This is a genomic window from Caulobacter sp. 602-2 (genome assembly GCF_011043625.1).
Lineage (GTDB): Bacteria > Pseudomonadota > Alphaproteobacteria > Caulobacterales > Caulobacteraceae > Caulobacter.
In genome coordinates this window covers 55515-113185 of record NZ_JAAKGT010000007.1, presented here as the reverse complement: position 1 = coordinate 113185, position 57671 = coordinate 55515, and the positions used below count along the sequence as shown (strand labels likewise).

The window sequence follows — 57671 nt, the reverse complement described above, 5'->3', positions numbered from 1 at the left end:
TCCCGTGGGAAACCCTGGCCAAGACGGGCCTGGCCTGCGCCCTGATGGCGGCGCTGGTGCTGGCCCTGCCCGACATCGGCGGTCTCTTCGAACTGATCCTCAAGGCCGGCCTCGGCGCGGCGACCTTCGGCGGCGCGGCCCTGCTGCTCGACGCCGGCGGCGCCCGCGCAAGGCTGGCCGTCATCACCCGCAGGTTCCGCACCGCATGAGCGCCCCGATCACCGAAACCGTGACCGACAACGCCGCCTGGGCCGGCGCGACGCCGCGCCTGTCGGTGCTGATCCCCACCTATCGCGACGACCCGGCCGCCCTGCTGCGCGCGTTGGACGGGAAGGACGCTTCCGCCGAGATCGTGGTGCTGGACGACGGCGGCGGCGACGAGGCCCTGGCCGCGCGGATCGGCAAGATCACCGCGGGCCTGAAGCGCCCCGCCCGCTTCGTACGCCTGTCGCGCAACGCCGGCCGCGCCCAGGGCCGCAACCGCCTGGCCGCGCACGCCCGGGGACGCCACCTTCTGTTCCTCGACAGCGACATGCTGCCCGACCCGAAGGACTTCCTGGCCCGCTGGCTGGCGGTGGCCGCCGACGACGCCCCAGTGGCCTTCGGCGGCTTCACGCTAGACCAGACCCCTATCCGTCCCGAGCACGCCCTGCATCGGGCCATGGCGCTGAAGAGCGACTGCACGCCCGCCCCGCAGCGGTCCCAGGCGCCGGAGAAGCACGTCTTCACCTCCAATCTGCTGGTGCGTCGCGACGTCTTCGAGACCATCGCCTTCGACGAGGGCTTCGCCGGCTGGGGCTGGGAGGACGTCGAATGGGCCATGCGGGTGGCGCGCGCCCATCCGATCCTGCACGTCGACAACACGGCCACGCACCTCGGTTTGGATCCCGCGCCGGTGATGGCCGCCAAGTACGAGCAGTCGGCCGCCAACTTCGCCCGCGTGGTGGCCGCCCACCGCGACGTGGTCAGCGCCTATCCCAGCTACAAGGTCGCCAAGGCCCTGAAGGCGGTTCCGCTGCGCGGGACCTGGCGGCCCTGGCTGAAGGCCGTCGCCCTGGCCGAGAGCCTGCCCACCCCGCTTCGCGCCTTTTCCATGCGGCTCTATCGGGCCGCCCTCTATTCGGACGCCGTGTGATGACCGCAGTCGAGCAAACCTACGAGAAAGTCGACGCTTACGAGCCGGACCGCTCGCTGAAGGGCAAGGTGCGCCGCCGGCTGATCCGCCTGCAGCACCGCCGCCCGGCGCGGGTGAAGCTGGAACGGCCGATCGTGTCGTTCAGCTTCGACGACGCGCCCGCCACCGCCTGCGAGGCCGGGGCCCGGGTTCTGGAAAGCCGGGGCTTTCGAGGCACCTACTATTTCGCCGCCGGCCTGACCGGACGCGACGGCCCGATGGGCCGCTACGCCACCGGCGAGGACGCCGCCCGGCTGCACGCCGCCGGCCACGAGATCGGCTGCCACACCTTCAGCCACCTCGACTGCGGCCAGGCGACGACGCAGGTCGCGCTAGCCGACGTGGCGCAGAACACCGACGCCCTGGCGGCGTGGGGCGTGGGAAACGCGGTGAGCTTCGCCTACCCGTATGGCGACGTGGCCGCGCCGGCCAAGACAGCCCTGGCCGGCCGCTTCAAGACCCTGAGGGCCCTGCACCACGGCCTGATCGCCAACGGCGCCGACCTCAACCAGGCGCCGGCGGTCGGCATCGAGGGCGAGGACGGCGAGCAGGTGGCCCTGCACTGGCTGGACCAGGCGCACCGTCGAAAAGCCTGGCTGATCCTCTACACCCACGACGTGGCCGAGCAGCCGTCGGCCTGGGGCTGCACGGTGGAAGCGCTGGAGCGGCTGGTCGACGGCGCGGTCAACGCCGGCTTCGACGTGGTGACCGTGGCCGAGGGCGCCCGACGGATCGGGCTGTAGCGCCTACTGACGCGTCCGCGAGGTCATCCCTGCCGCCGCCGCGTCGTCGGCCATCTGCGGGTCGATCTCGGGCGCGGGCTTGGGCGTGGCGGGGGGAGCCTCGACGACCGGCGGCTTTTCGGGCTCGGGCGCGACCGCCGGCGGCGGGGCCTGGGCGGCGGGCGTGCGGGTGGTGGCGGCGCTGGCCGCATCATCGGCCGCGGTGCGGACCTCGGCGCCTTCCTCGTAGCCGGAGCTTTCGAAACCGACCCCGGCGCTGACCACCAGGATCACGCCCAGGGCGGCGACCGCCCCGACGACGAAACCCAGGACGATCCATCCCAACGGATTGCCGCGACGTTCGGCCTTGGCCATCTGGAGCTCCCTAAAGGGAAGGCTCCGATCCTAGGAGCCGACCCAGCGTCGGACCGCGCCGACATCGACGTGAACGAAATTGCTGACGGGATAGTACCCGACGCCGCCCTGCTTCAGGTCGAGGGCCGCAGTCCTCAGCCGATCCAGGGAGACATCCTCCAGATAGAGATCGATCGCCTTGCCGTCCATGTGCAGGCTGCGCTTGGCGACCTCACCGCTGCGCGCGTGCAACATCGCGTTGGTCTTGGGCGAGCGATAGCCGGAGATGATCTGGAAGTGCGACTTGCTTTCCGTGCGGGCCGCGAGACCAGCCATGATGTCGAAAAGCTTGGGATTCATCGGGGCGACGTCGCCCGTGCGATAGTCGCGCAGCACCTTGTCGAGGGCCTGGACGGCGTCGGGGACGTACTCGCCCTTCTCGAAATAGACGGCCTCGAGCTTTTCCTGGGTGTGCACGTTGTGCAGCTTCACCCAGCGCGGCTCGGCGGAAATGATGCGTTTCGGCTCGGGCGCGGGAACCGGCGCTTCGGGAAGGCCGTTATCGGGCATGCCTTCGGCGGCATTGCCCAGGTCGCCCTGCTTCATCAGCAGGTCGGCGATGGGGTCGGCCCCAGGGCCGAACTTGGACTGTGCGAAGGCCGCCATCGGCCCGACCGCACTGGCGCCCAGCACACCCAGGCCAAGGCCCAGGAGCTTGCGTCGTTCGATCATCGATACGCTTTCCCGACTGACTGCGTCAGGCCGCCCAAGGGGCCGCCCGCGCTCACTTAGAACGCGATAAACTTTCCGGATCGGAAAAGCTTACGCACAAAAAGAGGCCTGACGAAGGCCGTCGGGTCAAGCCGGGCGGATGGACGCGCGGCCGCTGAAAGCATGAGCATTCACCGCTCCTGCCACGCTTCAACTGCTGCAAAGACAGCGGCTTGAGAGCTTGGGCGAGGCGCTCAGACGGCTTTCGATGCGGCGATACGCTGCACCAGCGTCCGATCCCAGCCGTACGGATCGTCGCGGAAATTCACCTGCCCGTCGGGGGTGACGTAGGCGGTCCAGTACAGCAGGTAGACGGCCATCGGCTTGGGCAGCTGGGCTCGCACGGTCTTGCCCGAGGCGATGGTGGCGTCGACGTTCTCGGGCGTCCATTCGGTGCTGCCGTCGAGCAGTTGCTTGGCCAGCGGGATGGGCTTTTCCAGGCGCACGCAGCCGTGGCTGGCCAGACGGCTGTAGCTGGCGAACTTGGCCCGCGACGGGGTGTCGTGCAGGTAGACGCCGTAGGGGTTGTTGAAGTCGAACTTCACCAGGCCCAGCGCCGCCTTGTCGCCGGCCTTCTGCTGCAGGCGCGTGCCGCCGCCCTCGGTCGGGATGACGATGAAGTCGTTGCGGGCCAGATAGCCCGGATTGGCGCGCTCCTTGGGCCACAGCTCCTTGGTCGCGATGGAGCTGGGCACGTTCCAGGGCGGGTTGAGCACGATCGAGTGGATCTGCGACTGCAGCATCGGCGTCTCGTCGCCCGGACGGCCGGTGACGGCGCGCATGGTCAGGGTCGGCGCGTCGTGGTGGAAGACGCTCATCACGGCGGCGGCGATGTTGACCTGGATGCGGTCGGCCGGCAGCTCCTCGGGCAGCCAGCGCCAGCGCTCCATGTTGGCGACGATCTGATCGATGCGCAGCTGCACCGGCACGTTCAGCGCCGCCAGCGTGCCCTTGCCCAACACGCCGTCGGGATTGAGGCCGAAGCGCTTCTGGGCGCGCATCAGGGCCTGCTGCAGGGCCTCGTCGAACACCGGGGCCTTGTCGACGGCGATGGTCGGATCCTCGACCGCCAGGCGCGCTTCGAGCTGGGCGATGCGCGGGTCGCCCTTGTCGCCCAGCTTCAGCGGCGGGCCTTCGGGGATCACGGCCCAGCCGCCCTTGGCGGCCAGATCGCGATAGACGACGAGGCCCTTCTGCAGGGTCTGGTAGCCGGTATAGGGCGGCGACAGGTCTTCCAGCCAGCCGGCCAGGCGATCGTTCTGCACCGCGGCGGCGAAGCCGGGCGCGGGATCGTAGGCGGCCGGGCGCAGGCCCCAGTTGCCGTCGAAGTCGGCGGGCGCCAAGCGGCCGCTGTGCACGGCCTTGGCGTAGCGCATGGTCAGGGCGACCAGCTGGGTGACGCCGGCCTGGCGATCGGACGCGCTGCGCGAGTCCAGCAGGGCCAGGGCGCGGTCGGGCGCGAAGGCGCCGGGCTCGAAACCGTGCGAGGGGGCGTCGTTCAGAGCCTTGGCCAAGAGGTCGATCTGGTCGGCGCGCAGGGCCGGCGGCGCGGGCACCGCCACGGGCGCCTGCTGCGGCGCGCGGGCCGGCCGGACCTGAGCTTGAGCGAGAACGGCCGGGGCCGCCGACATCCACAGGGCCGCCCCGAGCAGGACGGTCGAAACTTTCAGGCTCTGGCTCACCGTCGACGGGTCTCGCACGCACGTTGCACGCGGCCCCTCCGCGCGCTTCCCAAATGGCAATTCCGCGTCGGGGTCGTCAACGCGAGGATCGTGAAACTGCAACGGCCAAGGTCCCGTTTTGGTTCTTTCTCACGTTGCGGAACCTTCCGGCCACACTCGCGGTTTGCAGTTCGACGACGGCGCCTTTGCGCCACAATCGTCCTTGTCAGGACAGCCAAGATGAGAATCGCCCAGGTTCCGCCCCTGTATGAAGCCGTGCCCCCACGGCTCTACGGGGGCACCGAAAGGGTGGTCGCGCACCTGACGGACGCGCTTGTCGACCTTGGCCACGAGGTCACCCTGTTCGCCTCCGCCGAAGCCAGGACCAAGGCCGACCTGCTGGTCGTCCGCGACCAGGCCATCCGCCTGGACCCCGCCCCGCTGAAATCCGACCTCGCCGCGCACCTGGCCATGCTGGCCGAGGTTCGCCGCCGCGCCGACGCCTTCGACGTCATCCACTTCCACACCGACATGCTGCACTTCCCGCTGTTCGAGGACGTGGCGGAAAAGACCCTGACCACGCTGCACGGGCGGCTGGACCTGAAGGACCTGCCGGGCGTCTACCGGCGCTGGCCGCAGTTTCCGCTGGTCTCGATCTCCGACAGCCAGCGCACGCCCCTGCCCTTCGCCAACTGGGCCGGCACGGTGCTGCACGGCATGTGCGCCGAGATCTACGAATATCACCCGAGATCGGAGGGTTACCTCGCCTTCCTCGGCCGGATCTCGCCGGAGAAGGGCCCCGAGCGGGCGATCGCCATCGCCAAGCGCATGGGCCGCCGGCTGAAGATCGCCGCCAAGGTCGACGTCGCCGACCGCGAATACTTCCACGCCGTCGTCGAGCCCCTGCTGGACCATCCGCTGATCGAGTTCGTCGGCGAGATCGGCGACGCCGAGAAGTCGGCCTTCTTAGGGGGCGCCGACGCCCTGCTCTTCCCCATCGCCTGGCCCGAGCCGTTCGGCCTGGTGATGATCGAGGCCATGGCCTGCGGCACGCCGGTGATCGCCTACCAGTGGGGCTCGGTGCCCGAGGTGATCGAGGAAGGCGTCACCGGCTTCATCGTCGACGACGAGGATGAGGCGGTGGCCGCGCTTCGCCGCCTGCCCGACCTGTCGCGCCAGACCGTGCGCGAACGGTTCGAACTGCGGTTCTCGGCCCACGCCATGGCCCGTCGCTATCTCGACCTCTACGCGCATCTGGACGAGGCGGCCCGCGCGCCGCGCCTGATGTTGGCCCAGACCGCGTGACCTCAAAGACGGCCGAAGCCCGCCGGGTTGACGCCGCATTGTGTTTCCAAGTTCAGCGACCGCGCCTCCCCTGGCGCGGCCGCTGATCGCGTTTAGACAAGGGGCATCGAGATGGACGACATGGCGCCGACCCCGGTGACGGCGGGCGAGCATGGCGAGACCGGCGAACCGCGCGTGCCCTATCGGCTGTTCGCCCTGAAGGATCGCGACACCTTCCTGGTGGCCGACGCCTTCGGCGACGTGCTGGGCGCGGCCGACGGCCTGTTCCACGACGACACCCGCCTGCTGTCGCGCCTGCGGCTGCTGATCGGCGGCCGGCCGCCGGCCCTGCTGAGCGCCAGCGTCTCGCAGGACAACGTGTTCTTCACCTCGCACTCGACCAACCAGACCCTGCCGTCGCTGGGCGGGGCCTCGGCGCCGCACGGCGCGATCCATGTCGAGCGCAAGCGTTTTCTGTGGGCCGAGCGCCTCTACGAGCGCCTGCGGTTCGTCAACTACAGCCGCGACATGGTCATCCTGCCGGTGGCCCTGGAGTACGACGCCGACTTCCACGACATGTTCGAGGTGCGCGGCTCCAAGCGCAAGGCCAGGGGCCGGGTGCTGCCGGCCGAACTGAACGGCCGCTCGGTGCACTTCGCCTACCAGGGGCTGGACGAGCTGCGCCGCGACAGCGTGATCGCCTTTTCCGAACCGCCCGGGCGCCTGACGCCTCAGCGGGCCGAGTTCATGTTCATGCTGACGCCGGAGACCCACTTCGACCTCTATCTCGAGGTGGGCCCCGTGCCCGACCACCCGCCGACCCGCGAGCGCTGGCGGGCCGCCGCCGCCCGGGCGCGACTGGACATGCGCGGCCGTCGCCGGCGCGGGGCGCGGCTGAAGTCGTCGGGCCGCCTCTTCAACGACTGGCTGGAGAAGTCGCGGGCGGATCTGGCCTTGCTGACCACCGAATTCGAGACCGGCCCCTATCCCTATGCCGGCATCCCCTGGTTCTCGACCCCGTTCGGGCGCGACGCGATCATCACCGCCTGGCAGGTGCTGTGGATCGAGCCCCGGCTGGCCAAGGGCGTGCTGGGATACCTGGCCGAACATCAGGCCGAGGAGGTCAGCGCTTTTCGCGACAGCGCGCCCGGCAAGATCATGCACGAGACCCGCAAGGGCGAGATGACGCGCCTGGGGGAACTGCCGTTCGGCCGTTACTACGGCGGGGTCGACACCACCCCGCTGTTCGTGGCCCTGGCCTGCGCCTACGCCGAACGCACCGGCGACCTGGCCTTCATCGACACCCTGTGGGACGCCCTGCGGGCCGCCGTGGCCTGGATCGAGCAGTTCGGCGACAGCGACGGCGATGGTTTGATCGACTACGCCCGCGGCGCCGACACCGGCCTTTCCAACCAGAACTGGAAGGACAGCGAGGACAGCGTCTTCCACGCCGACGGCAAGTTCCCCGACGGGCCGATCGCCGTGGTCGAGGTGCAGGGCTACGCCTTCGCCGCCTTCAGGGGCATGGCCGACCTGGCCCGCCGTCGGGGCGAGACCGCCGACGCCGAGCGCTGGGCGGCCAAGGCCGAGCACCTGCGGACCATGGTCGAGGAGCGGTTCTGGATGGAGGACAAGGGCTTCTACGCCATGGCCGTCGACGGCCACGGCAAGCCCTGCCGCGTGCGCGGCTCCAATCCGGGGCACCTGCTGTTCTGCGGCCTGCCCTCGCCCGAGCGCGCGGCCAAGGTGGCCGACACCCTGCTGTCGGCGGCGTTCAACAACGGCTTTGGCGTGCGGACCCTGGCCGAGGGCGAGCCGCGCTTCAATCCGATGAGCTATCACAACGGCTCGGTCTGGCCGCACGACACGGCGATCTGCGCCATGGGCCTGGCGCGCTACGGCCATCGCGACGGCGTGGTGCGGATGACCTCGGGCCTGTTCGAGACGGCTGCCCATTACGAGATGCGGCTACCGGAACTGTTCTGCGGCTTTCCCCGGCAGCCGGGCGAGCCGCCGGTGGCCTATCCGGTGGCCTGCCTGCCCCAGGCCTGGGCCGCCGGCTCGGCCTTCATGATGCTGCAGGCTTGCCTGGGCATCACCGTCGACGGCTGGGCCGGCGAGATCCGCATCCAGGAGCCCCGCCTGCCGATCGGCATCGACAGCCTGTCGATCGAGAACCTGGGCGTCGGCGAGCGCCTGACCGACCTGGCGTTCGAGCATGTCGGCCGCCATGTCACCGTCCAGGGCGGACGGCGCTCGACCGTGCCGATCCTGACCCGCTGCTGATTTTCCCAAAAGCGTAACAAGAACAATGACCATGCCCCAGAACCTCGACCTGTTCCCGATCGGCAACTGCTCGGTCAGCGCCCTCATCGACCGCGACGGCCGCTTCGTGTGGGGGTGCATGCCCCGCATCGACTCCGACCCGGTGTTCAGCACCCTGCTGGGGGGCCTCGAGCCGCCGTTCGAGGGCGGCAAGGGCCTGTGGGACGTGGTGGTCGACGGCGCGGTGAAGATCGAGCAGGCTTACCTGCGCAACACCCCGATCCTGCGCACCGTGGTCACCGACGCCGACGGGGCGAGCCTGGAGATCATCGACTTTTCCCCCCGCTTCCAGCAGTTCGGCCGGATCTATCGCCCCACCGCCTTCATCCGCCTGGTGCGGCCGATCAACGGGGTGTGCCGCGCCACCATCCGCCTGCGCCCCACGGCCAACTGGGGCGGCCGCCTGGCCGAGCACACCAACGGCTCCAACCACATCCGCTACCTGTGCTCGGACATGACGCTGCGGCTGACGACCGACTGCCCGGTCTCGCACATCCTGGAAGAGCGCACCTTCCGCGTGGAGCGGACGCTGGCGATGTTCCTGGGCGCCGACGAGGGCTTCGACGCCGACGTCGGCGCGACCTGCGCGCGGATGCTGCAGCAGACCGAGGACTATTGGCTGAACTGGGTGCGGGGCCTGGCCGTGCCGCTGGACTGGCAGTCGGCGGTGATCCGCGCGGCCATCACCCTCAAGCTCTGCATGCACGAAGAGACCGGCGCGATCGTCGCGGCCATGACCACCTCGATCCCCGAACACGCCAACAGCGGCCGCAACTGGGACTATCGCTACTGCTGGCTGCGCGACGCCTACTACGTGGTGCAGGCCCTGAACCGGCTGGGCGCGGCCGACATCCTGGAGAACTACCTCTCCTACCTGCGCAACATCGTCGACCGGGCGGCCGGCGGCCACATCCAGCCGCTGTTCGGGGTGGGCTACGAGCCGGCGCTTGTGGAACGCTTCGCCCCCGACCTGCCCGGCTATCGCGGCATGGGGCCGGTGCGGATCGGCAACCAGGCCTTCGAGCACCAGCAGCACGACGTCTACGGCCAGATCATCCTGTCCTCGACCCAGGCCTTCTTCGACGAGCGCCTGCTGCGGCCGGCGACGGTCGACGACTTCAAGGCGCTGGAGCCCGTGGGCGAACGCGCCTTCCAGCTGCACGACCAGCCCGACGCCAGCCTGTGGGAGTTCCGTGGCCGGGCCAACGTGCACACCTATTCGTCGGTGATGTGCTGGGCCGCCTGCGACCGCCTGGGCAACGTCGCCGAGAAGCTGGGCCTTACCGACCGCGCCCAGTTCTGGAACGACCGCGCCGCCAAGGTGCGCGAGGCCATCGACACCCACGCCTGGAACGAGACGCTGGGCCGGTTCGCGGCCACCTTCGGCGGCGAGGAGCTGGACGCCAGCCTGCTGCAGCTGGTGGACCTGCGCTTCATCGCCGCCGACGACCCGCGCAACAAGGCCACGGTGGCGGCCATCGAGGCGGGGCTGCGCAAGGGCAGCTACCTGCTGCGCTATGCCCTGCCCGACGATTTCGGCACCCCGCAGACGGCCTTCAACATCTGCACCTTCTGGCTGGTGGAGGCGCTCTATCTGGAAGGCCGTGTCGAGGAAGCCCGGGCGCTGTTCCAGGAAATGCTGGACCGCCGCACCTCGGCCGGACTGCTGTCTGAGGACATCGGATTCGAGGACGGCGAGCTGTGGGGCAACTACCCGCAGACCTATTCGTTGGTAGGTCTGATCAACTGCGCGGCGCTGCTCAGCAGGCCCTGGACTTCGGTACGCTGAAGCTAGGTCAACCCCTTCGGCCTCACGTTTTGGTCAGTCAAACGTGACCCCCCGACCGGCACGTCGGGGGGATCGAACCCGGCGCCGGGGCGTTCTTGGCGGCTGAGTTCCATAGTGAAAGGGGCCTAACTGCATGACCACGTACGGGTCTGCCGCTCGGCTTGCGTCGTCGGATCTTCCGCCGCCGCCCACCAGTATTCCTGCCAACTGCGCGCTGTTCCTCGACCTCGACGGAACGCTTGCGCCCATCATGCCGCGTCCTGACGACGTCGGCCCCGACGCCGAGCGCGCGGCGCTGATCGCGCGCCTGCGCGAAGCCTTCGACGACCGCGTGGCCGTGATCAGCGGCCGTTCGCTGGACGATCTTTCCCGCATCCTGGGCGACAACGGCCTGGCCTACATGGCCGGCGTGCACGGCCTGGAGCGCCGCACCCCCGAGGGCGTGTTCCGCGCCCAGCCCCACGAAGGCCTGGCCGAGGCCCGCGACGTGCTGGGCGACCTGGCCCGCTGCGACCGCGGCCTGCTGTTCGAGGACAAGCACCTCAGCGTCGGCCTGCACTACCGCAACACCCCGTCGGCCGCCGACGCGGTGATCGAGGCGGCCGAGCGCCTGTCGCGCCAGACGGGCCTCGTTCTGCAGCTGGGCGACATGGTCGCCGAACTGCGCACGCCGGGCCAGGACAAGGGCTCGTCGGTGGCCGCCCTGCTGCGCGAACCGGCCTTCCAGGGCGCGCTGCCGATCTTCATCGGCGATGACCTGACCGACGAGGACGGCTTCGAGGCCGCCCGCCGCCTGGGCGGCTATGGCGTGCTGGTCGGGCCCGAACGGCCGACCGCCGCCAGCTACCGTCTCGAGGGCCCGCAGGCCGTCCACGCCTGGCTGGACGCCGCCGCCCGATCGGTCGCCAAGAACGAGGTGACCCAATGAGCCGCCTGATCGTCGTTTCGAACCGTGTCAATCCGCCGTCCGGCAAGGGCGAGGAAAGCGTCGGGGGCCTGGCCATGGCCCTGGCCGCGGCCCTGCGCGAGTATTCCGGCATCTGGTTCGGCTGGAGCGGCAAGACCACGCCCGAGTTCACCGGCCAGCTGAACATGCAGCGCGTCGAGGGCGTGACCGTGGCCACGGTCGACCTCGAGGAAGGCGACTACCAGGAGTACTATAACGGCTACGCCAACAAGACGCTGTGGCCGCTGTTCCACTATCGCGTCGACCTGACGGCGTATGACCGCTCGTTCGGCGAGGGCTACGACCGGGTCAACAAGCGCTTCGCCGAGACCCTGCGCCCGCTGATCGAGCCGGACGACATCATCTGGGTGCACGACTACCACCTGATCCCGATGGCGCGGGAGCTGCGGCGGCTGGGCGTGACCAACCGCATCGGCTTCTTCCTGCACATCCCGTGGCCGGCGCACCAGCTGGTGGTCACCCTGCCCCGCCACCGGCCGCTGGTGGAGGCGCTGTTCCACTACGACGTCGTGGGCTTCCAGACCGAGGAGAGCCTGCAGGCCTTCGAGGGCTACGTGCTCAACGAGGTCGGCGGCGAGAAGACCGAGGACGGACGCCTGCGCGCCTTCGGCCAGATCACCGAGGCCGGGGCCTTCCCGATCGGCATCGACGCCGACGACTTCGCCCGCATCACCCGCAGCCCGCGGGCCATGCGGGTCTATGACCGGATGGCGGCCCACAGCGTGTTCCGCAAGATGGTCGTTGGCGTCGACCGCCTCGACTACTCCAAGGGCCTGGAAGAGCGCCTGCTGGGCTTCGAGCGCTTCCTGCACGACCACGAGGACGCCCGCCGCGAGGTGATGCTGCTGCAGATCGCCCCGCTGTCGCGCGACGAGGTCGAGGCCTACCAGGACATCCGCAGCCGCCTGGACGGCCTGATCGGCCGGATCAACGGCGCCTATGCCGACATGGACTTCACGCCGATCCGCTATCTCAATCGCTCTTACCGGCGCGACGAGCTGGCCGGGGTGTATCGCGCGGCCAAGGCGGCGCTGGTCACGCCCCTGCGCGACGGCATGAACCTGGTGGCCAAGGAGTATGTCGCCTCGCAGAACCCCGAGGATCCGGGCGTGCTGATCCTGTCGCGCTTCGCCGGCGCCGCGCGGCAGATGAAGGAGGCGCTGATCATCAACCCCAACAGCCCCGAGGAGATCTCGGACGCGCTGGCCCAGGCCCTTGCCATGGACGAGACCGAGCGCAAGCGTCGTTGGGAGGACCTGATGGACAACGTCACCCGCCAGGACGTCACCGCCTGGCGCGACGACTTCGTGGCCGCGCTGAAGGGCGATCCGACGGTCATGGCGGCCAACACCGAGACGCCCGACGAGCCGGCCGTGACCACGGTGAAGAAGGCGCTGGTCGGCGCCAAGAAGTAGGAGCGACACGCAGATGGCCCCGCGTCCCACATGGCAGGGCCATCTGCGGCTCTCGCTCGTCACCTGCCCGGTGGCGCTCTACACCGCCACCAATCCCGGCGGCGAGGTGCGCTTCAACCTGCTGCACCCTAAGACCCACAACCGCATCAGGATGGTGGCCACCGATCCGGACCTCGGCCCCGTCGAGCGCGCCGACCTGGTGAAGGGCTACGAGGTCGAGAAGGACCGCTACGTCATCGTCACGCCGGAAGAGATCGAGAGCGTGCGGCTGGAAAGCACCCGCACCATCGACATCGAGCGCTTCGTCGACGTGGCCGACATCGACCGCCTGTATTGGGACAATCCCTATTTCCTGGTCCCCGACGGCAAGCTGGCGGTCGAGGCCTATTCTGTGATCCGCGACGCCATGGCCGGCGCGAAACGCATCGCGCTGGGGCGGGTGGTGATGCACACCCGCGAGCGCCTGCTGGCCATCGAGCCGCGCGGCAAGGGGCTGGTGGCCTATTCGCTGCGCGCGTTCGACGAGATGCGCGATCCGGCCGACCTCTTCGACGACATTCCGGCCAAGAAGGCCGATCCGTCGATGATCGCCATCGCCCGCAAGATCATCGAGCAGCAGGACGGGCCGTTCGAGCCCAAGGACTTCAAGGACCGCTACGAGGAGGCCCTGCGCGACCTGATCAAGCGCAAGGAAAAGGGCGGCAAGACCAAGGTCACAGCCGCCTTGCCCGAAGACACCAACGTCGTCGACCTGATGGAAGCGCTGAAGAAGAGCCTGGGCGGCAAGGCCTCCGCCGCCAAGGCTCCGGCGAAGAAGGCGGCCCCGAAGAAGGCCGCCTCCGCCAAGACCAGGAAAGCTTCCTAGGCCTCCTGCGCCACCGGCGACCTGGCCTCCTTGAGCCGCAGATAGATGCAGCCCAGGCCGACCGCCGCGTTGAGGATGCCGACCAGCACGAAGGGCGAGGCCGGGCTGATCACGTCGAACAGCACGCCGCCCAGGGTGCCCAGCACCAGGATGCCGAAGGCGCCGCACAGGTTGAAGAAGCCGATGACGGCGCCCCTGCCCTCTTCCGGCGCTTCCTTGCCGATCAGGGCCTGGGAGCCGATGAAGGCGCTGATCTGGCCCACGCCCAGCAGCACGAACAGCGGCAGCGCCGCCTTGCTGAGCGGGTCGTCGATGAACATCGTCGCCAGGTAGCCGACCGCGCCCAGCAGCATGCAGGCGGCCAGGGCCGTCAGGCGGTGGGCCTTGTCGATCATCAGGGCCACGACCACCGGCCACAGCAGCGCCGCCGACTGGGCGACGATGAACGGGATCCGGCCCTGGTCGAGGGCGTCGGCGAGGCTCGCGCCATCCTCCAGCGCCGCCTTCTTGCCCCAGGCGATGGCGTAGGCGCCGACGATGGCCAGGTCGCCGCGCGCCACGAAGGCCGAGGCGTAGGCCAGCACGATGCGCGGATTGGCCTTGGCGGCGGCGACGCCGACGCCCAGCTGGGTCGAGAGCTTGACCCGCTCGACCGAACGCGTCGTCACGCCGGGCTTGAGGCCCAGCCACATGACGGCGGCCGAGACCAGGCACAGGGCCGCGGCGATGGCCAGCGCGGCCTGGCCGGCGGTCTTTTCGTCCATGCCCTGGCCGACGAACACGGCCGGCAGCTTGCCGATGGCCAGCGCCAGCACCACCACGCCCAGGCCGTTGAGAATGCCCGACAGGGCGACGATCTTGCCCCGGTCGCGGGCCTTCACATAGTCGGCCAGGATGGTCGACAGCATGCCGGTCGTCGCCCCGATGCCGATGGCGTAGACCACCTTGTAGAGCGACAGGTCCCAGATGTTGGTGGCCAGCGGGAACAGCAGGTAGCCCGCCGCCGTGGCCAGGAAACCGATGGCGTAGACCGCGCGGCGGCCCACCCGGTCGGCCAGGGCGCCGGCCAGGCCGAACACGAACAGCAGCGCCACCTCGTTGACGAGGTTCAGAATCCCCAGGACCGAGCCCTGGCGATCCAGCGGCACGCCCAGGTTCGCGCTCAGCACATAGGGCGTCATCACCGCCACCGTGGTGGCCAGGCCGATGTTGACGAAGGCGGCGTAGAGCGCGGTCCACATGTGGCCGGCGCGCACGCCGGGCTCGATCGCCAGTATGCCGAACCGCTCGGGGTTCTTGGACGCTGCCATCGGGAACTCCAGAAAAACTTGGGGGCAAGGAAAAGGCCCGGCGCGCAGGGGCGCCGGGCCTTGCAGGTCACTCGATCAGCGCGATCAGAAGGTCTTGCTGATGCGGATCGAGGCGGCGCGCTTCTCGGGCAGAGAAACCACGTAGGAGCGCGGCGGCGTGTTGTTGTTGAGGTCGAAGAAGCCGAAGTCGGTCGCCGCGATGGCGTTCTTCGGGGTGTCGTCGTCGAAAAGGTTGGTCACCGCCACGTCGACGCTCCACGACCCGTCGGTGATCCCGGCCCGCAGGTCCGAGACGAAGTAGCTCGGCAGCCAGGTCAGGTTGTTCTGGGTCATGTAGCGCTTGGACTGGTAGCGGCCCGAAAGTTCCGTGGTCCAGCTCCAGTTCGCCAGCGTCGGCAGTTCGCCGCTGATCAGCGCCGAGATGTTGAGGCTGTGCTTGGGCGTCAGCGGCACGGCCTTGCCGGTGTAGTCGCCGCCGTTGGACTCGATCCGGTCGAAGTAACCCGGGGTCGGGACCTTGTAGTCGGTGAATTCGGCGTCGGTGTAGGTGTAGTTGCCGCTCAGCGTCAGCCAGCGGGTCGCCCGCCAGTCGCTGGTCAGGTCGATGCCCTTGCTTTCGCTTTCGCCGGCGTTCTCGACCGACGGCACCGAGGTGCCGCCCAGCACCTTGGTGGTGCCGATCTGCTGGTTCTTGTAGCGGTTGAAGAAGATCGCCCCGTTCAGGACCAGGTCGCCGCCCAGGAAGACGTTCTTCGAACCGATTTCGAAGCTCTGCAGCTTCTCCGGCTTGAAGGTGGAGTCGACGCTGCCGCTGGTGCCGGTGGTGTCGACGCCGCCCGGCTTGAAGCCTTCGCCGTACGACGCATAGACCGAGTTGCGCGAGGTGAGCTTGTAGTTGGCCACGAAGTTCGGCGTGAAGGCGTCCGCGCGGACGGTCTTCTTGTCGACCTGGGTGGTCTTGGCCAGCTGGGCGGCCCGCGCGGCGGCGGTGCCGGCCGGACCGGCGGCGCAGCCCAGTTGCTGCAGGCAGACAAGCTGCACGCCGAACAGGCGGTAGTACATCGGCTGGTACGGGCTGCCGCGATAGGCGACGCGTTCCTCGATGTAGCGGCCGTCGAAGCGCAGGGTCAGGGCGTCGGTGACGTCGTATTCGACGCTGCCGGCCCAGGACAGCGAGTCCGTCTCGCGCGAGATCTTCAGCGGATAGTCCGCCGTGGCCTTCGCGGTCGTGGTCGGTGCCTGGAAGGCCCCGGTCGCCGTGGCGCCGCCGCCCATGAAGAGCGCCGTCAGGATGGTCAGGCGCGGGTCGGAACCCTCGCGCATCCAGAACTGGTCCTTGTTGATCTGGCTGGCCTGCTCGTGGAAGTACAGGCCTTCCAGCGAGGTGCGCAGCTTGCCGAAGTCCTTGCTCCAGCGCAGCGTCTGGCTCTGCTGCTTGGTGTCGAAGTCATCGTCCAGCATCACCGAGAAGCCGATGGCCGGCAGGCCGCCGGTCGGGGCCACGGTCGAGTAGTTCAGGCCGTAGGCGCGCAGGAAGCCCAGGTACTGGTAGAGCGAGCCGTAGAACGGCGCCATGCCCGCATAGAGCGGAAGCACGTTGCCGCTGAGGCTGTTGTTGGAGTTGTCGAAGTCCTGGACCTGGGTGGTCTCGCCGCGGGTGATGCCGGTCAGCGAGGTGAACGTGCCCCAGTCGCTTTCGTAGTTGACCTCGAACGAGGCGCGGGTCGCATCCGTGACCGTGCCCTTGAAGTCCTTGCCCGTGCGCGGATCCAGCGAATAGGCGATGGTCTGGCTCTTGACCACCGCAGCGTCGCTGAGGTCGCCCTTGACCGTGAAGCCGGGGCGATTGTTGCTGGGATCGGTGACGGCCACGCCGAGATTGGCGGTGTTGGCCGTGCCGGTCAGCGGGTTGACCGCGGTGATGTAGGCCCGGGCCATCTGATCGTATTCTTCGTGCGAGCTCTGCACCCGGGCGAAGACGGTCAGCTTCTCGGTCGGCTTCATCAGCACGCTGAAGGCCGCGCCCTTGGCTTCACCGCCGCCGACGCGCTTGCCGCTGACGCTGTTCAGGTACTGGCCGTCGTTTTCCCAGGCCCCGGCGTTCAGGTTGATCGCCAGCTTGTCCTGCACGAGCGGGACCGAGACCGAGACCTTGCCTTCCTTCAGGCCGAAGTCGCCGGCCTCCAGGCTGATCTTGCCCTCGAACTCGCCGAGGTTCGGACGCTTGGAGATGTAGTTGATCGCGCCCGAGAAGGCCGAACGGCCGTAGAGCACGCTCTGCGGGCCCTTCACGATCTCGATGCGCTCGGCGTCGACGAAGCGCAAGCTGGCCAGCGCGCCGCCGCCGGCGGTGGCGAAGGCTTCCGAAGACGTGTCGACCCCATCCACCAGGATGGCCACGTTCGGACGGCCCCGAACCGCTTGCACGCCGCGGATGGCCGGACGCGTGTCGCTGGGCGTCAGCCCCTGGTCAAAGGTCAGGCCGGCGGTCGATTGCGCCACGCGGCTGATATCGGAAATGTTGCGACGTTCGATCGTCTCGGCCGACACGGCGTTGATCGTGATCGGAATGTCCTGGGAAGATTCAGACTTGTTACGCGCCGTGACGGTGATCTCCCCAATCACCGTGGACTCTTCCGAAGTCGTCGTTTGCGCGAGGGCTTGCCCCGAACAAATCAGAAGCGTAAGAGCGCTCGCGCTCGCGCCATAGATACTCATTGCCGACTTGGTCATGACTCCCCTCTTCAAATCTTGACCACACCCCGCCGCGTTCCCCGCGACTGTTCCCCGACGGTCAAGATGATGGAGCCGGACCAATACAGGTCTTGCGATAAAGCGTTTGTCCGTCCATCGGATAGGAGTTCAGGAAAGTCCCGCCATGCTGACAGACGTAGCGCCCGCAACCAAGCCTCGGCAATCGCGCCGGATCGCCACCGAAGCAGCGATCGTAGAGGCGTTCGGGCGTCTTATGGAGCGCGGAAGCGTCCACGACGCGGGTGTGAACGCCCTAATCAAGGAAGCCGGCGTCGGCAAGAAACAAATATATGACTATTTCGGCGGACTGGGGGGCGTGGCCGACGCCTGGGTGCGCCGCACCGGCATCTGGCCCCGCCTTTCCGACATGCTGGACGAACCGCTGGAGACCTTCCACCAGCGCCCGCCGATGGAGCGCCTGCGCATGCTGGTGCGCACCTACGCCTCGTCGCTGCGCGCCCACCCCGCCGTGGCCACCATCATGGCCGGCGAGTTCGCGGGCCCGCCGGAACTGCGCGACGCGGTCACCGCCGTGCGCATCCGCATCTGGGAAGAGTACGAGCGCCTGTTCATCGGCCAGCGCAGCGAGGACAAGGAACTGCTGGCCATCGCCATGACCATGCTGTCGGCAGTGTCCTATGTCGGCATGCGCGCCAAGTTCGAGCCCAATTTCTTCGGCTTCGACCTGCATGACGACTTGGCGTGGGAGCGCGTCGTGGGCATGCTGGATCACGTGATGGGCCGCTACCAGACCGGCGTCGATGCGGCCGTTTCTCGTCAGGCGGATAACGCCGACTAGAAAATTGACCGGTCGGTCCCCTTTTGAAAGTCTCCGAGCATCCCGCCAAGCGCGGGCCTGACCGCAAGCGGAGACCTTGATGTTCGGCGACCCCCTCTCTCTCCCCGTCAAACCCCAGGCGGGCGACCTCTGGGTGGCCGCGACGATGGTCACCGACGACAAGCTGAAGCTCGGGCTGTCCAGGATCCTCCTCCTGGGCCCCGACCTGCAGACCAAGGCGGCGCTGCATACGGGCGACTTCGGCATGGTTTCGGGCCTGGCGGTGAATCCCCGCACCGGCGAGCTCAACGCGCTGGACCCCTTCGCCCGCAACGTCACCCGCATCGACGCCAACGGGCTTCGCGTGCCGGGCCAGGCCTCGCTCCTCCCCGGCCGCGGCCTCGGCTCGATGGTGTTCCTGCCCGACGGCGGCGCCCTGGCCGGCGAGCACCTGTCGGGCCAGGCCCCGCCGTTCACCGGCGAAGGCCGGCTGGTGCGCTTCGACGCCGACGGCCGCGTGGTGCGCTTCTATCGTCCCGAGTACCACGGCGGGGTGATGGGCTTCCTGGGCGTCACCCACCTGACCGTGCTGTCGGACGGCAAGACCGCCGCCTATGTCTCCGAGACCGGCCACACCGTGTTCCGCTACGACATCGAAGCCGACGCCCAGCTGCCGCCGCTCTATGTGCGCACCGATCCGCCGGGCATGGTGTTCGGGATCGCCGCCACGCCCGACGACGACGTTCTGGTCAGCTGCGGCAATGAAGTGCGCCGCGTGACCCAGGACGGCTCGGTGGCGCGTACCTACGCCGTGCCCGAAGGCCGCGGCTGGTCGTTCCTGCGCGTCACCGACGACGGCGCGCACTTCTGGGCCGGCGACTTCTTCTCGGGCCAACTGGCCAAGATCGCGCTGGACAGCGGCGACCTGGTCGCCAGCGTCAAGCTCGACATCCCGTTCGGCGTGACCTCGATCGTCGAAGTGAAGGCGTCCTGATGGCGAAGAAGCGCAAGATCCTGCTGATCGGCCTAGGCGCCGTCGTCCTCGCGGGCGCGGCCACCTATGCGGCCGCGCCGCTGTACTGGGGCCGCTACTTCCGCGCCCTCACCGTCAATCCGCTCGAGCCGCCGATCGACTGGTACAAGCCCGTCGCCGTCGTGAAGGGCGCGCCGAGCGCCGCCCTGCCCAAGACGACGCCGCAGGCGGCCGGGATCGATCCCGCCGCGCTGGAGGCCGCCGCCGAGTACGCCGGCGCACGCAAGTCCGACGCCCTGATCGTCGTCAAGGACGGGGCGATCGTCTACGAGCGCTACTGGAACGGCGTCGGCCCCAACACCGTGATGAAGGCCCACTCCTTCACCAAGACCATGACCGGCATGCTGATCGGCGCGGCCATCGCCGACGGCAAGATCAAGTCGGTCGACCAGCCGGCCGCCGACTTCATCACCGAGTGGAAGAACGACGAGCGCTCCAGGATCACCATCCGCGACCTCCTGCAGATGTCGTCGGGCCTGGAGCCGCCGGACTATTCCTACGCGCCGTGGTCCAGCACCATCCGCACCTTCCTGTCGCCGGACCTGGCCAAGGACAACCTGGCCCTGAAGGCGGTGCATCCGCCAGGCACGGTGTTCGGCCACCACAACCCCGACCCGGTGGCGCTGAGCGTCATCGTCGAGCGGGCCACCGGCAAGACCTTCGCCGACTACATGTCGGAGAAGCTGTTCGCGCCGCTGGGCATGCACGACGGCTCGCTGTGGCTGGCCAAGGAAGGCGGCCTGTCGCACGGCGACTGCTGCATGATCTCGCAGGTCCAGGACTGGATGCGCATCGGCATCATGCTGGCCAACGGCGGGTCGTTCGAGGGCAAGCAGGTGCTGCCCGCCGAGTACGTCGCGGCCATGAGCGCGCCGGGCAAGGCCAATCCGGGCTATGGCTTCCAGATCTGGCGCGGCCGCCCGTTCGTCAAGAACCGCATCTACTCGCCCGAGCGCCCCGACAAGGCCAGCGTCTCGGCCGAGCCGATCGCGGCCGAGGACGCCATCTTCCTCGACGGCTGGGGCAAGCGCCGCTTGTGGATCGTGCCCTCGCAGAAGCTGGTCGTCCTGCGCGACGGCGTCGATCTCGACGACTGGGACGACACCAGGATACCCAATCTCATTCTTCGCGGTCTGGCGGCCCCCGCCGCCCCGCAGCCGGAGAAGGCGCCATGATCAAGAACCAGTGGTACGTCGCCGAGTACAGCGACGAAATTCCGAATGGCGGCCACAAGCGGGTGAAGATGCTGGGCCTGGAGTTCGTGGTGTTCCGCGACTCCAAGGGCAAGGTCAGCTGCCTGTCGGACGTCTGCATCCACCGCGGCGCCTCGCTGGGCAGCGGCATGGTCGTCGACGACGCCATCGAGTGCCCCTACCACGGCTGGCGCTTCAACGGCGGCGGCAAGTGCGTGAAGATCCCGTCGCAGGAGCCCGGCGTGAAGATCCCGCCGCGCGCCAAGGTCGATTCCTATCCGGTGCTGGAAAAGTACGGGATGATCTGGGTGTTCATGGGCGACCTGCCCGAGGCCGAGCGCCCGCCCCTGCCGCCGTTCCCCGAGTTCGAGGATCCGTCCTGGCGCAAGATCCGCGGCACCTACGAGTGGAAGGCCAACTACGCCCGCATCACCGAGAACGGCATCGACCCTTCGCACGCGGCGTTCGTCCACCCCAGCTTCGGCGACAAGGAAGCCCCGCAGGTCCACGAGTTCACCCTCGAGCAGGACGAGTGGTCGGCCTATGCCGAACTGAAGTTCGTGCCCCCCGAGTACAAGGGCATGTGGAAGTTCTTCCGCAAGGCCAAGCGCAGCATGGTCACCGTGCGCAACGGCTTCCACGTCTCGGGCGCGCACGTTCGTATCCAGATCCGCCCGACGCCGACCTGGTCGACGGTGATCTTCGACGTCAACACGCCGATCGACGAGACCACCACGATCACCCGCTGGATCATGGCCCGCAACTTCCTGACCCAGAAGATCTGGGACGGCGACAGCCGCCGCCGCACCCTGCGAATCTTCGAGCAGGACCGCGTGATCATGGAGAAGGTCTGCCCCGAGCTGCTGCCCGTCTATCTGCACGAGGAAGTCAGCGTGAAGTCGGACGGCATCATGGTGGCCTGGCGCAACAAGCGCCGCGAGCTGATCGAGAAGGGCTGGGCGCTGGACGTCGACGCCATGGAGCGCGACGTGCAGGGCAAGCGGGCGATGGTGATCCCCTCGCCCGACCGCGCCGATCCGAAGGAGGGCAAGGACTTCCTGCTCAAGACCGTGCCGCTGGTCGACGGCGAGCGGGTGCGGGCCGAGGCCCTGAAACAGCGCCACGGCGGCTCCGCGCCGGCCGCGGCCGAATAGCGGGAGCGACGCGCATGAGACCGAGCATCCTCGTCCTCGTCGCCGCGCTGGCCGTCACGGGGGCCGCTCAAGCGGCCTCCGTGGAGGTCAAGGTTTCGGGGGTTCAGAACACCAAGGGCCAGGTCGTGGTGTCGGCCTGCGACAAGGCCACGTTCCTGAAGACCTGCCCCTACAACGTGAAGGTCCCGGCCACCTCGGGCGGGGTGACCGCCAAGTTCGCCAGCCTGCCGGCCGGCCGCTGGTCGTTCCTGGCCTTCCACGACCAGGACGGCGACGGCGTGATGAAGAAGACCGCTCTTGGCCTGCCCGCCGACGGCGTGGGCCTGTCACGCGACCCCAAGGCCCGGTTCGGCCCGCCGAAGTTCGAGGACTCGGCGGTCGACGTCGGCGCCGACGGCGCGAGCGTCGCGGTGGGACTGAAGTACTAGGCGAAAGCCTGACGAAACAGGAACCTCCCCCTGTGGGGGAGGTGATCGCGAAGCGATCGGTGGGGGGAGTTGCCGCCAGATCGGCCAGCGCCGCGGCGGCTGAAAACGTCCCCCCACCGGCCTTCGGCCGCCTCCCCCAGAGGGGGAGGTTCTCTTAGGCCGGAAACCCGCCCGCCTTCGAGACCATGCCCGGCAGGGCCGGCGCGCCCAGCACGCCCTTGAGCCAGCCGGCCGCATCGATCAGCGCAGCCAGGTCCAGGCCCGTCGCCACGCCCATCCGTGAAAACATGTAGGCCAGGTCCTCGGTCGGCACGTTGCCGGTAGCGGCCGGGGCGAACGGACAGCCGCCGATGCCGCCGATGGAAGCGTCCAGGCTGACCACGCCCGCGCGCCAGGCGGCGAAGGCGTTGGCCAGGCCCGTGTTGCGGGTGTTGTGGAAGTGGGCGCGCAGGACAGCGCCCGGCGCCACGGCGCGGACGGCGCCGAACCGGGTCTCGACCGACAGCGGGTCGCCCACCCCGATGGTGTCGGCCAGCGTGATCTCGCCGACGCCATAATCGGCCAGTTCGGCGGCGATGCGGGCCACATGCTCGACCGCCACCTCGCCCTCGAACGGGCAGCCGAAAGCCGCAGCGATCGTGACGCCCAGCTTCAGGCCGGCCTGGCGCGCGACCTCGGGGGCCTCGGAAATCTGCCGCAGGGTCTCGCTGATCGGGACGCCCTGGTTGCGGGCGTTGAAGGTCTCGCTGGCCACCACGACGAAATTGGCCTCGTCGACGTCGGCGGCGATGGCGCGGTCCAGGCCACGGCGGTTCAGGACGAGGCCGATCAGCGACACGCCGCGCGCGCGCAGGTCCTGCTGGCCGCGCAGGCGGGCCATCACCTCGTCGGCGTCGGCCATCTGCGGCACCGCGCGCGGGTTGACGAAGCTGACTGCCTCGACCCGCCGGGCGCCGGCCTCCACGGCCTTGAGCACCAGCGCGGCCTTGTCGGCCGAGGAGACCATGGCCTTCTCGTTCTGCAGGCCGTCGCGGGGCGACACCTCGACGATCTCGATACGGGTGGTCATGACGCAGGCTCCTCGACGCCCGCGAGGCGGGCAGGCATGGCGCGCGAGGATGCGTGGCGGCGCCCGCGAAGCCAGCGTCCCGCCCCCGGCGCCCGACAGGCGGGGAGCCCGCGCGGCCGCGCAGCGAACGTCGGTACGCGGCGCAAGCTCACCCCCGATCACTGGAGGGGAGCCTGATCGATGAACACCCAAGGAACCATGGCCCTGATGGGCGCTTCGCTGCTGGCCTTGACGTGGGCCGGCGCCGCTTCGGCCCAGGAGGCGCCCACCGCCGTCGACGAGGTGATGGTCACCGCCCGCCAGCGGGCCGAGAACCTGCGCGACGTGCCCGCCGCCGTCTCGGCGCTGAGCCAGGCCACGCTGGAGGCCGCCGGCGTCGCCCGCGCCGCCGACTTCGTGGCCCTGACGCCGGGCGTCAGCCTGGTGCAGGCCGCCGAACAGGGCGACGCCCAGGTCAACATCCGCGGGGTCAACGGCGCCCGCGACGCCCAGGCCTCGTTCGCCTTCGTCGTCGACGGCGTGCAGATGGCCAACCCGGCCGCCTTCAACCGCGAGTTCTCCGACCTGCGCCAGATCGAGGTCGTGAAGGGCCCGCAAGGCGCCGTCTACGGCCGCAACGCCGCCGCCGGCGCGATCATCGTCTCCACCGTCGAGCCGGGCGAAGCCTTCGAAGGCGCGGGCAAGATCAGCGTCGGCAACCGCGACAGCTTTTCCGGCGACATCCGCGTGGCCGGTCCCTTGAGCGAGCGGATCTCCGGCAGCCTGTCGGCCGACTTCCGCAAGACCGACGGCTTCTGGGGCAGCGATTTCGGCGGCGGCGCGGTCGACCGCTTCGAGGGCTACAATCTGAACGGCCGCCTCGTGGCGCGCCTGGACGACAAGACCAAGCTCGACCTCAAGGCCCGCTATGGCGAGGTGACCGCCGGCTCGATCGCCTACAACGCCGTCTTCGCCCTGCCCGCCTTCGCCTCGGTGCTGGCCACGCCCTCGTACTACGAGGACGTCAACGACCACCGCTTCGCCTTCCAGAACAACGTGCCGCACACCAACGAGCAGCAGGCGCTGGAGGTCTCGGCCAAGCTGGAGCGGGACCTCGGCTTCGCCACCCTGACGGCCTGGACCCTCTATTCCGACATCGACAACGACCTGGTCGCCGACGGCACCTCGGCCTCGTTCGGGTTCTTCAACGCCAGCGCCGCCTGCGCCGCCTCGATCGCCAACCTGACCGCCAAGGGGATCACCCTGCCCGCGCCGCAGTACCTGGCGCCGACGGCGGCCGGCTCGTTCTTCGGCCCCTACACCCCGACCGCCTGCGACGGCTACCAGTACCAGAAGCGCGACCAGAGCGACGTCTCGGGAGAGCTGCGCCTGACCTCGCGCTCGGACCAGCCGCTGCGCTGGATGGTCGGGGCCTACGCCCTGCGCATCGACCGCGAGGTCGGCGTGGCCACGGGCCTGGACGGCGGCGGCGAGGTTCCGCGCGCGCTCTACGTGCCCTCCTCGTCTGCCTACTCGACCGAGCAGCTCTATTGGGACGACTTCAAAAGCGATGTGGCGGCCGTGTTCGGCCAATTGGCCTATGACATCACGCCCGGCCTCGAAGGCTCGCTGGCCCTGCGCTACGACCGCGAGGAGCGCAAGGTGCACAACCTGGTGCCGACCGCGGCGCGCACCAAGTACATCGACTTCAACGGCCCGCCCTACACCGGCGGCGCGGCGCTCAATCCGGGTCTGGACGCCACGATCAATCCGGGCGGCATCAAGGACCAGAAGAAGACCTACGACCAGATCCAGCCCAAGATCGCCCTGCGCTGGAAGGCCAGCGACGACTGGACGCTCTATGGCGACTGGGGCGTGGGCTTCAAGTCGGGCGGCTTCAACAGCCAGGGCAGCGCCGCCACCGTGAACCTGTTCGTCAATCCGGTGCGCACGGCCGCCGGCTACAAGCCGGTGAGCATCCGCGATGACTTCGACAAGGAAGTCTCCAGCAGCTTCGAGATCGGGGCCAAGGGCCGGATGCTGGACGGCCGCCTGACCATCGACGCGGCCGCCTATCACACCGACGTCGACGACATGCAGTTCTTCGAGTTCTTCGTCGGCCCGTTCGGCCTGCTGCGGGTGGTGTCCAACATCGACGAGGTGCGGATCAAGGGCGCGGAGCTGGGCCTGCGCTACAAGGCGACCTCCCGCCTGACGCTGGAGGCCTCGGGGGCCTACACCGACAGCGAGATCCGCAAGAACAGCGTGCGACCCGACACCGTCGGCAACGAGTCGCCCTACACGCCGCGCTACACCTGGAACCTGGCGGCCGACTACGTCCATCCGCTGCCCGACAACCTGGCCCTTCACCTGCGGGCCGACGTGCGCGGCACGGGACCGACCTGGTTCCACGTCGTGCAGGACCAGGACGCGCCCACGGTCTTCGAGCTGAGCTACGGCGCGCTGGGCCGGGCCAACTACGCCAAGAGCCGCCGCGACGCCTACACCACGCTGGACCTGCGGGCCGGCCTCGAAGCCGACACCTGGAGCGTCACGGCCTTCGGCCGCAACGTGCTGGATGAAAAGTACCTGACCGAGGTGATCCCGGCGCCGGAGTTCGGCGGCAACTTCGCCTCGCCCGCGGCCGGTGCGACCTTCGGCGTCGAGCTCGCCGTGAAGTTCTGACGACAGAACGGGCGGCGCCCGCACAGCGGTGAAACCCCTCCCCCGATCCGGCGCACGCCGCCCGATCGGGGGAATGTCGCCCCATAGGCGTCGCGCCGTCACCCTGGGGGGAGTTGGCGCGCCAGCAATAGAGGCTGACGATGGCTTACCGATTGGGCGTGGACGTAGGCGGGACCTTCACCGACCTGCTGTTGCTGAACGAGGCGACGGGCGATTTCTGGCGGCACAAGACGCCGTCGACGCCGCACGACAGCTCGGTCGGCGTGATGACCGGCGTCAACGCGGTCTGCGAGAAGGCCGGGGTGAAGCCTTCCGACGTCGACGTCTTCCTGCACGGCACCACCGTGGCCACCAACGCCGTGCTCGAGGGCAAGGGCGCCCGGGTCGGCCTGGTGACAACCGAGGGCTACCACCAGGTGATGCAGATCGCCCGCTCGCTGGTGCCCGGGGGCCTGGCCGCCTGGATCATCTGGCCCAAGCCGGAACCTCTCGCGAAGCTGGAAGACACCGTCGAGATCAAGGGCCGCATCGACGCGGCGGGCAAGGAGATCCGCCCGCTCGACGAGGCCGACGTCCGCCTCCAGCTGACCAAGCTTAAGGAGCAAGGCGTCGAGGCGGTGACCATCGCCCTGATGAACGCCTACCTCAACGGCGCGCACGAGCGCCGCGTGGCGCAGCTGGCCGCCGAGATCCTGCCGGGCGTGCTGGTTTCGCTGTCGCACGAGGTCCTGCCGGAGATGCAGGAGTACGAGCGCACCCTGACCACCGTCGCCAACGCCTCGGTCCGTCCGGTCGTCTCCAAGTACGTCAAGAACCTGCGCGACAAGCTGCGCGGCCTGGACATGCAGGGCCGCATCGCCCTGCTGCGCTCGGACGGCGGCCTGATGTCTTCGGAGAAGTCCGAGGAGCACCCCGTCAGCCTGCTGATGTCGGGTCCCGCCGGCGGCGTCACCGGCGCCCTGTGGGTGGCCAAGAATTCGGGCCTGAAGAACATCCTCACGCTCGACGTCGGCGGCACCTCGACCGACGTGGCCCTGATCGAGAACGGCGAGCCGCGCCGCGTGCGCACCACCGACGTCGGCCACCTGACGGTGCGCGCCTCGTCGCTGGACGTGAAGACGGTCGGCGCCGGCGGCGGCTCGATCGCCAAGGTGCCAGAACTGACCCGCGCCCTGCGCGTGGGTCCGGAATCGGCCGGCGCCGCGCCGGGTCCGGCCGCCTACGGCAAGGGCGGCACCGCCCCCACCGTCACCGACGCCAATGTCGTGCTCGGCTATCTGCCCGAAGACCTGCTGGGCGGCGCCTTCAAGCTGGATCGCGAGGCCGCCCGCACGGCGGTCCAGACCATCGCCGACGCCCTGGGCATCGACCTCTACGAGGCCGCCCGCGGCATCATCGACATCGTCAACGAGAACATGTTCGGCGCGCTGCGCATGATCTCGGTGCAGCAGGGCTATGACCCGCGCGACTTCGCCTTGATGGGCTTCGGCGGCGCCGGCCCGCTGCACGTCAACGCCGTGGCCAAGCTGATGGGCTCGTGGCCGGCCGTGTCGCCGGTATCGCCCGGCGTGCTGTGCGCCCTGGGCGACGCCACCACCCGCATGCGCACCGAGACGGCCCGTTCGTACTCCAAGCGCCTGTCGGCCGCGACCGAAGCCGAGGTGCTGGGCCTGTTCGGCGAGATGGACGCCCAGATCCGCGACACCCTGAAGGCCGACGGCGTCACCGACGCCGAGATCGAGACCCGCTTCGAGATCGATGTCCGCTATCACGGCCAGGCCTTCGAAGTGCCCATGCACGTGACCCTGGACAGCCTGAAGGACGGCGGGCTGGCCCGCCTGGCCGCCGCCTTCGACGACGAGCACCGCCGCCTCTTCACCTTCAACATGGACGCCGAGCACGAGCTGGTGAACCTGCGCGCCGTCGCCATGGGCAAGGTGCAGGAGATCCCCAGCCTCGAGATCGAGAAGGGCGACGGCGATCCGTCGCGCGCCAAGATCCGCGACCACGAGGTCTGGGCCGACGGCGGCATGAAGCCGGCCGCCATCTACGACCGCTCCAAGCTCCGCGCCGGCGACCGCGTTCCCGGTCCGGCGATCATCACCGAGATGGATTCCACCACCCTGGTGCTGCCCGACTGCGAGGCGCTCGTCGACGCCTACGGCGTCATCCTGATCAATCCTGCCAAGGAAGCCTGAGCCATGCCCGCGCGCATCCTGGAAACCAATTCCACGCCCTTCGGCAAGGTCGCCGTCGATCCGGTGACGCTCGACATCATCGAGAACGCCCTGCGCAACGCCCGCGTCGAGATGGACGCCACCCTGTTCCGCACCGCGCTGTCGCCCGGCATCCGCGAGCAGGGCGACGCCTTCCCGCTGATCGCCGACCGCGACGGCCGCATGGTGGTGGGCCAGTTCGGCTCGTTCATCGACGGCTTCCTCAAGGGCTATGACGGCGAGATCGAGGAAGGCGACATCATCCTCGTCAACGACCCCTACTCGGTCGAGGGCGCCATCAGCCACGCCTCCGACCAGCTGTGCATCGCCCCGATCTTCCGAGACGGGCGCCTGGTGGCCTGGTCGGCGATGTTCGGCCATATGACCGACGTCGGCGGCAAGGTGCCGGGCTCGCTGCCCACCGACGCGGCCTCGATCTTCGAGGAAGGCTTCCGCCTGCCGCCGGTGAAGCTCTACCGCAAGGGCGAGCTGCAGAGCGACATCGTGCGCATCGCCGCCCACCAGTCGCGCATGCCCGAATGGTTCAAGGCCGACCTGCACGCCATCGTCGCCTCGTGCCGCGTGGCCGGCCGCCGGGTGGTCGAGATCTGCGAGCGCTTCGGCGACGACGTGTTCGCCAGCGCCCTGGACGAACTGCTGGCCCGCAACCACCGCGCCATGGCCCACCTGATCTCGACCGCGATCGGCGAGGCCCCGGTGTCGTTCGAGGACTACATCTGCGACGACGGCAAGGGCGCCGGTCCCTTCAAGATCAAGTGCACCATGTGGCGTGAGGGTTCGAAGGTCGTTCTCGACTTCGACGGCACCGATCCGCAGTCGGACAGCTCGATCAACTTCCTGCTGAACGAGAACATGTTCAAGATGTTCTTCGGCATCTACATGATCATGGTCTTCGACCCGCAGATCCTGTTCAACGACGGCTTCTACGACCTCGTCGACGTCCGGATTCCGGAAGGCAGCCTGCTGAAGCCGAAGTTCCCGGCCGCCCTGTCCTGCCGCACCCACGCTCTGGGCCGCATCTTCGACGTGCTGGGCGCGCTGCTGGGTCAAAAGACCCCGGAATTCCTGTGCGCCGCCGGCTTCTCGAGCTCGCCGCACCTGATGTTCTCGGGCTTCGACGGCAAGGGCGAGTGGTTCCAGCTGTTCCAGATCGGCTTCGGCGGCATTCCGGGCCGTCCGTTCGGCGACGGCGCCGACGGCCACTCGCTGTGGCCGGGCTTCACCAACGTGCCGAACGAGTTCCTGGAACGCTACTTCCCGATGGTCATCGAACGCTATGAAAGCGTCGCCGACAGCGGCGGCGCCGGGCGCTTCCGGGGCGGCAACGGCATCCACATGACCTACAAGTTCACGGAAGCCGGCACGATCGCCATCCACGACGACCGCTGGTTCGTGCCGCCGTGGGGCGTCAACGGCGGCGCCCCCGGCGCCCGCTCGTGGAAGCGCCTGGACAAGGCCAATGGCGAGAGCATCGCCCTGCCCTCCAAGTGCGACGGGATCCAGGTCGACAAGGGCGACCTGCTGCACTTCGTCACCTGGGGCGGCGGCGGCTGGGGCGACCCTCTGGAGCGCGAGGTCGAACTGGTCGAGCTGGAAGTCTCGCGCGGCCTGGTCAGCGTCGAGGGCGCCAAGCGCTTCGGCGTGGTGATCGACGCGGCCGGCAAGGCCGATGCGGCGGCGACCGAGGCCCTGCGCGCCAAGATCCGCAGCGAGCGCGGCCCGCTGGAGGTGTTCGACCGCGGTCCCTCGATCGAGGAACTGCGCGCCAACTGCCTGGAGCAGACCGGCCTGCCGGCGCCCCGCGCGCCCGTCTGGCGTAACGCTCCCCTGGCCCTGGCCGCGGAGTAAGGCGCGTCATGACGGTTGAAAACACGGGTCCGCTGAAGGGCCTGCGCGTCGTCGAGATGGGCCAGCTGATCGCTGGTCCGTTCTGCGGCCAGCTGCTCGGCGACATGGGCGCCGACGTCATCAAGATCGAGCCGCCCGGCAAGGGCGACCCGATGCGCGACTGGGGTCGCGGCGACTATCCGCTGTGGTGGGAAGTCGTGGCCCGCAACAAGCGCACGGTCTCGGCCAATCTGCGCGTGCCCGAGGGCCAGGCCCTGGCCCGCAAGCTGATCGCCACGGCCGACATCCTGATCGAGAACTTCCGGCCGGGCACGCTGGAGGGCTGGGGCCTCAGCCCCGAAGTCCTGCACGCCGAGAACCCGGGCCTGATCATCGTGCGGGTGTCGGGCTACGGCCAGACCGGTCCCTATGCCGACCGTGCGGGCTTCGGCGGCATCGGCGAGGCCATGGGCGGCTGGCGCCACATCGTCGGCGATCCCGACCGCGCGCCCTCGCGCATGGGCATCTCGATCGGCGACGCCCTGGCGGCCACCTACGGGTGCCTCGGCGCCCTGGCCGCCCTGCGCCACCGCGACGCCACCGGCCAGGGCCAGGTGGTCGACAGCTCGCTCTACGAGGCGGTGCTGCAGGTCATGGAAAGCCTGGTCCCCGACTACAAGGTCATGGGCTACATCCGCGAGCGCTCGGGCTCGGTGCTGCCCGGCATCGCCCCGTCGAACGTCTATCACTGCAAGGACGGCGACTACCTGATCGCCGCCAACCAGGACACGGTGTTCGGCCGCCTCTGCAAGGCCATGGGCCAGCCGGAGCTCGCCCAGCACCCCGACTACGTCAACCACGTCAACCGCGGCCGCAACATGAAGGCGCTGGACGCCCTCATCGAAGCCTGGACCAAGACCCTGACCGTCGACGAGGTCGAGGCGGCGATGATCGAAGCCGGCGTGCCGGCCGGAAAGATCTATCGCGCGCCCGAGATGCTGGCTGACCCGCACTTCGCGGCCCGGGAGTCGATCGTCACGCTCGACCACCCCCGCTGGGGCGAGCTGCCGATGCAGAACGTCATGCCCAAGCTTTCCAAGACCCCCGGCGTCGTCCGCGCCATCGCCTCCCAGGCGGTGGGCCAGGACAACGGCGCGGTCTGGGGCGAGCTCGGGGTGAGCGAAAGCGAGCTGAAGGCCTTCGCCGAACAGGGCGTGGTCTAGGGGCCTCCGGTCCCCCTTCACTGTCATCCCGGCCGAAGGCGCGCAGCGCCGTAGAGCCGGGATCTCCCACGTCTCCGATATGGCCACCGTGGGAGATCCCGGCGCTTCGCTACGCTACGGCCGGGATGACACGATCTGTTGGATTTGATGTCCTCCGGCGAGGACAGCGGAGTTGGAAATGGCCGAAGACCTGAACGCGGACTACCACAAGGCCGGCTTCGGCGGCCGTCTGGCCTTCGGCAAGAGCCCCGCCCTGCTGATCATCGACGTGGTCGACGCCTACCTGCTGCCGGACTCGCCGCTCTATGCCGGCGTGGAAGACGCCCTGGCCAGCAACGCCCGGCTGCTGCAGGCCGCGCGCAAGGCCGGCATTCCGGTGATCCTGACCAACGTCGTCTACCAGGCCGGCGTCGGCGGCCGCGACGGCGGGGTCTTCTATCGCAAGGTGCCGGCCCTGAAGGCCTTCCAGGAGGGCTCGCCACTGGGCGCGTTCCCCAAGGAGATCACCCCGATCGAGGGCGAAATCGTGCTGTCCAAGCAGTACGCCTCGGCCTTCTTCGGCACGCCGCTGGCCTCGACCCTGCGGGCCATGGGCGTCGACACCGTGATCATGGGCGGCTTCTCGACCAGCGGCTGCGTGCGGGCCAGCGCGCTCGACGCCCTGCAGCACGGCTTCATCCCGTTCGTGGTGCGCGAAGCCTCGGGCGACCGCGACGCGCGGGTTCAGGAAGCCAACCTCTTCGACCTGCAGGCCAAGTACGCCGAGGTGGTTTCGGAAGACGAGGCGCTGACGCTGATCGCCGGCGCGGCGAGCGCCTAGCGCCGCCAGGCGGCCGCCAGTTCGGCGTAGCCCGCCTCGCCGCCGCAGGTCCGGACCGCCTTGGGCGACTGATCGCCCTCGGCGAGGGCCTGCGCGCAAGCGAGGTTGAAAGCCGCCTGCCCCGGCGAGACGTCGTAGCGCGGCACGAAGATCATCGACACCCGGCCAGGCTTGCCATTGATGCCGGGAATGTAGGTGGTGATCGGCGTTGATCCGCGCGAGGCCGTCGCGCGCCGACGCAGGAAAGCCGCCTGGACCGGATCCTTTTCGACGCCGCCCTGGCCGTACTCGTAGAGCAAGGACAGCGCCATCTGGGCGTGGCCGTCGTTGCGTTCGGCCCGCTGGCGCAGCGCCTCTGGCGGGGCAGCCAGCGCCACGCGCAGGGGTCCAAGGCTGGCGAAGCGCGCTTCCGGCGTCGTGGCGCAGCCGGCCAGCAGCGCCGTCGCGACCAGGCTGGCCATTCCCGCGATAAGCTTGCCGTTCGACATCAGGCCCCAATCAACCGATGAGGGAGAGACTACGCGCGATCGCCTCGCGCGCAACGCCCGCGATCAGGCCGCGGCCGGTTCGGGTCCGTAGGCGCGCATGAAGATGTCGACGGCCTCGTCGACCACCTCGTCGATCACCTCCGGCGGCAGGCTGGTCAGCACGCCTTCCAGCAGGCGCATGAACGGCCCGGCCTCGCACAGGGCCTGGAAATGCATCGACGCCCGCCAGGGGTCGGCGCGGCGCATCTTCCCCTCGGCGATGAACTGCTCGAGCTTGGCCACCATCCGGGTCCAGCTGCGCTTGGGGCCGTTCTCGTAGAAGAGCTGTCCGAGGTTCGAGCGGAAGCCCTCGGCGATGATCATCCGCCGGAAAGCCAGCACCTCGTCGCTCGAAACGAACGACAGGAACGCCCGGCCGAACCGGCTGAGCGCGGTGCGCAGGTCGTCCTCGGCCTCGAAGGTGGTGAAGAGCGGATCCATGATCTTCGCGCCCTTCTCCAGCATGGTGGCGACGAAGAGGTCGTCCTTGGAGGCGAAGTAGCTGTAGAGCGTCTGCTTGGACCCGCCGGCGCGCGCCGACACCTCGGCCATGCTCGCCCCCAGGAACCCGCGCTCCAGGAACACGGCCTTGGCCGCTTCCATAATGCATTTGCGCTTTTCCTCGGTCTTGACGCGCACGCGCCCTCCTCCCGTCTCCGATCGGCCAATTAACCAGGCCCAGGCGTTTTCTGGACCAGACCGTACACTTTTCACTTGACGCCGTCACGTCAAGTTATATTTGGACCGTCCTGTACGGTTTGATATCGAGCAAATCCGATGGCAAACGCCCTCCCCCGGACTTCCCCCCTTAAGCTGGCCCTCGCGGGCCTTCTGGCGACAACGGCCCTGGCGGGCTGCGCCGCCGTGCCCAAGCTGCCGCCGGCCCAGGCGATCAAGGCGCCCGACGCCTACGCCTCGCAACAGAGCCTGGCCGCGCCCGCCGCCGACTGGCCGGCCGACCGCTGGTGGACCGCCTATGGCGACGCCCAGCTCGACGCCCTGGTCGACGAGGCCCTGGCCGGCTCGCCCGACCTGGTCGCCGCCGAGGCCCGCGTGCGCAAGGCCGAAGCGCTGGCCGGCCAGGCCCGCTCGGCGACGCTGCCCAGCCTCAGCGCCGGCGCGACCTACGCCTCGGTCAAGCAAAGCTACAACAACGGCATCCCGGCCGCCTTCGTGCCCAAGGGCTACAACGACACCGGCCGCGCCACGCTCGACTTCTCCTGGGAGCTCGACTTCTTCGGCAAGAACCGCGCGGCCCTGGCGGCGGCGACGTCGCAAGCCGAAGCCTCCAAGGCCGACGCCGCCGAGGCGCGCCTGGTCCTGTCGACCAGCGTCGCGGCCGCCTATGCCGATCTGGCTCAGCTGTTCGCCGATCGCGACGCGGCCGCCGACGCGGTCAAGACCCGCGAGCAGACCGCCCAGCTGACTGCCGACCGCGCCGCCAACGGCCTGGAGAACCGCGGCTCGGCCGAGCAGTCGAAGGCCGGCCTGGCCTCGGCCCGCGCCCAGCTGGCCGCCGCCGACGAGGCCGTCGGACTGACCCGCAACCGCATCGCCGCCCTGCTGGGCGCTGGTCCCGACCGGGGTCTCGCGATCCAGCGTCCGAAGGTCGGAACGCTGAAGGCCTTCGGCCTGCCGGCCAACCTGTCGGCCGACCTGATCGGCCGCCGCCCCGACGTGGTCGCCGCCCGCCTGCGCGCCGAGGCCGCGGCTCAGTCGATCAAAGAGGCCAAGGCCGAGTTCTATCCCAATGTCGACCTGTCGGCCTATTTCGGCCAGCAGTCGCTGGGCCTGGACCTCCTGACCAAGGGCGGGTCGCGCATCGGCTCGATCGGACCGGCCGTGCGCCTGCCGATCTTCCAAAGCGGCGCGCTGCGGGCCAACTATCGCGGCGCCGCGGCCGACTACGACGCCGCCGTGGCCAGCTACAACGGCGCCCTGGCCCAGGCCCTGAAGGACGTCGCCGACGCCGCCGTCAGCGCCCGCGCCCTCGACGCCCGCCTGGACGAGACCCGCAAGGCCGTCGCCGCCTCGTCGGCCGCCCACGACATCGCCCTGCAGCGCTATCGCGGGGGTCTGGCCACCTACCTGGAAGTCCTCTCCGCCGAGGACGCCCTGATCGCCAACCAGCGGACGCTCGCCGACCTCGAGACCCGCGCCTTCACCCTCGACGTGGCGCTCGTGCGCGCCCTCGGCGGCGGCTACCGCGCCGCCTGACCCGTTTCCCGGAGCCCTCCCCCATGTACGATTCCGAAGCCTCCGCCGACGCCTCTTCCGCCCAGGACGCCAAGAAGGCGGCCGCCGCCAAGGCCGCCGCCGGCGCCAAGCGCAAGAAGCTGTTCCTCGGCCTCGCCGCCGTCGTCCTGATCGCCGGCGCCGGCTATGGCGCCTACTACGCCCTCGTCGGCTCGCACCACGTCGAGACCGACAACGCCTATGTCGGCGCCGACGTCGCCCAGGTGACCCCGCTGGTCGGCGGTCCGGTGCGCAGCGTCGCCGTCCACGACACCCAGGTGGTCAAGGCCGGCGACGTGCTGGTCGTGCTCGACGACAGCGACGCCCGCATCGCGCTCGCCTCTGCTCAAGCCGACCTGGCCCGCGCCGAACGCCGGGTGCGCGGCTATCTCGCCACCGACCAGAGCCTGTCGGCCCAGATCGCCGCCCGCGACGCCGACCAGGCCCGCGCCGCCGCCAGCCTGACCTCGGCCCAGGCCGATCTCGAGCGCGCCCGCATCGATCTCGACCGCCGCAAGGCCCTGGCCGCCACCGGCGCCGTCTCGGGCGACGAGCTGACCCGCGCCCAGAACGCCTTCGCCAACGCCCAGGCGGCCTTCGCCTCGGCCAAGGCCTCTCAGGCTCAAGCGCAGGCCAACCGCGCCGCCGCCGCCGGCTCGTTGGCCGCCAACGCCGTGCTGACCGACGGGACCACCGTCGACAGCAACCCGGAAGTCGCCGCCGCGCGCGCCAAGTTCGAGCAGGCGCAGCTGGATCTGTCGCGCACCGTCATCCGCGCGCCGATCGACGGCGTGGTGGCCAAGCGCGCCGTCCAGGTCGGCCAGCGGGTCGCCGCCGGCACGCCGGTGATGCAGGTGGTTCCGATCGCCGCGGCCTATGTCGACGCCAACTTCAAGGAAGGCCAGCTTCGCAAGGTCAAGATCGGCCAGCCGGTCGAACTGACCGCCGACCTCTACGGCAATTCGGTCACCTACCACGGCAAGGTCGCCGGCCTGTCGGGCGGCACCGGCGCGGCCTTCGCGCTGATCCCGGCCCAGAACGCCACCGGCAACTGGATCAAGGTGGTGCAGCGCCTGCCCGTGCGCGTGGCCATCGACCCGGCCGACCTCAAGGCCCACCCGCTGCGCGTGGGCCTCTCGATGAAGGCCACGATCGACACCCGCGACTAAACCCGAGCAGCAAGGACCCCGTTATGGCCAGCGCTCAAGCCGCCCCCGCAAGGGCGGCGTCCGAACCCGCGCCGCTCAGCGGGCCGGCGATGATCTTCGCCGGCCTGATCCTGGCCGCCGCCAACTTCCTGGTGGTGCTCGACACCACCATCGCCAACGTCTCGGTGTCTAACATCGCCGGGGCCCTGGGCGTCTCGCCCAGCCAGGGCACCTGGGTGATCACCTCCTACGCCGTGGCCGAGGCCGTGGTCGTGCCGCTGACCGGCTGGCTGTCGGCCCGCTTCGGCGCGGTCAGGGTGTTCGTCTTCGGCATGATCGGGTTCGGGATCTTCTCGTTCCTGTGCGGCCTAGCGCCGTCGCTGGGCTTCCTGGTGCTGTTCCGCATCCTGCAGGGCGCCTGCGGCGGTCCGCTGATGCCGCTGTCGCAGACCCTCCTGCTACGCGTCTTCCCCAAGGAGAAGGCCGCGGCGGCTACGGGCCTTTGGGCCATGACCACCCTGATCGCCCCGATCCTCGGGCCGATCCTGGGCGGGGCGCTGTGCGACAGCGTCGGCTGGGCCTTCATCTTCTGGATCAACGTGCCGATCGCCATCGCCTGCGCCTGGTTCGCCTGGAACCTGCTGAAGGGCCACGAGACGCCCCTGGCCAAGGCGAAGGTCGACCTGGTGGGCCTGGGTCTGCTGGTCGTCTGGGTCGGCGCGCTGCAGATCATGCTGGATCTCGGCAAGGAGCACGACTGGTTCGCCTCGCCGATGATCATCGGCCTGGCCATCGTCGCGGCCGTCGGCTTCGCGGCCTTCCTGATCTGGGAGCTGACCGAGGAGAACCCGATCGTCGACCTGCGAGTCTTCCGACACCGGGGCTACACCGCGGCGGTGATAACCCTGAGCGTGGCCTTCGGGGCGTTCTTCGGGATCAATGTGCTCAACCCGCTCTGGCTGCAGCAGAACATGGGCTACACGGCCACCTGGGCGGGCTACGTCTCGGCCCTGCTGGGCGTCACGGCCGTGATGGTCGCGCCGCTGGCGGCCGGCATGTCGGCCAAGTTCGACGCCCGCAGGCTGGTGTTCCTGGGCCTGATCTGGATGGCGGTGATGACCTTCTTCCGGGCGCAGGCCAACCAGCAGATGGGCTATTTCGACATCGCCCACTGGCTGCTGTTCCAGGGCTTCGGCATGCCGTTCTTCTTCGTGCCGGTGACCGCTCTCGCCCTGGCCAGCGTCAAGGTCGAGGAAACCGCCAGCGCGGCGGGCCTGATGAACTTCTGCCGCACGCTGTCGGGGGCGTTTGCGACCTCGGTGGTGACCACGGTCTGGGCAGACGGCGCCAGCCGCAACCACAACGAACTGTCGGGCGTGCTGAACGGCGCTCAGGGCACGATGGACCAGCTGAAGGGCCTGGGCATGAGCGCCGACCAGGCGCGCGGCACGCTGGACAACATGGTCCAGAGCCAGGGCGTGATGCTGGCCACCAACCAGGTGTTCATGGCCATGGCCGTGCTCTTCGTGGTGGCCGCCCTCGTTGTCTGGCTGGCCCCCAAGCCGACGCGGGTCGCCGACACGTCGGCGGTGCACTGAGGCCGATCGGGGAGCGGCTCCGGTCGCTCCCCTTTTATTGACCCCTCTCCCTTAGAGAGAGGGGTTCGGCGCAGCTTCACGCCTACCGCGCCACCGCCCCCTTCACCACCTTCGCGAAACCATCCACCGGGCAGTCGTAACCGGCCCCCGCCTGGCTGCAGCCCGGCACGAAGATCGGCGAGGCCGACGGTGGGATCGCCAGCGTCAGGGGCTTCTTCTCGCGCAGTTGGGACAGGCTCTGCACCGCGTAGCGCACGCGGATGACGCGGACGCCGTCGGCGCGCTTCCAGCGTTCGAAGACGATATTGCCGCCCGGCGCGATCTGGTTGGACTGATAGCCCGGCGCGACCCATTCGAGGCCGAGCAGCCCGCCCAGCATGGCCAGCGTGCCGTCATGGCCGACGATCACCACCATCCTGGCGTCCGGACCGCCGATGGCGTCCTTGCCCGGCTTGGCCTCCAGCGTGGCCAGGATCTTCGAGGCCAGATGGCCCGCGCCCGTGCGCGCGACTTCATGCGAGCGAAGCCGCAGATCGAACTCGGCCTGATGCAGCGGGAAGACGCGCAGCAGGGCCGCCTCGTCCAGGCCCTTCCAGCCCAGGCTCGCGAAGTCCTGCCCGTCAGCCCAGGCCATCAGCATGCTTTCGGTCACGCCGGAGGCGAAGGCCTCGGGCCCCGAAATGCCGACCGTCTCGTCGGCGTCGTCGAGGAAGGCGGCGGGCTCGTCATAGACACGGCGCTTGCCCTCCGCCTTCGGGCATGGCGCGGCGTCGCACTGCATCAAAAGCTCGTCGAGGCTGGCGATGGCGTCGGCATGACCGGCGCTCCAGGCGGCCAGGTTCCCGCCCACGCGGCCAGCGACCGAGGCGCGCGCCAGGGCCAGGTCCAGCTTGGCGACGCCCGCTTTGACCGGCTCGAACAGCGGATCGACCTTGCCCTCGCCCACCGTGTGGACGTCGATGGCGCAGCCCGGCTGCAGGCCCTCCCCCAGCGCCTTGGCCGTGGCGATCGTGCGCTGGGTGACGTTGGCCCAGTAGTAGACCGCCCCGCAGTCGGCGCCGGCCAGCAGGCCCTGCCTGGCGTAGAGTTCGCGGTAATAGGCGCCGAACAGGGTCGAGAGCGCCGCGCCGTTGGCGGTCAGGTGGCCCGGCGGAACCGAGAAGCGCGGCCATGGGCGCGCGGTGGCCGTCTCCAGCCGCTCGGGGCTCGACATCGCCGCACGCACGCCGTGACGGCTGAGGACCACCACCTTTTCCAGGGTCTCGCCCGATGACTGGGCGGCTGCGGGCGCCGCGACGAGCGCGGCCACGGCGAAGGCGGAAAAGCGGGCAAGCAGACGCATCGAAACTCCCGAGAACGAAAAAGCGGCCCGCGCGGCGGAATCGCGCGGGCCAGTCGAGGGGATCGGATCACGGGGGGTCAAGCAGAGGCCCCCGCTGGAACAAGAGATCGCCGTCGCGGCCGCCCAGCTGTGCAGACGGCCGCGACGATGCTCCGCAAACGGAGCGATCGGGGCCTTAGAACTTGGCCCGCAAGCCGAAACTCACCGTGCGGCCGTAGTGGGTGTAGCCGCCGAACCAGCCGCCCTTGACGAACTGCCACTGGGCCGCGTCGGTCAGGTTCTGGCCTTCCAGGGCCGCGGTGATGTTGTCGGTGATCTTGTAGCTGACGCTGGCGTCCAGCGAGCCGAAGGCCGCGTCGTTCAGCGCCGACAGGCCCGCGCCGCCGACGTCCTGCAGCACGTCGTCCACCCAGCTGTAGCTGGCGCGGGCGGCGATGCGGTCCTTCTCGTAGAAGCCGGTGATGTTGAAGCTGTTCTTGGCCACGTTGACCATCTCGTCGGTCAGGGTCGGCGAGTAGGTCGCTTCGGTGTCGGTGTAGGTGTAGTTGGCCAGGAAGCCGAGGCCGTCGAACGGCGCGGGCAGGTTCTTGAACAGGTGCTGGTAGGCCAGCTCCACGCCCTTGATGCTGGCCTGCCCGCCATTGGTCGGCGAGGTCAGCTGGTAGGTCTGGCCGTCGACCACGATGTTGGTCTTCTGGCTGTAAACGAAGGTGGTGATGTCCTTGTAGAAGGCGCCGGCCACGATCGCGCTGCCTGGGGCGAAGTACCATTCCAGCGTGGCGTCGTACTGCCAGGCCTCGAACGGCTGCAGCTGCGGATTGCCGCCCACCGCCGTCAGCACCGTACCCGACGAGTTCAGCGTCAGGCGCGGGGCCAGATCGGCCAGCGACGGACGGGTGATCACCTTGGCCGCGGCGAAGCGGGCCTGCAGGGTGTCGGTGATGTCCATGGCGAAGTTCAGCGTCGGCAGGACGTCGGTGTAGGTCTTTTCGTAGCGGACCGGGATGGCGGCGCTGCCGGTGTCGGCGTGGCCGGCCGAGACCTGCTTGGTCTGGGCGACGCGAACGCCCAACTGGCCGCGCAGCGGACGACCGAACAGCTCGGTGTCCATGTCGGTCAGGCCGTAGCCCGCCAGGATCTCTTCCGACACGAAGTAGGAATTGCGCTGGTCGGCGCGGGCCGTGCCCTTCTGGGTCTTGTCGGCCAGGGCCCAGAACTTCTCCGGGTCGGGCATGACCCAGGTGCGCGGCAGGCTGCCGCCCACCTGTCCCAGGAAGTCGCCGGCCGGGAAGGCCTCGAAGTAGCTGGCGTCGAAGTACTTGCCGGCCAGGTTGGTGGTGAAGTTGATGTCGGCGCGATTGTAGCTGCGCTCACGCTCGCGGAACTTCACACCGAAGGCCACGCGGCTGAACGGTCCCCACTGCACCGGACGCTCGGCGTCGGCCTGGATGGCCTTCTCCAGGTCCAGCGAGTCGTTGGTGCGCCATTCGATGCGACGGAACGGCAGCAGCGACGGGTTCGACAGGTTCGCCGTGGCCAGGGTGACGCTGGGCAGCACGTCGTCGTCGACCTTGCTCATGTTGAAGGTCGTCTGGCCGATGGCGCCCAGCAGGCGGGTGCGGGTGATCGGCTTGGAGGTTTCCGAATAGGCGCGGGCGTAGGCCGCATCGCCCGAGAAGGTCCATTCGCCGATCCGCTGCTTGCCGTTGATGGCCAGCATCAGGTTGTCGTGGGCCAGATCGCTGACCTCGCGGCCGATCTGGCTGGTCGAGGTGACCGTGCCGCCAACCAGCGTGCCGTCGCGCACCACCGCCGAGCCCGGAACCAGGGTCGAGACCGTCTGGTCGACCGAGTAGGTCAGTTCGTCATAGTGGTCGTCGAGGTGGGTGTAGCTGGCGTCGAAGGTGATCTCGGTGGCGTCGGTGGGGCGGTACTGGGCCGAGAACACCAGGCCCTTGCGCTCGCGGTCCTCGCGTTCGAGGGTCGGACGGATGGCGGTCGGATAGAGGTTGATCCCCTGCGCCGCCAGGCTCTTGCCCAGGGTGGTCGACGTGTCGGCATAGCTCCAGCTGACGCCGGTGACGCGGTCCTGGCGCAGGGTGCGCTGGTCGTAGACCAGGGCCAGCAGCGCGCCGAAGCTCTTGTCGTCGTTCACCCAGCTCAGCAGGCCCGAAACGCGCGGGTCGGTGGCGCCGGCCAGCTCCGGATGGCTGGCGGTGGCCGAGGCGGCGATGGTGTTCTTGCCCAGGGTCAGGGGGCGAAAGGTCTTGATGTCGACCACGCCGCCGATCGCGCCTTCGTCCAGCGAGGCCAGCGGCGTCTTGCCGACCTCGACGCCGGCCACCAGTTCGGACGGCAGGGTGTCGAAGCGGAACTGGCGACCGCTCTGGCCGCTGTCGCGCATGTTCTCGTTCACCGCGGCGCTGCGGCCGTTCAGCGTGACGATCTGGAAGTTGGGACCAAGGCCCCGGACGCGGACGAACAGGCCCTCGCCGCGATCGCGGGTGATGGCCACGCCCGGCACGCGCTGCAGCGCCTCGGCGATGTTGTTGGACGGGAACTTGCCGATGTCCTCGGCCGAAATGGCGTCGACGACGTTGGCGGCCTTGCGCTTGTCGGCCAGCGCGCGCGCCAGCGAGTTGGCGAAGCCGCCGGTGACGACGATCTCCTCGACCGTGGCGGACTCGTCCGCAGCCGGCTCAGCGGCGGCGGGCGCGGCGGCTTCGGCGCGGCGGACGGGGGCCGGGGCGGTCGAGATCTTCTGGGCGACCGGGCGCAGGACGGCCGCGCCGCCGTTGCGGACATAGGTCAGGCCGGTGCCGCGCAGCAGCTGGTTCAGGCCCGTCTCGGCGTCGAGCTCGCCGCGCACGCCGGCGGTGCGCTTGCCCGCCAGCAGGGCCGGATCGGCCAGCACCTGCAGACCGGTGGCGCGCGAGAAGGCCGGCAGCGCGCTGGCCAGATCGCCGGCCGGAATGGCCAGGGCGGGCTTGGGCGCCGGAGCGGCCATCGCCGTCGTCGCCGACATCAGGACGGCGGCCGAGGCCGTGCTCCACAAGGTCCAGGTCTTGAAGGTCATCGTCTTATCCCCGAATGCGCGGCGTCAGGCCGGCTTCGGCGGGGAAGACGTCGCCGCCGCCCCTTTCAGGACAGGGAATTTTATGAAGTTTCGACGACGGCCGACGGCCGTCACCGGCTGATCACCAGGCCGCCCTGCCCTTCGCGCACCTCGAAGCCGTGAACCAGGGCCAGGTTGCGGACCAGGGTCGCCGGCTCGTCCAGGCGGAAGCGGCCGGCCACCCGCTGGCGGGCCAGTTCCGGATCGGCGATGACGATGCGGCGCTCGGACGAGCGGTTCACCCGCTCGACCAGCCGCCCCAGGGTCACCCCGTCGGTTTCCAGCCATCCCGAACGCCAGTCGTCGGCCAAGGGATCAAAGGTCCGGACCTTGGACAGCCTTCCTTCGGTGGCGAAAGCTCGCTGGCCGACGGTCAGGTCGACGGTGCGACGGATCAACCCTTCGGGCGCCAGGCGCACCCGGCCGCGATGCACCGACAGTTCCAGCCGCTCTGGGCCGCGCTCGTCGCTGACCTCCAGGTCGAAGGCGGTGCCCAGCACGCGGGCCGAGCCGGCAGCGGTCCTGACCGTGAACGGGCGAGCCTCGTCATGGGCGACGTCGAAGAAGGCCTCGCCCCTGGTCAGCGCCACCTCGCGCCGGCCCGTCCCAAGGCGCACCTCCAGATGGGTGTCGCCGTCGAGCATGACCTTGGTGCCGTCCTCCAGGACGACGCCGCGGTGCTCGCCGCGCGCCGTCTCGAAGGCCGTCGGCGTCACGGTCATCAGTTGCAGTTGCGGCCAGGCCAGCGCCACGGCGAGGCCGCAGGCGAGCAGGCCGCCGGCGAGCGCCGCGATCGGGCCCGCCTGGCGACGCCTGGCCAGACGGCGCTGCTCGCTGAGCTTCATCGCCTCGGTCAGGGCGCTGTCCTGGTTGGTGCGCCAGACCTGGTCGAAGGCCTGGGCGTTGGCCGGGTCGTCCGACTTCCAGGCCTCGAAACCGGCCTCGTCGCGGAAGGCCGGGTCCATGCGGCGGGCGGCCCAGAGGGCGGCGGTGCGGCGGGCGCGGCTCATCGGCGGCCTCCCACGGCGCGGCGCTCGGCCTTGGTCATCTCGCGATGCAGCTGTTCGAGGGCCCGCACGACGTGCTTCTCGACGGCAGCTTCGTTCATCGCCAGGGCGTCGGCGATCTCGCGCGTCGTCTGGCCGTGCAGGCGGCGGCGGATGAAGACGTCGCGACGCAGCGGCGGCATGGCGTCCAGCACCTTGCCGAACACCTCGACCTTCTGGCGATGCATGAGGATCTGCTCCGGCGCCGGGGCTTGGCAGGGGATCTCCTCGTCCAGCATCTCGGTCGGCCGCCGCTTGCGGCTGCGGAAATGGTCGCGGACGAGGTTGAGGGCGATGCGATAGCCGAGCGCCGCACGGTCGGCGACGGTGCGCGCCTTCTCGTAGGTCAAAAGGCGCGCGAAGGTTTCCTGCACCAGATCGTCGGCGGCGGCCGGATCACGGGTGCGGCGGACGATGAAGTGATAGAGCTCGTCGCGCTGGGCGCGCAGGGACGCCAGGTCGGTCATGACACGGGATCGGGCGTGTCTGGGCGCGCCGGCGCGGAAGAAGCGGCCTTGGGGAGCATGGGGCGGCGGCTACCACGGCTTCGTGACAGTTCTTCCGCCGCCCCTTCAAGTCACCAGACGAAGGTGCCCGCCGACCTCGCGGGAAGCTTGCCCTGCAGGCGCCGGGCGCCGTCGACGATGGCGAAGGCCTTTTCCTCGGCGGTCTGGTTGAGCACGATCAGGGCCCGACCGCCGTCGGGATTGACGAAGGCGACCGTCTTCAGGCCGGCCACCTCGGCGGGCGAGCCGACCCGCACCGCGCCCGGCTTCACGAACCGGCTGGCGTGGCCGAAGGCGTAGTACTCCTGGTTCCGCTCCACCGCGCCGGTGGCCTGGTCGATGGTCACCACGCCCCGGCAATCGCCGCAGCCGCCGGCGTGCGGACCGTACCTCTCGTCCAGCGCCAGGTTCCACATCAGGACGCCCCGCGCCCCGCTCCGGGTGGAGCCGACGATCAGCTTGTCCATCATCCACAGGAAGCTCTCGTCGAACTTGGCCGCCCACTGGCCGCCCGAGCACTCGGTGAAGAACACGTCCTTGTCGGGATGGGCCTTGCGCACCTCGTCCTGGGCGGTGACGTCGCCGGCGTAGCAGTGCCAGCCCACGCCCGCGACGAACGCTCTGGCCTTGGGATCGGCCAGCACGGTCATGGGCTGCTGCGGCTGGTCCCAGTTGTGGTCCCAGTCCAGCACCTTGGTTCCGATCCGCTCGCGGGCGAAGACCGGACCCAGGTTGTCGCCGAAGAACCGGGCCCGGTCGGCGGCGGGCCAGCGCATGCCCGGATAGTTCTCGGGCTCGAAGTCGGGCTCGTTCTGGATGCTGAGATAGTCGGTCGGCACGCCCTGGGCCTTGGCCGCCTTGACGTACCTCGCGAAGAACTCGGCATAGACCGGATAGGCGTCGGGCTTGAGCTGGCCCTTCACCAGCGAGCCGGTGGTCTTCATCCAGGCCGGCGCGCTCCAGGGCGAGGCCATCACCTTCAGGTCCGGATTGACCTTCAGCGCCGCCCGCACGGTGGGGAACACGTACGCTTCCGGCCGCGCCGTCGAGAAGTGCGCAAGCTCCGGATCGGCCGCCCCGCCGGGCGCGTCGTCCAGGCTGTAGTGGTCGAGCGAGAAGTCCGACGCGCCGATCGTAACGCGGGTGAAGCTGAAGCCGAGGCCGCCCTCCCCGCGCCCGAACAGCTCCGACAGCAGCGCCTGGCGTTGCGTCGCCGACATCCTGGTCTGGATCAGCCAGGCCGAGGCGTCGGTGATCGAGGCGCCGAAGCCGACGATCGACTGGTCGCGGGCGGCGGCGTCGACGGCTACGACCGGCAGGTCAGCGCCCTGCCCCGCCGGCAGATTGGCCAGCGGCGGCTGCTCGGCCAGCAGCTGGGCCTTGTCGCCGGTGGTCACCCAGGCGCGGGCGACGCGTTCGGGCGCCGGGGTGACGCTGGCGCAGCCTCCCAGGGCCAGGACCGCCGCCGTCGAGATCAGGGCGATGCGCATCACGGCTTGCGGCTCCAGGCCTTCAGCTTGGCCGAACCGGTCAGGGCCGGATCGCCGGCGTGGGCGCCGACATACAGCGGGTACGAACCGGCCGGCAGGGTCCAACCGGGCTTGGCCGTGTCGTAGTCGGCCAGCACGCGCGGGTCGACGCTGAGGGTGACCCGCTTGGTCTCGCCCGGCTGCAGGTCGACCTTCTGGAAACCGGCCAGGCGAACCATCGACTTGCGCTTGCCGGCGGTGACGTACAGCTGCGGCGCGTCGGCGCCGGCCACCTTGCCGGTGTTGGTGACGTCGAAGCTGACCTTCAGCCCGTCGCCGTCCTCGACCTTGAGGTTCCGGTAGCCGAAGCTCGTGTAGGACAGGCCGTAGCCGAACGGATAGAGCGGCTGCAGCTTCTGTTGGGCGAACCAGCGATAGCCGACAGCCGCGCCTTCCGTGTAGTCGACCGGGAAGCCCTTGATCGGCCCGGCCTCCTTGCCCGCGCGGCGGGCGTCGTCAATGGCGGCCTGCTCGGCATAGCCCGGCGCCGAGGCGCGCGGGGCCTGGTCCTCGGTCCTGGGGAAGGTCATCGGCAGGCGGCCCGACGGATTGACCGCCCCGCTGAGGATGCCGGCGATGGCCTCGCCGCCGCGCTGACCCGGATACCAGGCCTGCAGCACGCCGCCGACCCGGTCCAGCCACGGCATCAGCACCGGGCCGCCGGTCTCAAGTACGACCAGCGAGTTCCTGTTGGCGCTGGCGACGGCGTCGATCAGGGCGTCCTGGTTCTCGGGCAAGGCGATGGAGGGCGCATCTTGCGCCTCGGTCTGCCAGTGCCAGGCGAAGACGATGGCGAGGTCGGCGTCGCGCGCAGCGGCGGCGGCGGCGGCCGGATCCTTGCCGTCGACATAGGACACCTGGGCGTTCGGATAGGCCGCCTTGATCGCCTGCAGCGGCGAGGAGGCGTGCCAGGTGACGCGCACGAACGAGGCCGCCTCGCCGCCGTTCAGCGGGATCTCGACCGGCGCGCCGCCGACCGAACGCACCTGGGACGAACCACCGCCCGACAGAACGCCGACGTCGGCATGGGCGCCGACCAGCACGATCTTCTTCGCGCTCTTGGCCAGCGGCAGCAGGTCCCGGTCGTTCTTCAGCAGCACCGCGCCGCGCTCGGCCAGGCTCTGGGCGACCTTGGCGTTGCCGACGTAATCGATCGGCTGGGCGCTGGCCGGGGTCGGGTTGTCGATCAGGCCGGTGGCGATCACCCCGTAGAGGATGCGGCGGACCATGTCGTCGACCCGCGCCTGGCTGACCTCGCCCTTGGCCACGGCGGCCTTCAGGTCGTCGCCGAAGTAGATCTGCTTGTCGAGCTCCTGGCCCGACTGCTGGTCCAGGCCCGCCAGGGCGGCCTTGGTGGTGCTGTGCACCGCGCCCCAGTCCGACATCACCCAGCCCGGATAGTTCCAGTCGCGCTTGAGCACCTTGTTGAGCAGGAAGTCGTTCTCGCAGCCCCAGTCGCCGTTGATCTTGTTGTAGGCGCACATCACCGAGGCCGGCTGGCCCTTCTCGATGGCGATCTGGAAGGCCAGGAGATCGCTTTCCCGCAGGTCGGCCTCGCCGATGCGGGCGTCCATCACGTGGCGGCCCGTCTCCTGCGCGTTGATGGCGAAGTGCTTGATGGTCGAGACGATGTGGTTGCTCTGCACGCCGCGGATCGACGCCCCGGCCATCTCGCCGGCCAGCAGCGGATCTTCGCCCAGGTACTCGAAGTTACGGCCCGCCCACGGGTCGCGGGTCAGGTTGACGCCCCCGGCCAGCAGGACGTTGAAGGTCTTGGCGCGGGCTTCGGCGCCGATCATCGCGCCGGACGCGTAGGCCAGCTTCGGCTCGAAGGTGGCGGCCAGCGCCAGGCCCGACGGCAGGGCCGTGGCGGTGTCGCCCTTGCGCTGCTCGACCTGATTGGCGACGCCGAGGCTGGCGTCGCTTTCCCGCAGCGTCGGGATCTTCAGGCGCGGCACGCCCGGCACGTAGCCGGCCGAGGGGATCATGTCGGCCGGCGCGGGCTTGGTGTTGGGCGGAAACAGGCCGTGCAGATAGGTAATCTTCTCGTCCAGGGTCATCTGCCTGACCAGCGCGTCGGCGCGCGCCCACACCGGGTCGTTCGCCCGCGCGGCCAGCGGCGCGCTGTCCTTGGTCGGCATGGTCTGGGCCAGGCTCGCGGCCGGCAGCAGGGCCAGCAGCGCCACGGCGGCGGAGGTCCGGCGCAGGATCCGCAGGGCGGATGAAGGCTGGGCGGCGGTCGTCATGGGCTACTCCGTGGTGGTCGAAATCAAGGGACGCGTGGAAGCCGCCCCGGCGCGCGCCAGGACGGCGGCCAGATAGGCGTCGTGGGTGTCGCAGGCCTCTACGCAGGCGGCGTTGACGGCGGCGATCTGGTCGAGGAAGGCGGCGCGCTCGGCCGGGCTCTTCAGCGCGGCCAGCGGATGGGCGGCGGCCGGCGAAGCCCCCTGACCCAGCAGCACCTGCACCCAGCTTTCCTCGTAGAACAGCTCGTCGCTCTCGCGCTCGATATGGCCGAAGGCGGCGAAGAGCTCGAGCTTGCGGGCCAGGCCGTCGGGCGGCGGGGTCTCGCGCACCTGCCGCCAGAACGGCTCGTCGCGGGCGTTGAGCACGTAGTGCAGGATCACGAAGTCGCGCACCTGCTCGAACTCGCGCGCCGAAAGCCGGTTGTACTCGGCGATGCGGGCCGGATCGCAGCCGGCGTCGGGATAAAGGGTGAGAAAGCGGTAGAGCGCCGTCTGCACCATGTGCAGGCTGGTCGACTCCAGCGGTTCCAGGAACCCGCCGGCCAGGCCCACGGCCAGGCAGTTGCCGATCCAGCCGGCCTTGCGGCGGCCCGGCTCGAAACGGATCGGACGCGGATCGGCCAGGAGCTCGCCGTCGAGGCCCTGGATCAGCCGCTCATGCGCCTTGTCGTCGCTCAGATGGTCGCTGGAGTAGACGAGGCCGTTGCCGGTGCGGTGGCGCAGCGGGATCCGCCAGCGCCAGCCCGCGTCCACGGCGGTGGCGCGCGTATAGGGCGTGATCGGACCGGGCGTCAGGGTCGGCGCGGCCAGGGCGCGGTCGCAGGGCAGCCAGCGCCTGGCGCTGTCCCAGCCGGCCTTCAGCGTCTGCTCGATCAGCAGGCCCCGGAAACCCGAGCAGTCGATGTAGAAGTCGGCGGCCACCTCGCGACCGTCGGCCAGGCGCAGGCTCTGGATGTGGCCGCGCGCAGGCTCCTGGCGGACCTCGACGATCCGCCCCTCGATCCGGGTCACGCCCCGCGCCTCGGCGTGGCTGCGCAGGAAGGCCGCGTAGAGACCCGCGTCGAAGTGATAGGCGTGGGCCAGTCGCGACAGGGGCGAACGCGGCCGGTCCTTCTGCGGCGGCGAGAACCGTCCCGCCCGCGCAAGACCCGCGCCGAGCGTCAGGGCCTCGAGGCTGGGAGCGCCCGGTCGGCCGCGATCGGCCAGCCAGTGCTGGTGGCACGACAGCGTGCCGGCGCCCTGCCCGATCGCGCCGAAGGCGTGCATGTAGCTGTCGCCCACGCGGCCCCAGTCGCGAAACTCGATGCCGAGCTTGTAGGTCCCTTGCGTGGCGGCCAGGAACGCGCCCTCGTCCAGGCCGATCATGGCGTTGAACTGGCGGATCGGCGGGATCGTCGCCTCGCCCACCCCGACCGTCCCGATCTCGTCGGACTCGACCAGCGTGATCGCGGTCCCCGGCCCGAGCATGGCCGACAGGAAGGCCGCGCTCATCCAGCCGGCCGAGCCGCCGCCGACGACGGCGATGGATTTGATCGGGGTCACGGCGCGCGGAGCCTCTTGAAGGGAGCGTCGTCGAAACGAAAAAAAGCGCGGAGGGCCAGGGGAAGGGATCGACCCTCCGCGCGCAGGGGTCAGAACTTGTAGTTCAGACCGAAGATGTACTGCCGGCCGTACTGGTCGTTGGTCTCGGGCAGCAGCGTGCCGTCCGAGAGCACGCCGGTGCGGGTGCGGTAGGGGCTGTTGTCGAGATTGTTGACCTGGAACACGGCCGAAAGGCCCTTGAGCGGTCCGTCCTGGAACTCGTAGCCGATCTGGGCGTCGACCTGCTCGTCGGCCAGCACCTGGGTGAAGCCGCGATAGGCGAACAGCTGCACCACCTCGCCGCGGAAGGCCGAGCGATGGCGCTTGCTGATCCGGGCCGAGAAGCCCGCCCGCTCGTAGAAGCCGGTGACGTTGTAGACGTCGCCCGACAGCCCCGGCAGGGCGTTGTTCGACCCCGGGCCGTCCGGCTGGATGTCGGTCTTGGTGTGCGACATGCTGCCGACGAAGCCGAAGCCCGTCAGCCACGGCGTGATCAGCCCGAAGTCGACCGCGCCCGAGATCTCGTAGCCGTAGAGCTTGCCGCCCTCGCCGTTCTCGGGGCGGGTCAGCAGGCCGATGTTGCTGATCGGCTGGACCGTGCCGGTGTTGGGCACGTTGGAGAAGTCGTAGTCGACCGACTTGTTGTAGATGTAGGTCTCCAGGTCCTTGTAGTAGCCGGCGACGGCGATGTAGGTCCCCGGCGCGAAGTACTTCTCGACCGAGAGGTCGAAGGCGGTCGCCTTCCACGGCTTCAGGTACGGATTGCCGCCCGAGCCGCTCCAGCGGAAGGTCAGGGCGTCGACGCCGGCGGTGATGCTGGCGCGCATGTCGTCCAGGCGCGGACGGGCCGAGGTCTTGGCCACCCCGAAGCGGACATAGAGGTTCTCGACCGGCTCGGCCGTCAGGTTCAGGCTCGGCAGCAGTTCGTCGTAGGTGTCCTCGACGCTGGTCAGGCTCGGCGCCTGGGCCGTGCCGCCGCTGACGGTGTAGCCCGTCGATTCCTGCTTGGTGGAGATGTACTGCAGGCCGATGTCGCCCTTGATCGGCAGCGCGCCGACATGGGTGTCGATCTTGGCCATCAGGTAGGCCGTGGTCAGGCGCTCCTGGATCTTCCAGTCCTTGTTGTAGTCGTCGGCGTTCCCGATCGGGACGATGTTGTAATAGACCGGCAGGGCCTTCTGCAGATTGATGGCCAGCACCTGGTCGACGCCCGCGAACGCCAGCGAGGCCGGCTCCAGCAGGTATTGCGAGGCCACGGTGGTCGGGGCGCGGCCGTTCTTCAGGAACAGGTCGTTGTCCGAGACCGTCTTGTCCTTCTTGCGGTCGGCGTAGTTGATGCCGGCCTGCACGCTGCTCAGGAAGCCGCCGAGACGGGTCTCGGAGACGTCGTGGTCGATGCGGAAGTCGCCGGTGAACATCCGGTCCTCGACCTCGGGGAAGCGGATGGCGCCGTCATGGCCCCAGCCGCCCCAGGCCGCCGGATCGCCCAGCTGCATGTGGGTCGCGTCGGCGTAGTCCAGGCCCGTCGTGTACTTGCCCACGCCGTTGAAGTTCAGGTCGTAGGCGATGTTGTCGAAGGTGCGGATCGGGCCGTAGCCGGCGTAGGTCTCGAGGATCTGCTCGCGACGCTCGACCTTCGAGTAGCCGATGTCGGCCGTGTAGGTGGTCGCGCCCGAGACGTACGAGGTGTTCCAGCCCAGGGCGAACTGCTCGTCCTTGCGGGTGTTGCGGTCGTTGCGGACGATCGGGGTGACGTTGGTCGCCGTGCCCGAGGTGTTGATCAGCGAGTTGCCGACCTTGGTGAAGCCGGGGTTCAGGAACACCGTGGCGTCGGGCGTGCTGGGGCTGGAGAACCACTGCATGCCGCGGCGGACCTCCTTCTGGTCGAAGGTCGAGTAGAACAGGTCCAGCGTCGAGTGCAGCTTGTCGTTGGGCCGCCATTCCAGCACGCCCATGAAGCCGTCGCGCACCTGGTCGCGGTTGGTGGCGAAGATCTCCTGGCCGCCCAGGCTGTAGGCGCCGGCGTTGGCGCCGGTGAACTGGGCCGGCTGCTCCCAGTACCAGGCCTTGTACTGCTGGATCTGGGTCGGGCTGTCGAGGTGGGCGTAGCCCAGCGCGACGCCGATCGTGCCGTCGGCGAACTGGTCGATGTAGGAGGCGCTGAAACGATAGCCGCTCTTCGAGCCGTCGGGATTGGCCTTGTCCAGATCGCTGACTTCGCGGCGGGCGTTCAGCGTCATCACCCGGCCCTTCTGGTCCAGCGGGCGGACGGTGCGCATGTCGACCGTGCCCGACAGGCCCTGGCCGATCAGGGCGGCGTTCGAGGTCTTGTAGACGACGACGCTGTTGAGCAGCTCGGACGGATACTGGTCGAACTCGGCGGCGCGGTTGTCGCCGGCGCTGACCTGCTGGCGGCCGTTCAGCAGCGTGGTCGAGAAGTCGGGCGACAGGCCGCGGATCGAGATCACCTGCACCCGGCCGTTGACGCGCTGGCCCGTCAGGCCCGGCAGGCGCGCCAGGGACTCGGCGATCGACACGTCGGGCAGCTTGCCGATGTCCTCGGCCGAAACGGCTTCGACGACGCCGACCTCGCGGCGCTTGATCTCGGCCGACTTCTCCAGGCTGCGGCGATAGCCCGTGACCACCACCTCGTCGACGGCGGTGTCTTCCTTGGCGGGGGCGGCGTCCTGGGCGTGGGCGGCGCCGGCCAGCAGCGACAGGGCCCCGGCCGAGGCGTAGGCCAGGCGCTTGAAGCGCCGGGCGCCGGCGCGAACGGGCGCGCTCGTATGGGCGTGATGGATCAAGGTACTCTCCCCTCCTGCGTCTCTTCCCTGGCCCTCCTCGCCCCGTCTCTTGCGGATTCGGCGTCGAAAAGCCGCGCTTTCGTGAATTGGAAGCGCTTCCAACAAAGGCCGCAACGCGTCGGCCTTGTCAAGGGGATCGACGTTCGATCAGGGCGCGGAGGCTGCGGTGCCCCGCTCGACCACCGCGTGGTCGAGGCAGTCGAACTCGGGTTCGGCCTCGGATCGGCCGCCGGTCAGGCGGCTGGCCAGCAGCGCCACGGCGCGGCGGCCCATGTCCTTCAGCGGCTGGTGCACGGTGGTCAGCGGCGGCCAGACGATGGCCGACACCGGGGTGTCGTCGAAGCCTGTCACGGAAAGGTCTTGCGGCACTTTCACGCCGCGTCCGTGAACCACCGACAGCGCTCCGGCGGCCATGTCGTCGTTGGCGCAGACCAGGGCCGTCGGATGCAGCGGGTCATCCAGCAGGCGCGGCGTCAGCTCGACCCCCGAACGGAAGGTGAAGTCGCCGCGCACCTGGATCAGGTCGGCCTGCCCGAGACCCGCCTCCTGGAGCGCGCGCATCAGGCCGTCCAGGCGCCGATCGGCCGAAAGGTGGCCCTCGATGCCGCCCATGAAGGCGAATCGGCGATGGCCCAGTTCGATCAGGCGGCGGGCGATGTCGTAGCCGCCGGCCTCGTCGTCCATGCCCACCCCGTCGGCGAGGCCCCTGCCCGCCCCGCCCGGCGAGATCGACACCACCTTGCAGCCGCGCCGCAGCACCTCGGCGATCAGCGGCGCGTCGTCCGAATAGGGCGGCGTGAAGATCAGGCCCTCGCAGCGCTGGATCGCGATCAGGTCGTAGACCTGCTGCTGGCGGTCGGCGCTCTGCAGCGGGATATGGCGCGTGACCAGCTGGTAGCCCAGCTCCAGGCAACCGCGCAGCGCGCCCAGCTCCAGGGCCGAGTGATAGAACGAGTTCGGCTCGCTCTCGAGGTCGGAGGCGAACACCAGGCCCAGCAGCCGGCTGCCGCCGCCCGCCAGCGAGCGGGCCTGCGGATTGACCTTGTAGTCCAGCGCCTTGACGGCCTCCATCACCCGGGCCCGCACTTCGTCGCGAACGTTGGGGCCGTCGTTGAGCACCCGCGAAACCGTCGTCCGCGCGACGCCCGAAAGGCGCGCCACGTCGTCGATGGTGGGCCGTCTTGCCGTCAATGAACTCTCCGAACCGAACGCTGGGCGACACGATGGGGACGAACGGCCGAGCTGACAATAGCTCGACCGCAAGCTGTCCTGATCGCATAAACCACGGATGGATCAAGGCGGCCGCCCATTTCCCGACACCGACGCCAACACCGGGCGATCGCGACTTTTCCTGGCGGGCTACGGCCTGGCCAACGCCGGCGCCTTCATCTCCTTCATTCCGTTCCTGACCCTGCTGGCGCCGCTGAAGGCCGCCGAGGTGGCCCCGCACGCCCGCGACCTGACCCTCAGCCAGATCTCCATCGTCGGCGCGATCACCGCCGCGATCGCCCACATCGCCTTCGGCGCGCTCAGCGACGCCACGCGCGGCCGCCTGGGCCGCCGCCGTCCCTGGATCCTCGGCGGCTGGGCGGCCACCGCCCTCAGCCTGGCTCTGGTCAGCCTGGCCCAGACCCCCTGGCAGATGCTGGGCGCCGTGGTGCTGCTGCAGCTGGCGGTCAACGCCCTCTACGCGCCGCTGGCCGCCGTGCTGCCCGACCTCGTGCCCGACCACCAGAAGGGCGCGGCGGCGGCCTGGGCGGGTCTTGCCCTGCCGGCCTCCAAGCTGTTCACGGCCCTGGTGGTCAGCGCCCTGCTGGTCTCGGCGGCCAGCCGCTACGCCGCCGTCGTGGCGGCCACCGCCCTGCTCGTCCTGCCCTTCGCCCTGACCCTGCGCGAGCCGCCCGCCCCGGCCCGCGCGCCGATCGCCTGGCCCAGCCTGCGGCTCACCGCCTTCGCTGACGGGCGCTTCCGGATGGTGTTCGTCTCGCGCCTGCTGGTGGAGACGGCCGTGGCGCTGCACACCCTCTACCTGTTCTTCTACCTCAAGGACCGCGGCGACCTGGCCAGCCGCCTGCCGGGCGTGACGCCGGAGGCGGCGTTCGGCCTGCTGCTGACGGCCTCGACCCTGGGCATGCTGGCGGCCGGCGCGGCCAGCGGCCCGCTGTCGGATCGGCTGGGCCGCAGGCCGATGGTCGTCACCGGCGGCGTGCTGATCGCCGCGGGCGTTGCGCTGCTGCTGTTTGCTCCGGAATGGCCCGGCCCGCTGATGGCCCAGATCATCTTCGGGATCGGGCACGGGGTCTATTCGACCAGCAATCTGGCTCTCGTGGCCGAGGTGCTGCCCGACGGCGCCCGCAACGGCCGCGACCTTGGCCTGATGAACGTGGCGGTGGCGGCCTCCCAGGCGCTGGGCCCGCTGCTCGGCATCGCCGTGGCGTCGACCGGCGGCGATCTGCGCGGCGTGTTCATGGCCGCCGCCCTGGCCGCGCTGGCCGGCGCGGGAGCCTTGCTGACAAGGCGCTAGAGCCGATCGCCCGCACACGACCGAACGCACATGGCGCATATTCACCACGTGCAAGATTTCAGAACTTTACAAAGTGATACAACTCTGACACGAGTCCCGGTCCGCGCCAACTAGAGCGTGGATTACCCCGGTCGAAACCAGCCTTGAGGGAGGTGTTGGTGCTCGAGTCGTCGGTGTTCCCCAGCGTAGCGTATCCAAGCGTCGAACCTGAGGCCGCCGACCTGCTGATCACCAGCATCGGAAACGCGTCGCCGCGCGCTGCGTCGGTGCTCAGCCAGGCCCTGGAACTGCCCGTCGAGACGGTGGTCGACGCGCTCTATCGCGCCCCGGCCCGGCTGCTGGCGGGCCTGCCCCGGCAGGACGCGACGCGCCTGGCCGAACTGATCGGAACCCTGGGTGTCGAAGCCGCCGTCGCGCCCGCCGGCCCGGCCCCGGCCCGCGCGCCGTCGATGGACCTGGCGGGCGAACTCCTGGATCTCGACGCCGCCGACGCCGTGGGCGTCGTGCTCGGCCGGTTCCTGGGCATGGAGGCCGCCGCCGCCCTCGACCTGCTGCTGACCCCGCCGGGCGTGATCCTGGGCGCCGTCACCGAAGCCACGGTCCGCGCCCTGGAGGCCGCCCTGCCCGCCGGCGCCGTGCGGCTGACCGCCAGCCGTCCGGACGAAGCCCGCTTCGCCCTGTTCGCCAGCGACCTGTCGCACCTGCAGATCGGCATCCTGCGCCAGAGGCTGCCGAACGGCGCGGATCTGACGCCGGGCGGTTCGGCCACCGTCTTCGACCTTGGCCGCAGCGAAGCCGACAGCCTGTGGCGGCGGCTGAAAGCCCCCGAGCAAGTGCGGATCGTCGACCAGGCCTTCCTGCGCTTCACCGTCGAGCTGGTCGCCGCTCCCGTCGAAGGCGCCGCCGCGCTGGAAGCGCTGGCCGGCGTCCCGGCCGAGGATTTCGAGCTGCTGCGCCAGGCGTTGCCGGTTCCCGTCGAGGCCGGCGTCGCCTTCGCCGACCTGGAGGGCCGCATGGCCGCCTACGCCGAGGCCGGCCTGACCGTGCGCGCGGAACTGGAGACCTTCTCCTATCAGGCGCTGGACATCATTTCCGCCCCGGCGCGCGCGCTCGCCGAAATAGGCCTGCCCGACGCCGCGCCCGTCTCGACGGCGCTGATGCCGCGTCCCCGCGCTCGGCTGATGCGCCATCGGCTGGAAGCGGCCGGGGCCGAGGTGCTGTTTTCCGAGGCCCGCGCATGACGCCCGCCATCGACGTGCATCGCCTGCACGCCGGCGTCGCCGAGGCGGGCAAGCTGCTGGCGCTGAAGGGCCGGCACGACGAGGCGCTGGCCAAGTATCGCGAAGCCCTGCGCCTAGCCCACGGCGTGCGCGCCCCACAGGTCTTCGCCCGGCACTACCTGCACTGCGTCCTGGAAAGCCTGGAGCGCACCGGCGCCAACGAACAGGCCGCCATGCTGGCCCACGAAGCCGCCTGCAGCGCCGCCGCCGAGCTGGGCGATGGAACGCCCAGCGACTTCCAGCGCCGCGATCGCGCCTGCCTGCTCGAACGCTGCGGCGTCAACCGCCTAAAGGCCGGCGACGTGACCGGCGCCCGCGAAAGCCTGGCCGCCGCCATCGCCCTGGACGGGGCCCTGCCCCTGTCCCGCGACCTCCTGGCCTGGACGGCCCGCGGCCTCGGCGTTCCGGCCGTCCGCATGGCCGAAGCCCAGCGCGCCCACGGCTACTGGACCGTGCGCGCCGACACCGTCGACAGCGCCCGCGCCTGTGAGTCCCCCGTGGGACCCAAGGAGCCGCGGATCAAGGAGCCGATGCATGGCTGACGAGAACCCCATCGAGAAGATGACGCCCGGCCAGATCCTGGCCGACGCCAGCGTCGCCGAGTTCATCAAGGCCATGGGCCTGTCGATCGCCGACGCCCAGAAAGCGCTCGACCTCAACAGCCTGGCCCAGGTCGGCGAGTACGTGGAGCCGCGTCCCGGCCTGGGCGGCAAGAGCCTGCTGCAGCTGGGCCTGTCGCCGCCGTTCTACCACTACCAGCACGCCGACCTGACGGTCTCGATGCAGCTGACCATGAAGGTCGGCGAGGCCAGCGCCTTCGGCATCGGCGGCAAGCTCGACTTCGGCTTCGGCCAGGGCGGTCCCCAGGCTCCGGCCAACGCCCGCGAGGCCCAGGTCACGCTCAAGAGCCTGCCGGCCAGCGTCACCGTCGACGGAACCAAGACCGACGCCGCCGGCGCGGACGTCGAGGCCGCCGCCGAGGACCTGGCCAAGAAGCTGGGTACGCCCACCGGCAAGTTCGAGCGGGCCTATGTCAGCGCCAAGCGCACGAAGGTGCCGTTCAAGCTGGAACCCGACACCGCCAAGAACCCGATCAAGACCGACACCAGCGTGGCGTTCTACGCCGCCTCGGAGGCCAGCCTGGGCGTCATCCGCATTGTCGAGACCCCGACCAACAACACCAGCGAAGAGTTCGTGCTGGCTTCGGGCAAGAGCACCAAGGTCGACGCCAAGGCCAACAACCTGCTCTACGCCCGCGCCGTCGCCAGCCAGATCAACACGCTGGGCGGGTTCAAGGCCAAGCTGCTGCGCGATCCGGTCGGCTCCGACCTGCCGGTCGGCGGCGGCACGCTGGGCCTGGCGCTGTTCGACAGCGGCAAGTCCGACCTCAAGCAGGCCGCCATCGAGGAACTGACCCTGGTGGCGCGAGCGCTGAAGGCCAACGGCGCGACGGTCGACGTCGTCGGCTTCACCGATCGGGTGGACACCGACCCCTACAATCAGAAGCTGGGCCTGGACCGCGCCAACAAGGTGGCCGAGTTCCTGCGCGACAACGGCGTCGCGCCGGGCCAGATCCGCAAGGTCGAAAGCCGCGGCGAAGCCAGCTGGAAGGCCCAGGGCGCCGTCGACAACGTCGCCAACCAGCAGTTCCGCCGCGCCGAGGTGCTGCTGGCCGACTCCAACGACCTGCTGATCGTGGTCGAGTCCGCCGGAACCCAGCTGCAGGCCACGCCGACGCCGGACAAGACCAGTTCGGGCGGCGGCAACGGCTTCATCATCGTGCGCCACTTCACCGCCGTTCCGGTGGACGGCACGGCGGTGAAGGTCGGGGCCTCGGAAACCTCGGTAGCGATCAGCGGAACCGCGGCCAATGACGGCTCGACCACGCTGGAGGCCAACTCGCCCCAGGCCTACGCCTTCAACCTGGCGCGCGACGTCAACGCCGGCAGCGCCACCCACGGCGTGCGCGCCGTGCGCAAGGGCGGCGTGGTCAGCTTCTCCGACGCCAAGGACGCGGTCGTGATCAACCTGGTCACCCTGTCGGCCAACGACATCGCCCTGTCGGCCGCCGACGGCGCCAGCGTCACCAAGGCCCTCGACAAGATCGCCGCCGGCCCCACCGCCAGCGCCGACAAGCCCAAGGTCTCGGTCGCCGTGGGCCTGTCGGTCGACTACCGCACCAGCCGGCAGTTCGAGCAGTCGATCAACGGCAACAGCAGCATCTCGGCCCGCATCGTCGCGGTGCCCGCGCCCGTCGAGTTCCTCGACGAGATCAAGACCTACCTGGCGCCGGCCAACGGCTCCACGCCGACCCCGACGCCCACGCCATGAGCGAGACCGCGTCCGTCACCCGGCAGCTGCTGTCCGCGCCGC

At 69.6% G+C, this 57671-nt stretch carries 44 protein-coding genes (2 of these 44 cut by a window edge); 27 read left to right on the top strand and 17 right to left on the bottom strand.

Annotation, left to right across the window (positions count from 1 at the left end):
• The 3 genes in view from G5B46_RS15495 to G5B46_RS15485 are tightly spaced (each overlapping or abutting the next) and all read left to right on the top strand, a layout consistent with a single transcriptional unit that may run on beyond the window.
• Positions 1-209: the final stretch of a lipopolysaccharide biosynthesis protein gene (locus G5B46_RS15495; protein WP_165260067.1), read on the top strand. It extends 1231 nt beyond the left edge of the window; 209 of the gene's 1440 nt are visible here — the last part of the coding sequence; its start codon lies off the left edge, out of view; its stop codon occupies positions 207-209.
• On the top strand, positions 206-1135 hold the full coding sequence (locus G5B46_RS15490) for a glycosyltransferase family A protein (RefSeq protein ID WP_165260065.1): 930 nt from the start codon (positions 206-208) through the stop codon (positions 1133-1135). Before G5B46_RS15495 ends, G5B46_RS15490 begins: the two co-directional genes overlap by 4 nt.
• Positions 1135-1917, top strand: a complete 783-nt coding sequence (locus tag G5B46_RS15485) for a polysaccharide deacetylase family protein (protein ID WP_165260063.1) — start codon at positions 1135-1137, stop codon at positions 1915-1917. Before G5B46_RS15490 ends, G5B46_RS15485 begins: the two co-directional genes overlap by 1 nt.
• Before the next feature lie 3 nt (positions 1918-1920).
• Here G5B46_RS15485 and G5B46_RS15480 read toward each other — a convergent pair whose 3' ends face one another.
• The 3 genes from G5B46_RS15480 to G5B46_RS15470 all read right to left on the bottom strand — a co-directional run bounded on the left by G5B46_RS15480 (position 1921) and on the right by G5B46_RS15470 (position 4652).
• Complete coding sequence (locus G5B46_RS15480) at positions 1921-2271, bottom strand: hypothetical protein (protein ID WP_165260061.1); 351 nt, start codon at positions 2269-2271, stop codon at positions 1921-1923.
• Between the two features lie 30 nt (positions 2272-2301).
• The gene (locus G5B46_RS15475; RefSeq protein ID WP_165260059.1) at positions 2302-2982 is read right to left on the bottom strand and encodes a DUF882 domain-containing protein; all 681 of its coding nucleotides are present in this window, start codon (positions 2980-2982) and stop codon (positions 2302-2304) included.
• Between the two features lie 233 nt (positions 2983-3215).
• On the bottom strand, positions 3216-4652 hold the full coding sequence (locus G5B46_RS15470) for a L,D-transpeptidase family protein (RefSeq protein WP_165260252.1): 1437 nt from the start codon (positions 4650-4652) through the stop codon (positions 3216-3218).
• A gap of 270 nt (positions 4653-4922) precedes the next feature.
• Here G5B46_RS15470 and G5B46_RS15465 point away from each other — a divergent pair, with 270 nt between their 5' ends.
• From G5B46_RS15465 to G5B46_RS15440, 6 genes are all read left to right on the top strand, one after another.
• Complete coding sequence (locus G5B46_RS15465) at positions 4923-5987, top strand: glycosyltransferase family 4 protein (RefSeq protein ID WP_165260057.1); 1065 nt, start codon at positions 4923-4925, stop codon at positions 5985-5987.
• A 111-nt stretch (positions 5988-6098) separates the two neighbouring features.
• Positions 6099-8252 (top strand): amylo-alpha-1,6-glucosidase, encoded by a 2154-nt coding sequence (locus G5B46_RS15460; protein ID WP_165260055.1) that lies wholly within the window; start codon positions 6099-6101, stop codon positions 8250-8252.
• A gap of 31 nt (positions 8253-8283) precedes the next feature.
• On the top strand, positions 8284-10080 hold the full coding sequence (locus tag G5B46_RS15455; protein WP_165260053.1) for a glycoside hydrolase family 15 protein: 1797 nt from the start codon (positions 8284-8286) through the stop codon (positions 10078-10080).
• A gap of 133 nt (positions 10081-10213) precedes the next feature.
• Positions 10214-11008: a trehalose-phosphatase gene (otsB, locus tag G5B46_RS15450; protein WP_165260051.1), complete on the top strand. Its 795-nt coding sequence runs from the start codon at positions 10214-10216 to the stop codon at positions 11006-11008.
• Positions 11005-12462: an alpha,alpha-trehalose-phosphate synthase (UDP-forming) gene (gene otsA / locus G5B46_RS15445; protein WP_240903515.1), complete on the top strand. Its 1458-nt coding sequence runs from the start codon at positions 11005-11007 to the stop codon at positions 12460-12462. The genes otsB and otsA overlap by 4 nt, the downstream gene beginning before the upstream one ends.
• A gap of 13 nt (positions 12463-12475) precedes the next feature.
• Complete coding sequence (locus tag G5B46_RS15440; RefSeq protein WP_165260048.1) at positions 12476-13327, top strand: Ku protein; 852 nt, start codon at positions 12476-12478, stop codon at positions 13325-13327.
• Here G5B46_RS15440 and G5B46_RS15435 read toward each other — a convergent pair.
• Together G5B46_RS15435 and G5B46_RS15430 are read right to left on the bottom strand one after the other, a co-directional pair.
• Positions 13324-14637: an MFS transporter gene (locus tag G5B46_RS15435; protein WP_165260046.1), complete on the bottom strand. Its 1314-nt coding sequence runs from the start codon at positions 14635-14637 to the stop codon at positions 13324-13326. The two genes, G5B46_RS15440 and G5B46_RS15435, sit on opposite strands and share 4 nt — an antisense overlap.
• An 84-nt stretch (positions 14638-14721) precedes the next feature.
• Positions 14722-17262, bottom strand: a complete 2541-nt coding sequence (locus G5B46_RS15430; protein WP_165260044.1) for a TonB-dependent receptor — start codon at positions 17260-17262, stop codon at positions 14722-14724.
• Between the two features lie 373 nt (positions 17263-17635).
• On the opposite strand from G5B46_RS15430, the gene G5B46_RS15425 reads away from it, so the two are divergent.
• The 5 genes from G5B46_RS15425 to G5B46_RS15405 all read left to right on the top strand — a co-directional run bounded on the left by G5B46_RS15425 (position 17636) and on the right by G5B46_RS15405 (position 21977).
• Positions 17636-18190 carry a hypothetical protein gene (locus G5B46_RS15425; RefSeq protein WP_165260042.1) on the top strand — a complete coding sequence of 185 codons (555 nt, stop codon included), beginning with the start codon at positions 17636-17638 and terminating at the stop codon, positions 18188-18190.
• A gap of 79 nt (positions 18191-18269) precedes the next feature.
• On the top strand, positions 18270-19163 hold the full coding sequence (locus tag G5B46_RS15420; protein WP_165260040.1) for an esterase-like activity of phytase family protein: 894 nt from the start codon (positions 18270-18272) through the stop codon (positions 19161-19163).
• Positions 19163-20377, top strand: coding sequence for a serine hydrolase (locus G5B46_RS15415; RefSeq protein ID WP_165260038.1), 1215 nt, complete (start codon positions 19163-19165; stop codon positions 20375-20377). The genes G5B46_RS15420 and G5B46_RS15415 overlap by 1 nt, the downstream gene beginning before the upstream one ends.
• Positions 20374-21549, top strand: coding sequence for an aromatic ring-hydroxylating dioxygenase subunit alpha (locus tag G5B46_RS15410; RefSeq protein WP_165260036.1), 1176 nt, complete (start codon positions 20374-20376; stop codon positions 21547-21549). Before G5B46_RS15415 ends, G5B46_RS15410 begins: the two co-directional genes overlap by 4 nt.
• A 14-nt stretch (positions 21550-21563) precedes the next feature.
• Positions 21564-21977 carry a DUF2141 domain-containing protein gene (locus G5B46_RS15405; RefSeq protein ID WP_165260034.1) on the top strand — a complete coding sequence of 138 codons (414 nt, stop codon included), beginning with the start codon at positions 21564-21566 and terminating at the stop codon, positions 21975-21977.
• A 154-nt stretch (positions 21978-22131) separates the two neighbouring features.
• Here G5B46_RS15405 and G5B46_RS15400 read toward each other — a convergent pair whose 3' ends face one another.
• On the bottom strand, positions 22132-23046 hold the full coding sequence (locus G5B46_RS15400; protein ID WP_165260033.1) for a hydroxymethylglutaryl-CoA lyase: 915 nt from the start codon (positions 23044-23046) through the stop codon (positions 22132-22134).
• Positions 23047-23226: 180 nt separating this feature from the next.
• Between G5B46_RS15400 and G5B46_RS15395 the strand changes: the two genes are divergently transcribed.
• From G5B46_RS15395 to G5B46_RS15375, 5 genes are all read left to right on the top strand, one after another.
• Positions 23227-25710: a TonB-dependent receptor gene (locus G5B46_RS15395; protein ID WP_205691706.1), complete on the top strand. Its 2484-nt coding sequence runs from the start codon at positions 23227-23229 to the stop codon at positions 25708-25710.
• Positions 25711-25850: 140 nt separating this feature from the next.
• A complete protein-coding gene (locus G5B46_RS15390; RefSeq protein WP_165260032.1) occupies positions 25851-27908 on the top strand; it encodes a hydantoinase/oxoprolinase family protein in 2058 nt (685 codons plus the stop codon).
• 3 nt (positions 27909-27911) lie between these two features.
• Positions 27912-29795, top strand: coding sequence for a hydantoinase B/oxoprolinase family protein (locus G5B46_RS15385; RefSeq protein WP_165260031.1), 1884 nt, complete (start codon positions 27912-27914; stop codon positions 29793-29795).
• Between the two features lie 8 nt (positions 29796-29803).
• Positions 29804-30997, top strand: a complete 1194-nt coding sequence (locus G5B46_RS15380) for a CoA transferase (RefSeq protein ID WP_165260030.1) — start codon at positions 29804-29806, stop codon at positions 30995-30997.
• Between the two features lie 178 nt (positions 30998-31175).
• On the top strand, positions 31176-31817 hold the full coding sequence (locus G5B46_RS15375; RefSeq protein WP_165260029.1) for an isochorismatase family protein: 642 nt from the start codon (positions 31176-31178) through the stop codon (positions 31815-31817).
• Here the strand turns inward: G5B46_RS15375 and G5B46_RS15370 are convergent.
• Both G5B46_RS15370 and G5B46_RS15365 read right to left on the bottom strand, forming a co-directional pair.
• Positions 31814-32305, bottom strand: a complete 492-nt coding sequence (locus tag G5B46_RS15370) for a hypothetical protein (RefSeq protein WP_205691705.1) — start codon at positions 32303-32305, stop codon at positions 31814-31816. The genes G5B46_RS15375 and G5B46_RS15370 overlap by 4 nt on opposite strands.
• Before the next feature lie 63 nt (positions 32306-32368).
• The gene (locus G5B46_RS15365) at positions 32369-32983 is read right to left on the bottom strand and encodes a TetR/AcrR family transcriptional regulator (RefSeq protein ID WP_165260026.1); all 615 of its coding nucleotides are present in this window, start codon (positions 32981-32983) and stop codon (positions 32369-32371) included.
• A gap of 138 nt (positions 32984-33121) precedes the next feature.
• On the opposite strand from G5B46_RS15365, the gene G5B46_RS15360 reads away from it, so the two are divergent.
• The 3 genes from G5B46_RS15360 to G5B46_RS15350 are packed head-to-tail and all read left to right on the top strand — an operon-like array spanning position 33122 to position 37325.
• Complete coding sequence (locus G5B46_RS15360) at positions 33122-34561, top strand: efflux transporter outer membrane subunit (protein WP_165260024.1); 1440 nt, start codon at positions 33122-33124, stop codon at positions 34559-34561.
• Positions 34562-34584: 23 nt separating this feature from the next.
• On the top strand, positions 34585-35748 hold the full coding sequence (locus G5B46_RS15355) for an HlyD family efflux transporter periplasmic adaptor subunit (protein WP_165260022.1): 1164 nt from the start codon (positions 34585-34587) through the stop codon (positions 35746-35748).
• Positions 35749-35771: 23 nt separating this feature from the next.
• Positions 35772-37325, top strand: a complete 1554-nt coding sequence (locus G5B46_RS15350) for a DHA2 family efflux MFS transporter permease subunit (protein WP_165260020.1) — start codon at positions 35772-35774, stop codon at positions 37323-37325.
• A gap of 82 nt (positions 37326-37407) precedes the next feature.
• On the opposite strand, the gene G5B46_RS15345 is transcribed toward G5B46_RS15350, so the two are convergent.
• The 9 genes from G5B46_RS15345 to G5B46_RS15305 form a co-directional block, all read right to left on the bottom strand.
• Positions 37408-38667: a histidine-type phosphatase gene (locus G5B46_RS15345; RefSeq protein WP_165260018.1), complete on the bottom strand. Its 1260-nt coding sequence runs from the start codon at positions 38665-38667 to the stop codon at positions 37408-37410.
• 175 nt (positions 38668-38842) lie between these two features.
• On the bottom strand, positions 38843-41743 hold the full coding sequence (locus G5B46_RS15340) for a TonB-dependent receptor (RefSeq protein ID WP_165260016.1): 2901 nt from the start codon (positions 41741-41743) through the stop codon (positions 38843-38845).
• A 110-nt stretch (positions 41744-41853) separates the two neighbouring features.
• Entirely contained in the window at positions 41854-42792 is a 939-nt protein-coding gene (locus tag G5B46_RS15335; protein ID WP_165260014.1) for a FecR domain-containing protein, read from the bottom strand.
• A complete protein-coding gene (locus tag G5B46_RS15330) occupies positions 42789-43295 on the bottom strand; it encodes an RNA polymerase sigma factor (protein ID WP_165260012.1) in 507 nt (168 codons plus the stop codon). Before G5B46_RS15330 ends, G5B46_RS15335 begins: the two co-directional genes overlap by 4 nt.
• Positions 43296-43405: 110 nt before the next feature.
• Positions 43406-44824, bottom strand: a complete 1419-nt coding sequence (locus G5B46_RS15325; RefSeq protein ID WP_165260248.1) for a glycoside hydrolase family 30 beta sandwich domain-containing protein — start codon at positions 44822-44824, stop codon at positions 43406-43408.
• The gene (locus G5B46_RS15320) at positions 44824-47109 is read right to left on the bottom strand and encodes a beta-glucosidase (RefSeq protein ID WP_165260010.1); all 2286 of its coding nucleotides are present in this window, start codon (positions 47107-47109) and stop codon (positions 44824-44826) included. The genes G5B46_RS15325 and G5B46_RS15320 overlap by 1 nt, the downstream gene beginning before the upstream one ends.
• A gap of 3 nt (positions 47110-47112) precedes the next feature.
• Positions 47113-48651 carry a tryptophan halogenase family protein gene (locus G5B46_RS15315; RefSeq protein WP_165260008.1) on the bottom strand — a complete coding sequence of 513 codons (1539 nt, stop codon included), beginning with the start codon at positions 48649-48651 and terminating at the stop codon, positions 47113-47115.
• An 89-nt stretch (positions 48652-48740) separates the two neighbouring features.
• Positions 48741-51494: a TonB-dependent receptor gene (locus tag G5B46_RS15310; RefSeq protein ID WP_205691704.1), complete on the bottom strand. Its 2754-nt coding sequence runs from the start codon at positions 51492-51494 to the stop codon at positions 48741-48743.
• A gap of 147 nt (positions 51495-51641) precedes the next feature.
• A complete protein-coding gene (locus G5B46_RS15305) occupies positions 51642-52685 on the bottom strand; it encodes a LacI family DNA-binding transcriptional regulator (RefSeq protein WP_165260006.1) in 1044 nt (347 codons plus the stop codon).
• A 97-nt stretch (positions 52686-52782) separates the two neighbouring features.
• Here G5B46_RS15305 and G5B46_RS15300 point away from each other — a divergent pair, with 97 nt between their 5' ends.
• The 5 genes from G5B46_RS15300 to G5B46_RS15280 all read left to right on the top strand — a co-directional run.
• A complete protein-coding gene (locus G5B46_RS15300; RefSeq protein WP_165260004.1) occupies positions 52783-54018 on the top strand; it encodes an MFS transporter in 1236 nt (411 codons plus the stop codon).
• Between the two features lie 158 nt (positions 54019-54176).
• Positions 54177-55259, top strand: coding sequence for a hypothetical protein (locus G5B46_RS15295; protein WP_165260002.1), 1083 nt, complete (start codon positions 54177-54179; stop codon positions 55257-55259).
• Positions 55256-55840 carry a peptidylprolyl isomerase gene (locus tag G5B46_RS15290; protein ID WP_165260000.1) on the top strand — a complete coding sequence of 195 codons (585 nt, stop codon included), beginning with the start codon at positions 55256-55258 and terminating at the stop codon, positions 55838-55840. Before G5B46_RS15295 ends, G5B46_RS15290 begins: the two co-directional genes overlap by 4 nt.
• Positions 55833-57629: an OmpA family protein gene (locus G5B46_RS15285; protein ID WP_165259998.1), complete on the top strand. Its 1797-nt coding sequence runs from the start codon at positions 55833-55835 to the stop codon at positions 57627-57629. Before G5B46_RS15290 ends, G5B46_RS15285 begins: the two co-directional genes overlap by 8 nt.
• Positions 57626-57671: the beginning of a hypothetical protein gene (locus G5B46_RS15280; protein WP_205691703.1), read on the top strand. 437 nt of this gene lie beyond the right edge of the window; 46 of the gene's 483 nt are visible here — the first part of the coding sequence; the start codon lies at positions 57626-57628; its stop codon lies off the right edge, out of view. Before G5B46_RS15285 ends, G5B46_RS15280 begins: the two co-directional genes overlap by 4 nt.

Coding starts and splice junctions, on each gene's coding strand:
- G5B46_RS15490 (WP_165260065.1), top strand. CDS start 206: ATGAGCGCCCCGATCACCGAAACCGTGACCGACAACGCCGCCTGGGCC.
- G5B46_RS15485 (WP_165260063.1), top strand. CDS start 1,135: ATGACCGCAGTCGAGCAAACCTACGAGAAAGTCGACGCTTACGAGCCG.
- G5B46_RS15480 (WP_165260061.1), bottom strand. CDS start 2,271: ATGGCCAAGGCCGAACGTCGCGGCAATCCGTTGGGATGGATCGTCCTG.
- G5B46_RS15475 (WP_165260059.1), bottom strand. CDS start 2,982: ATGATCGAACGACGCAAGCTCCTGGGCCTTGGCCTGGGTGTGCTGGGC.
- G5B46_RS15470 (WP_165260252.1), bottom strand. CDS start 4,652: ATGTCGGCGGCCCCGGCCGTTCTCGCTCAAGCTCAGGTCCGGCCGGCC.
- G5B46_RS15465 (WP_165260057.1), top strand. CDS start 4,923: ATGAGAATCGCCCAGGTTCCGCCCCTGTATGAAGCCGTGCCCCCACGG.
- G5B46_RS15460 (WP_165260055.1), top strand. CDS start 6,099: ATGGACGACATGGCGCCGACCCCGGTGACGGCGGGCGAGCATGGCGAG.
- G5B46_RS15455 (WP_165260053.1), top strand. CDS start 8,284: ATGCCCCAGAACCTCGACCTGTTCCCGATCGGCAACTGCTCGGTCAGC.
- otsB (WP_165260051.1), top strand. CDS start 10,214: ATGACCACGTACGGGTCTGCCGCTCGGCTTGCGTCGTCGGATCTTCCG.
- otsA (WP_240903515.1), top strand. CDS start 11,005: ATGAGCCGCCTGATCGTCGTTTCGAACCGTGTCAATCCGCCGTCCGGC.
- G5B46_RS15440 (WP_165260048.1), top strand. CDS start 12,476: ATGGCCCCGCGTCCCACATGGCAGGGCCATCTGCGGCTCTCGCTCGTC.
- G5B46_RS15435 (WP_165260046.1), bottom strand. CDS start 14,637: ATGGCAGCGTCCAAGAACCCCGAGCGGTTCGGCATACTGGCGATCGAG.
- G5B46_RS15420 (WP_165260040.1), top strand. CDS start 18,270: ATGTTCGGCGACCCCCTCTCTCTCCCCGTCAAACCCCAGGCGGGCGAC.
- G5B46_RS15415 (WP_165260038.1), top strand. CDS start 19,163: ATGGCGAAGAAGCGCAAGATCCTGCTGATCGGCCTAGGCGCCGTCGTC.
- G5B46_RS15410 (WP_165260036.1), top strand. CDS start 20,374: ATGATCAAGAACCAGTGGTACGTCGCCGAGTACAGCGACGAAATTCCG.
- G5B46_RS15405 (WP_165260034.1), top strand. CDS start 21,564: ATGAGACCGAGCATCCTCGTCCTCGTCGCCGCGCTGGCCGTCACGGGG.
- G5B46_RS15400 (WP_165260033.1), bottom strand. CDS start 23,046: ATGACCACCCGTATCGAGATCGTCGAGGTGTCGCCCCGCGACGGCCTG.
- G5B46_RS15395 (WP_205691706.1), top strand. CDS start 23,227: ATGAACACCCAAGGAACCATGGCCCTGATGGGCGCTTCGCTGCTGGCC.
- G5B46_RS15390 (WP_165260032.1), top strand. CDS start 25,851: ATGGCTTACCGATTGGGCGTGGACGTAGGCGGGACCTTCACCGACCTG.
- G5B46_RS15385 (WP_165260031.1), top strand. CDS start 27,912: ATGCCCGCGCGCATCCTGGAAACCAATTCCACGCCCTTCGGCAAGGTC.
- G5B46_RS15380 (WP_165260030.1), top strand. CDS start 29,804: ATGACGGTTGAAAACACGGGTCCGCTGAAGGGCCTGCGCGTCGTCGAG.
- G5B46_RS15375 (WP_165260029.1), top strand. CDS start 31,176: ATGGCCGAAGACCTGAACGCGGACTACCACAAGGCCGGCTTCGGCGGC.
- G5B46_RS15370 (WP_205691705.1), bottom strand. CDS start 32,305: ATGTCGAACGGCAAGCTTATCGCGGGAATGGCCAGCCTGGTCGCGACG.
- G5B46_RS15360 (WP_165260024.1), top strand. CDS start 33,122: ATGGCAAACGCCCTCCCCCGGACTTCCCCCCTTAAGCTGGCCCTCGCG.
- G5B46_RS15355 (WP_165260022.1), top strand. CDS start 34,585: ATGTACGATTCCGAAGCCTCCGCCGACGCCTCTTCCGCCCAGGACGCC.
- G5B46_RS15350 (WP_165260020.1), top strand. CDS start 35,772: ATGGCCAGCGCTCAAGCCGCCCCCGCAAGGGCGGCGTCCGAACCCGCG.
- G5B46_RS15345 (WP_165260018.1), bottom strand. CDS start 38,667: ATGCGTCTGCTTGCCCGCTTTTCCGCCTTCGCCGTGGCCGCGCTCGTC.
- G5B46_RS15340 (WP_165260016.1), bottom strand. CDS start 41,743: ATGACCTTCAAGACCTGGACCTTGTGGAGCACGGCCTCGGCCGCCGTC.
- G5B46_RS15335 (WP_165260014.1), bottom strand. CDS start 42,792: ATGAGCCGCGCCCGCCGCACCGCCGCCCTCTGGGCCGCCCGCCGCATG.
- G5B46_RS15330 (WP_165260012.1), bottom strand. CDS start 43,295: ATGACCGACCTGGCGTCCCTGCGCGCCCAGCGCGACGAGCTCTATCAC.
- G5B46_RS15325 (WP_165260248.1), bottom strand. CDS start 44,824: ATGCGCATCGCCCTGATCTCGACGGCGGCGGTCCTGGCCCTGGGAGGC.
- G5B46_RS15320 (WP_165260010.1), bottom strand. CDS start 47,109: ATGACGACCGCCGCCCAGCCTTCATCCGCCCTGCGGATCCTGCGCCGG.
- G5B46_RS15300 (WP_165260004.1), top strand. CDS start 52,783: ATGGATCAAGGCGGCCGCCCATTTCCCGACACCGACGCCAACACCGGG.
- G5B46_RS15290 (WP_165260000.1), top strand. CDS start 55,256: ATGACGCCCGCCATCGACGTGCATCGCCTGCACGCCGGCGTCGCCGAG.
- G5B46_RS15285 (WP_165259998.1), top strand. CDS start 55,833: ATGGCTGACGAGAACCCCATCGAGAAGATGACGCCCGGCCAGATCCTG.